At 69.1% G+C, this 54,929-nt stretch carries 56 protein-coding genes, 1 tRNA gene, 1 pseudogene and 2 riboswitches (1 of these 60 cut by a window edge); of the genes and pseudogenes, 23 read left to right on the top strand and 35 right to left on the bottom strand.

The window, feature by feature from the left end; translation table 11 throughout:
• The 4 genes from ABZ953_RS17815 to ABZ953_RS17800 all read left to right on the top strand — a co-directional run.
• On the top strand, window positions 1–349 hold the 3' portion of the coding sequence (locus ABZ953_RS17815; protein ID WP_361724099.1) for a Gfo/Idh/MocA family oxidoreductase. It extends 743 nt beyond the left edge of the window; only the last 349 of its 1,092 coding nucleotides appear in the window; its start codon lies off the left edge, out of view; its stop codon occupies window positions 347–349.
• On the top strand, window positions 346–837 hold the full coding sequence (locus ABZ953_RS17810; protein WP_361724096.1) for a heme-degrading domain-containing protein: 492 nt from the start codon (window positions 346–348) through the stop codon (window positions 835–837). The genes ABZ953_RS17815 and ABZ953_RS17810 overlap by 4 nt, the downstream gene beginning before the upstream one ends.
• A gap of 116 nt (window positions 838–953) precedes the next feature.
• Window positions 954–1,844, top strand: a complete 891-nt coding sequence (locus ABZ953_RS17805) for a radical SAM protein (RefSeq protein WP_361724093.1) — start codon at window positions 954–956, stop codon at window positions 1,842–1,844.
• Window positions 1,845–1,891: 47 nt separating this feature from the next.
• On the top strand, window positions 1,892–2,302 hold the full coding sequence (locus ABZ953_RS17800; protein ID WP_361724090.1) for an NUDIX domain-containing protein: 411 nt from the start codon (window positions 1,892–1,894) through the stop codon (window positions 2,300–2,302).
• Window positions 2,303–2,326: 24 nt separating this feature from the next.
• On the opposite strand, the gene ABZ953_RS17795 is transcribed toward ABZ953_RS17800, so the two are convergent.
• The 7 genes from ABZ953_RS17795 to ABZ953_RS17765 all read right to left on the bottom strand — a co-directional run bounded on the left by ABZ953_RS17795 (window position 2,327) and on the right by ABZ953_RS17765 (window position 8,712).
• On the bottom strand, window positions 2,327–3,976 hold the full coding sequence (locus ABZ953_RS17795) for a hypothetical protein (protein WP_361724087.1): 1,650 nt from the start codon (window positions 3,974–3,976) through the stop codon (window positions 2,327–2,329).
• 44 nt (window positions 3,977–4,020) lie between these two features.
• A complete protein-coding gene (locus ABZ953_RS17790) occupies window positions 4,021–4,854 on the bottom strand; it encodes a trypsin-like peptidase domain-containing protein (RefSeq protein WP_361724085.1) in 834 nt (277 codons plus the stop codon).
• A gap of 195 nt (window positions 4,855–5,049) precedes the next feature.
• The gene (locus ABZ953_RS17785) at window positions 5,050–5,661 is read right to left on the bottom strand and encodes a hypothetical protein (RefSeq protein WP_361724082.1); all 612 of its coding nucleotides are present in this window, start codon (window positions 5,659–5,661) and stop codon (window positions 5,050–5,052) included.
• A 106-nt stretch (window positions 5,662–5,767) separates the two neighbouring features.
• On the bottom strand, window positions 5,768–6,625 hold the full coding sequence (locus ABZ953_RS17780) for a fumarylacetoacetate hydrolase family protein (protein ID WP_361724079.1): 858 nt from the start codon (window positions 6,623–6,625) through the stop codon (window positions 5,768–5,770).
• A 138-nt stretch (window positions 6,626–6,763) separates the two neighbouring features.
• Window positions 6,764–7,567 (bottom strand): YidC/Oxa1 family membrane protein insertase, encoded by an 804-nt coding sequence (locus ABZ953_RS17775; protein ID WP_361724076.1) that lies wholly within the window; start codon window positions 7,565–7,567, stop codon window positions 6,764–6,766.
• A gap of 205 nt (window positions 7,568–7,772) precedes the next feature.
• The gene (locus tag ABZ953_RS17770; RefSeq protein ID WP_361724364.1) at window positions 7,773–8,105 is read right to left on the bottom strand and encodes a DUF6412 domain-containing protein; all 333 of its coding nucleotides are present in this window, start codon (window positions 8,103–8,105) and stop codon (window positions 7,773–7,775) included.
• 76 nt (window positions 8,106–8,181) lie between these two features.
• Window positions 8,182–8,712, bottom strand: a complete 531-nt coding sequence (locus tag ABZ953_RS17765; RefSeq protein WP_361724073.1) for a helix-turn-helix domain-containing protein — start codon at window positions 8,710–8,712, stop codon at window positions 8,182–8,184.
• Window positions 8,713–8,821: 109 nt separating this feature from the next.
• Here ABZ953_RS17765 and ABZ953_RS17760 point away from each other — a divergent pair, with 109 nt between their 5' ends.
• A complete protein-coding gene (locus ABZ953_RS17760; RefSeq protein ID WP_361724070.1) occupies window positions 8,822–10,237 on the top strand; it encodes an MFS transporter in 1,416 nt (471 codons plus the stop codon).
• Here ABZ953_RS17760 and ABZ953_RS17755 read toward each other — a convergent pair.
• The 3 genes from ABZ953_RS17755 to ABZ953_RS17745 are packed head-to-tail and all read right to left on the bottom strand — an operon-like array spanning window position 10,203 to window position 12,924.
• On the bottom strand, window positions 10,203–11,798 hold the full coding sequence (locus tag ABZ953_RS17755; protein ID WP_361724067.1) for a sodium:solute symporter family protein: 1,596 nt from the start codon (window positions 11,796–11,798) through the stop codon (window positions 10,203–10,205). The genes ABZ953_RS17760 and ABZ953_RS17755 overlap by 35 nt on opposite strands.
• A complete protein-coding gene (locus ABZ953_RS17750) occupies window positions 11,791–12,015 on the bottom strand; it encodes a DUF3311 domain-containing protein (RefSeq protein WP_361724064.1) in 225 nt (74 codons plus the stop codon). Before ABZ953_RS17750 ends, ABZ953_RS17755 begins: the two co-directional genes overlap by 8 nt.
• Before the next feature lie 45 nt (window positions 12,016–12,060).
• A complete protein-coding gene (locus tag ABZ953_RS17745; protein ID WP_361724061.1) occupies window positions 12,061–12,924 on the bottom strand; it encodes a class E sortase in 864 nt (287 codons plus the stop codon).
• Between the two features lie 256 nt (window positions 12,925–13,180).
• On the opposite strand from ABZ953_RS17745, the gene ABZ953_RS17740 reads away from it, so the two are divergent.
• Together ABZ953_RS17740 and ABZ953_RS17735 are read left to right on the top strand one after the other, a co-directional pair.
• Window positions 13,181–14,203: an SEC-C domain-containing protein gene (locus ABZ953_RS17740; RefSeq protein WP_361724058.1), complete on the top strand. Its 1,023-nt coding sequence runs from the start codon at window positions 13,181–13,183 to the stop codon at window positions 14,201–14,203.
• 208 nt (window positions 14,204–14,411) lie between these two features.
• Window positions 14,412–17,554: pseudogene (locus ABZ953_RS17735) on the top strand (DUF3427 domain-containing protein).
• Between the two features lie 34 nt (window positions 17,555–17,588).
• Here ABZ953_RS17735 and ABZ953_RS17730 read toward each other — a convergent pair.
• Complete coding sequence (locus ABZ953_RS17730; RefSeq protein ID WP_361724055.1) at window positions 17,589–18,191, bottom strand: ATP-binding protein; 603 nt, start codon at window positions 18,189–18,191, stop codon at window positions 17,589–17,591.
• Window positions 18,192–18,409: 218 nt separating this feature from the next.
• On the opposite strand from ABZ953_RS17730, the gene ABZ953_RS17725 reads away from it, so the two are divergent.
• The 5 genes from ABZ953_RS17725 to ABZ953_RS17705 all read left to right on the top strand — a co-directional run bounded on the left by ABZ953_RS17725 (window position 18,410) and on the right by ABZ953_RS17705 (window position 22,287).
• Window positions 18,410–19,258: a helix-turn-helix transcriptional regulator gene (locus ABZ953_RS17725; RefSeq protein ID WP_361724052.1), complete on the top strand. Its 849-nt coding sequence runs from the start codon at window positions 18,410–18,412 to the stop codon at window positions 19,256–19,258.
• Entirely contained in the window at window positions 19,255–19,452 is a 198-nt protein-coding gene (locus tag ABZ953_RS17720) for a DUF397 domain-containing protein (protein WP_361724049.1), read from the top strand. The genes ABZ953_RS17725 and ABZ953_RS17720 overlap by 4 nt, the downstream gene beginning before the upstream one ends.
• A gap of 684 nt (window positions 19,453–20,136) precedes the next feature.
• Window positions 20,137–21,192 (top strand): hypothetical protein, encoded by a 1,056-nt coding sequence (locus ABZ953_RS17715; RefSeq protein WP_361724046.1) that lies wholly within the window; start codon window positions 20,137–20,139, stop codon window positions 21,190–21,192.
• Window positions 21,193–21,347: 155 nt separating this feature from the next.
• Window positions 21,348–21,860, top strand: a complete 513-nt coding sequence (locus ABZ953_RS17710; RefSeq protein ID WP_361724043.1) for a nucleoside deaminase — start codon at window positions 21,348–21,350, stop codon at window positions 21,858–21,860.
• A gap of 124 nt (window positions 21,861–21,984) precedes the next feature.
• Window positions 21,985–22,287 carry a hypothetical protein gene (locus ABZ953_RS17705; RefSeq protein WP_361724040.1) on the top strand — a complete coding sequence of 101 codons (303 nt, stop codon included), beginning with the start codon at window positions 21,985–21,987 and terminating at the stop codon, window positions 22,285–22,287.
• A 42-nt stretch (window positions 22,288–22,329) separates the two neighbouring features.
• On the opposite strand, the gene ABZ953_RS17700 is transcribed toward ABZ953_RS17705, so the two are convergent.
• From ABZ953_RS17700 to ABZ953_RS17685, 4 genes are all read right to left on the bottom strand, one after another.
• Window positions 22,330–22,752 carry a hypothetical protein gene (locus ABZ953_RS17700; protein WP_361724037.1) on the bottom strand — a complete coding sequence of 141 codons (423 nt, stop codon included), beginning with the start codon at window positions 22,750–22,752 and terminating at the stop codon, window positions 22,330–22,332.
• A gap of 49 nt (window positions 22,753–22,801) precedes the next feature.
• Window positions 22,802–23,878, bottom strand: a complete 1,077-nt coding sequence (locus ABZ953_RS17695; RefSeq protein WP_361724361.1) for a helix-turn-helix domain-containing protein — start codon at window positions 23,876–23,878, stop codon at window positions 22,802–22,804.
• Window positions 23,879–23,961: 83 nt separating this feature from the next.
• The gene (locus ABZ953_RS17690) at window positions 23,962–25,422 is read right to left on the bottom strand and encodes an MFS transporter (protein WP_361724034.1); all 1,461 of its coding nucleotides are present in this window, start codon (window positions 25,420–25,422) and stop codon (window positions 23,962–23,964) included.
• Window positions 25,423–25,678: 256 nt separating this feature from the next.
• Window positions 25,679–26,995 (bottom strand): DUF445 domain-containing protein, encoded by a 1,317-nt coding sequence (locus ABZ953_RS17685; RefSeq protein WP_361724358.1) that lies wholly within the window; start codon window positions 26,993–26,995, stop codon window positions 25,679–25,681.
• Between the two features lie 335 nt (window positions 26,996–27,330).
• Between ABZ953_RS17685 and ABZ953_RS17680 the strand changes: the two genes are divergently transcribed.
• Window positions 27,331–28,650: an SGNH/GDSL hydrolase family protein gene (locus tag ABZ953_RS17680; protein ID WP_361724031.1), complete on the top strand. Its 1,320-nt coding sequence runs from the start codon at window positions 27,331–27,333 to the stop codon at window positions 28,648–28,650.
• 64 nt (window positions 28,651–28,714) lie between these two features.
• Here the strand turns inward: ABZ953_RS17680 and ABZ953_RS17675 are convergent, their stop codons facing one another.
• The 4 genes from ABZ953_RS17675 to ABZ953_RS17660 are packed head-to-tail and all read right to left on the bottom strand — an operon-like array spanning window position 28,715 to window position 32,144.
• Complete coding sequence (locus ABZ953_RS17675; protein WP_361724028.1) at window positions 28,715–29,422, bottom strand: DUF1707 domain-containing protein; 708 nt, start codon at window positions 29,420–29,422, stop codon at window positions 28,715–28,717.
• A 9-nt stretch (window positions 29,423–29,431) separates the two neighbouring features.
• On the bottom strand, window positions 29,432–30,397 hold the full coding sequence (locus ABZ953_RS17670) for an ABC transporter ATP-binding protein (RefSeq protein WP_361724356.1): 966 nt from the start codon (window positions 30,395–30,397) through the stop codon (window positions 29,432–29,434).
• A gap of 21 nt (window positions 30,398–30,418) precedes the next feature.
• A complete protein-coding gene (locus ABZ953_RS17665) occupies window positions 30,419–31,330 on the bottom strand; it encodes an ABC transporter permease (protein WP_361724025.1) in 912 nt (303 codons plus the stop codon).
• Window positions 31,323–32,144, bottom strand: a complete 822-nt coding sequence (locus ABZ953_RS17660; protein WP_361724022.1) for an ABC-2 family transporter protein — start codon at window positions 32,142–32,144, stop codon at window positions 31,323–31,325. The genes ABZ953_RS17665 and ABZ953_RS17660 overlap by 8 nt, the downstream gene beginning before the upstream one ends.
• A 198-nt stretch (window positions 32,145–32,342) precedes the next feature.
• Here ABZ953_RS17660 and ABZ953_RS17655 point away from each other — a divergent pair, with 198 nt between their 5' ends.
• On the top strand, window positions 32,343–34,862 hold the full coding sequence (locus ABZ953_RS17655) for a transglycosylase domain-containing protein (RefSeq protein WP_361724019.1): 2,520 nt from the start codon (window positions 32,343–32,345) through the stop codon (window positions 34,860–34,862).
• A 17-nt stretch (window positions 34,863–34,879) separates the two neighbouring features.
• Here ABZ953_RS17655 and ABZ953_RS17650 read toward each other — a convergent pair whose 3' ends face one another.
• From ABZ953_RS17650 to ABZ953_RS17640, 3 genes are all read right to left on the bottom strand, one after another.
• Complete coding sequence (locus tag ABZ953_RS17650) at window positions 34,880–35,200, bottom strand: multidrug efflux SMR transporter (RefSeq protein WP_361166116.1); 321 nt, start codon at window positions 35,198–35,200, stop codon at window positions 34,880–34,882.
• 46 nt (window positions 35,201–35,246) lie between these two features.
• Window positions 35,247–35,317: riboswitch (guanidine-III (ykkC-III) riboswitch) on the bottom strand.
• A gap of 68 nt (window positions 35,318–35,385) precedes the next feature.
• A complete protein-coding gene (locus ABZ953_RS17645; RefSeq protein WP_361724016.1) occupies window positions 35,386–35,730 on the bottom strand; it encodes a co-chaperone GroES in 345 nt (114 codons plus the stop codon).
• Window positions 35,731–35,796: 66 nt separating this feature from the next.
• Complete coding sequence (locus tag ABZ953_RS17640; RefSeq protein WP_361724353.1) at window positions 35,797–36,147, bottom strand: DUF3618 domain-containing protein; 351 nt, start codon at window positions 36,145–36,147, stop codon at window positions 35,797–35,799.
• Window positions 36,148–36,315: 168 nt separating this feature from the next.
• Between ABZ953_RS17640 and bcp the strand changes: the two genes are divergently transcribed.
• From bcp to ABZ953_RS17615, 5 genes are all read left to right on the top strand, one after another.
• Window positions 36,316–36,783, top strand: a complete 468-nt coding sequence (gene bcp, locus ABZ953_RS17635; RefSeq protein WP_361724013.1) for a thioredoxin-dependent thiol peroxidase — start codon at window positions 36,316–36,318, stop codon at window positions 36,781–36,783.
• Window positions 36,784–36,908: 125 nt separating this feature from the next.
• On the top strand, window positions 36,909–38,405 hold the full coding sequence (proP, locus tag ABZ953_RS17630; protein WP_361724010.1) for a glycine betaine/L-proline transporter ProP: 1,497 nt from the start codon (window positions 36,909–36,911) through the stop codon (window positions 38,403–38,405).
• Between the two features lie 149 nt (window positions 38,406–38,554).
• Window positions 38,555–39,175, top strand: a complete 621-nt coding sequence (locus ABZ953_RS17625) for an HNH endonuclease signature motif containing protein (protein ID WP_361724007.1) — start codon at window positions 38,555–38,557, stop codon at window positions 39,173–39,175.
• A complete protein-coding gene (locus tag ABZ953_RS17620; protein ID WP_361724004.1) occupies window positions 39,172–40,014 on the top strand; it encodes an HNH endonuclease signature motif containing protein in 843 nt (280 codons plus the stop codon). Before ABZ953_RS17625 ends, ABZ953_RS17620 begins: the two co-directional genes overlap by 4 nt.
• A gap of 18 nt (window positions 40,015–40,032) precedes the next feature.
• A tRNA-Leu gene (locus tag ABZ953_RS17615) sits at window positions 40,033–40,109 on the top strand.
• Window positions 40,110–40,160: 51 nt separating this feature from the next.
• Here the strand turns inward: ABZ953_RS17615 and rdgB are convergent.
• The 4 genes from rdgB to ABZ953_RS17595 form a co-directional block, all read right to left on the bottom strand.
• A complete protein-coding gene (gene rdgB / locus ABZ953_RS17610; RefSeq protein ID WP_361724001.1) occupies window positions 40,161–40,763 on the bottom strand; it encodes an RdgB/HAM1 family non-canonical purine NTP pyrophosphatase in 603 nt (200 codons plus the stop codon).
• Between the two features lie 34 nt (window positions 40,764–40,797).
• Window positions 40,798–41,193, bottom strand: a complete 396-nt coding sequence (locus tag ABZ953_RS17605; RefSeq protein WP_361723998.1) for a hypothetical protein — start codon at window positions 41,191–41,193, stop codon at window positions 40,798–40,800.
• A gap of 108 nt (window positions 41,194–41,301) precedes the next feature.
• A complete protein-coding gene (rph, locus tag ABZ953_RS17600; RefSeq protein WP_361723995.1) occupies window positions 41,302–42,042 on the bottom strand; it encodes a ribonuclease PH in 741 nt (246 codons plus the stop codon).
• A 210-nt stretch (window positions 42,043–42,252) separates the two neighbouring features.
• Window positions 42,253–42,597 (bottom strand): PTS glucose/sucrose transporter subunit IIB, encoded by a 345-nt coding sequence (locus ABZ953_RS17595; RefSeq protein WP_361723992.1) that lies wholly within the window; start codon window positions 42,595–42,597, stop codon window positions 42,253–42,255.
• 153 nt (window positions 42,598–42,750) lie between these two features.
• Here ABZ953_RS17595 and ABZ953_RS17590 point away from each other — a divergent pair, with 153 nt between their 5' ends.
• The 3 genes from ABZ953_RS17590 (at window position 42,751) to ABZ953_RS17580 (ending at window position 46,680) form a co-directional block, all read left to right on the top strand.
• Window positions 42,751–44,076 (top strand): PTS transporter subunit EIIC, encoded by a 1,326-nt coding sequence (locus ABZ953_RS17590; RefSeq protein WP_361723989.1) that lies wholly within the window; start codon window positions 42,751–42,753, stop codon window positions 44,074–44,076.
• A 320-nt stretch (window positions 44,077–44,396) separates the two neighbouring features.
• Window positions 44,397–45,674 carry a PTS transporter subunit EIIC gene (locus ABZ953_RS17585; protein WP_361723986.1) on the top strand — a complete coding sequence of 426 codons (1,278 nt, stop codon included), beginning with the start codon at window positions 44,397–44,399 and terminating at the stop codon, window positions 45,672–45,674.
• An 88-nt stretch (window positions 45,675–45,762) separates the two neighbouring features.
• Window positions 45,763–46,680 (top strand): hypothetical protein, encoded by a 918-nt coding sequence (locus ABZ953_RS17580; RefSeq protein WP_361723983.1) that lies wholly within the window; start codon window positions 45,763–45,765, stop codon window positions 46,678–46,680.
• Window positions 46,681–46,684: 4 nt separating this feature from the next.
• Here ABZ953_RS17580 and ABZ953_RS17575 read toward each other — a convergent pair whose 3' ends face one another.
• Entirely contained in the window at window positions 46,685–47,437 is a 753-nt protein-coding gene (locus ABZ953_RS17575) for an MBL fold metallo-hydrolase (protein WP_361723980.1), read from the bottom strand.
• Window positions 47,438–47,636: 199 nt separating this feature from the next.
• Here ABZ953_RS17575 and ABZ953_RS17570 point away from each other — a divergent pair, with 199 nt between their 5' ends.
• Window positions 47,637–48,122, top strand: coding sequence for a type II toxin-antitoxin system PemK/MazF family toxin (locus ABZ953_RS17570; RefSeq protein WP_361723977.1), 486 nt, complete (start codon window positions 47,637–47,639; stop codon window positions 48,120–48,122).
• Between the two features lie 112 nt (window positions 48,123–48,234).
• Here the strand turns inward: ABZ953_RS17570 and ABZ953_RS17565 are convergent, their stop codons facing one another.
• The 8 genes from ABZ953_RS17565 to ABZ953_RS17530 all read right to left on the bottom strand — a co-directional run bounded on the left by ABZ953_RS17565 (window position 48,235) and on the right by ABZ953_RS17530 (window position 54,856).
• Window positions 48,235–49,188, bottom strand: a complete 954-nt coding sequence (locus tag ABZ953_RS17565) for a cysteine synthase (protein WP_361723974.1) — start codon at window positions 49,186–49,188, stop codon at window positions 48,235–48,237.
• A gap of 12 nt (window positions 49,189–49,200) precedes the next feature.
• On the bottom strand, window positions 49,201–49,479 hold the full coding sequence (locus ABZ953_RS17560) for a MoaD/ThiS family protein (RefSeq protein WP_361723971.1): 279 nt from the start codon (window positions 49,477–49,479) through the stop codon (window positions 49,201–49,203).
• A 137-nt stretch (window positions 49,480–49,616) separates the two neighbouring features.
• A complete protein-coding gene (locus tag ABZ953_RS17555) occupies window positions 49,617–49,718 on the bottom strand; it encodes a putative leader peptide (protein WP_361723968.1) in 102 nt (33 codons plus the stop codon).
• A gap of 66 nt (window positions 49,719–49,784) precedes the next feature.
• Window positions 49,785–50,582: an ABC transporter ATP-binding protein gene (locus ABZ953_RS17550; protein WP_361723965.1), complete on the bottom strand. Its 798-nt coding sequence runs from the start codon at window positions 50,580–50,582 to the stop codon at window positions 49,785–49,787.
• On the bottom strand, window positions 50,579–51,583 hold the full coding sequence (locus ABZ953_RS17545) for an iron ABC transporter permease (RefSeq protein WP_361724350.1): 1,005 nt from the start codon (window positions 51,581–51,583) through the stop codon (window positions 50,579–50,581). The genes ABZ953_RS17550 and ABZ953_RS17545 overlap by 4 nt, the downstream gene beginning before the upstream one ends.
• Window positions 51,584–51,663: 80 nt before the next feature.
• Window positions 51,664–52,635, bottom strand: coding sequence for an ABC transporter substrate-binding protein (locus ABZ953_RS17540; RefSeq protein ID WP_361723962.1), 972 nt, complete (start codon window positions 52,633–52,635; stop codon window positions 51,664–51,666).
• Window positions 52,636–52,678: 43 nt separating this feature from the next.
• Window positions 52,679–52,853, bottom strand: a riboswitch (cobalamin riboswitch).
• Window positions 52,817–53,239, bottom strand: a complete 423-nt coding sequence (locus ABZ953_RS17535; protein WP_361723959.1) for a M67 family metallopeptidase — start codon at window positions 53,237–53,239, stop codon at window positions 52,817–52,819. Its footprint overlaps the riboswitch before it by 37 nt.
• Before the next feature lie 114 nt (window positions 53,240–53,353).
• Window positions 53,354–54,856, bottom strand: a complete 1,503-nt coding sequence (locus ABZ953_RS17530; protein ID WP_361723956.1) for an amino acid permease — start codon at window positions 54,854–54,856, stop codon at window positions 53,354–53,356.
• Window positions 54,857–54,929 lie beyond the last annotated feature (73 nt).

Here is a 54,929-nt window from a genome sequence, read left to right as displayed (position 1 = left end):
CGGCCCGCGCTTCCGGGTCCTCGGCTCGCAGGCGGGCTACGTGAAGTACGGCCTCGACCCGCAGGAGGCGGCGCTGCGCGACGGCAAGCGCCCCGCGACGCAGGATCCGTGGGGCGTGGAGTGCGAGTCGATGTGGGGCCGGGTCGGCTCCGGCGAGTCCCCCCTGACGGGCGGCGGCCGCCCGCTCCGGACCCTGCCGGGCGACTACCCCGCGTACTACGCGGCGATCGCCGACGCGCTGCGCGGCACCGGCGAGAACCCCGTCACCGCGCACGAGGCCGCCGCGGCCCTGGACGTCCTCGAAGCCGCCCGCCGCTCGGCGCGCGACGGTGTGACGGTGACGCTGTGAGTGACACGGCAAAGAAGGCGGCGCCCACCATCGACGAACTGACCGCCCAGGAGGCCCGCCTGGTCCTCCCCCGCTTCACCCACGACGACGCGTGGGCGCTCGGCACGCTCCTGGTGGAGCTGGCCCGAGAGCGCCGCGCCCCGGTGGCGGTCGACATCCGCCGCGGCGGCCAGCAGCTCTTCCACGCGGCGCTGCCGGGCTCGACCCCGGACAACGACGCGTGGATCGACCGCAAGCGCCGGGTCGTCGAGCGGTACGGCTGCTCGTCCCTGCTCGTCGGCACCCGATTCCGCGCCAAGGGCACGACGTTCGAGGACTCCTCCCGACTCGACCCCGACGTATACGCGGCGCACGGCGGCGCGTTTCCGATCGCGGTCGAGGGGGCGGGAGTGATCGGCACGGTGGTGGTGTCGGGGCTGCCTCAGGTCGAGGATCATGCGTTGGTCGTGGCGGCGCTGGAGCGGCACCTCGCGGCGCAGTCCGGCTGAAATTCGACCACCTGCGCCCCTCGTCCGTGCAGCCGAACGACGGCTGTTCAGCCGAACGTGTGGCAGGGCTCCCCCGCTGACCGCGGGGGAGAGGGCCAGCCTCTAATCTCCCTACCATGCAGCTGCCTCCATTCGTGGACCTACGCCCCGTCGGACGCTGCAACCTCAGCTGCCCCTTCTGTTTCGGACCGCGTCACGAGGTCCCCTCCATGTCGTGGGACACGGCTCGGAGCGTGGTCGGCGTCCTGCGGGACGGCGGGGTGCGGGGCGTCGTCATCTCCGGAGGAGAGCCGACCCTGCTCCCCTATCTGCCGGACCTCGCGGGGGAGTTGAGCAAGCCCTTCGACGACGGCCGACCGCCGCCCCGCGTGGTCCTCAGCACCAACGGTCTCGCCCCGCTCAAGGCCATGCACCGCATCCTCCCCCACCTCTCCTGGCTGGCCCTCCCGCTGGAGTCCAGGGATGAGACGGAGCACGGCCTGATGCGCACCGGCAGTCCGGCGCCGCACCGCGACCGGGTGCTCGGTCTGCTCAAGGAGGTACGCAAGAACCACCGGCACGTCCAGGTGAAGCTCGGCACCGTCGTCACACGCCTCAACGTCAAGGGCGCCCCAAGAGTCCTGGACCTGGCCGAGGAGGGCGCCAAGCCCCACGTGTGGAAGGTCTACCAGATGTCCGAGACCAACTACGGGGCGGACAACCGGGACTGGCTGGCCATCGGAGACGAGGAGTTCGAGGAGGTGGTGAGGGAGTGCGAGAAGGCCGCCCGCGAGCACGGGGTGCCCCTGCGGGTGTACAGGAACCGCACCCGCACCGGCAGTTACTTCTTCATCGACCCGGACTGCGAGATCGTCGTCGTCGACGCGGGTGAGGAACGCAGAATGGGGAACCTCTTCGAAAGGCTGGCGGACCGCACGCTCCGGCCCGCCGAACTCGTCACCCCCGCCAGGAACGTCGAGAACTTCGCCGGAACGTACCCGGACCCGGAAGACCTACCGGACCTGTGAAGACCCACCGGACCTGTGAAGATCAACCGGACCTGTGAGGAGCTCCGATGACGACGCACGTACGCGTAGGCGTCCAGGCCATCGTCCGCCGCGACGGTGACATCCTGCTCGGGCTGCGGGCCAACTGCTTCGGCGCCGGCACCTGGGGCCTGCCCGGCGGCCACCTGGAGCCGAACGAGTCCCTGCGGGGCGCCGCACGCCGGGAGTTGGCGGAGGAGACCGGCATCCGCGCGCTGGACCTGCGGGTCGCCTGCGTCACCGACCCGGACCCTGCCGCCAACCACCACATGCAGATCGGCGTCGAGGTCACGGACTACACCGGCGACGTCCACGTACGCGAGCCGGACCGCTGTGAGCGCTGGCAGTTCTGGCCCCTGGACGCGCTGCCCGACGACCTCTTCATCTCCTCGGTGGGTGTCCTGCGCAGCTTCCGCAACGGCACCCTGCACTACCCGTGAGAGCACTGCCCCTGAGACCGTTCTTCAACTCTTGCTCCACCGGTCGTCGGACTGCGTCGTCATGAGCGCCCGCAGCCGCTCCTTGTGCTTCTCCTCGTGCATGCCGAACTGCTCCCAGGTACTGGTGAGTTCCCACTGTGTGCGGAACGCGGCCAGACTGTCCTCGTAGTACTTGCTGTCGCTGAGGAACCGGTGCTCGAAGACGCTCAAACCCCTACGGGTGCGCTGCAGGGGATTCATCGTGATGTACGGCTCGAAGAATCCCGCGTCGGAGGTGAGCAGCGTCGAACCCGAGATGTCGGTCGGGGTCAGCTTCAGCTCGATGCGGCCGGGGAAGTGGTCGCGCAGGGCCAGATAGGAGTCGATGACCGGCAGGAACGTCTGTCGGTAATAGGTGCTCGCCCGCACCCGGTCCACGATGTCCTGCGCGTCGTGCTGCATGAAGATCGCAAGGTTGTTCCAAGGACTGCTCAGAATCACGTGGAAGTAAGTGCCGCGCTCCAGGGCGCGGTGGATCTGCCAGTAGAAGACGTCGAGGTCGGGCAGGAAATACGAGGCACCGGCGTGCGCGGTGAGCCGGATGACGTTGCGTTCCGCGTCGATCGCCCGCTTCTTCTCCGCGTTGCGGATGTCGTTCTCCTGCGGCGTGTACGTCCGGTCGATGCGGTACGGAAGGTCGTCCGTCTGCACGGTGACCGCTCGTAGATGCGCGAGCGCCTCCCGTATCGCGAGGGTCTGGTCGTGCTCCCTGCCGAGCGCTTCCACGGCCATCTCCTCGGCCTCTTCAAGGAGGGTCACCGCCCGCCGCCTGCGCAGCGGGCTGCCCGAACCACCCGCCGCCTCGAACTCGGCGACCGCGAGCGCCGCCTGGGCCACGATGGTCTCGCGGTGCGTCGCCCCGAGGAACGCCGCCGCGTTCAGCCTGACGACCTCCAACTCCCGCAGCTCCGCGTCGTGACCGCCCTCGGCCGTCTCGAACTTCGCCGTGGCCAGTGCGCGCCGCGCGGCGATGGCGCTCGGGTGGTCGCCGCCCTTGAGGGCGATGGAGTGCTCCGCCGACCTGTCGAACTTCTGCAGCCGGTCCTTGATCCGGACGATGTCCCTGCTCTCCCTGGCCACCTCCAACTGCACCTGGTCCGCCGTCAGGCGCGCGTCCGGGTCGTCGCCCGAGCGCTCGTCCATCTCCTCCAGCGCCTTGTCGGCCCAGAACCCCGCGTCGGCCAGGTCACGCCTGCGCAGGCTGACAGCGCTCAGATTGGCCAGTATCCGGCCACGCTCGGGGACGCCGTCCCCCACCCTCGCCCTGCCGAGCGCCCTGCACAGGACGAGCCGCGACCGTTCCAGATCGCCGTGCTCGGCGAACAGCGCGCCCAACTCGTTCCAGATGTGGGCCGCGTAGACCTCATGGTCCGCCTCCACGGTCTCCATGTGCCGCAGGGTCATGTCGGCCACCGACACGGACAGCGTCTTCATGCCGAGGGCACCGAGCAGTTTGGCCAGATGGATGAGCTTCCCTGCCCGTAACTGCTGGGAACGGTCCGCCCGGTCGGGCCTGCGGACGTGCTTCACAAAGGCCGCCAGGCGGTCCCTGTCCCGTGGACACGGACTGTCGGGCGCCAGGAGCATCCGCTCCGCGACCGCGATGGCGTCGTCCAAGTACTGCGTGGTCATCATGGTCCCTCCCGGGATGTCGCCGGCCCACGTGCCGGAGTGCTGGGTCAGCGGCGTATCCAGTGGACGTCCACCACGGAGTCGTGGCCCGCCCGCCTCAGGGCCTCCTCCACGGCGGCGCTGACCCGGAGCCGCTGCTCCGTCTCGGTCGCCTCCACCGCATAGGGCCTGACCGCGAGGGGCCTCTGGTCCCTCGACAGGTCCTCGATCCGGAACCGGAAGCGGTCGAACTGCCTGACCGCCTCGCGGATCGTGCCCGCGAAGACCGTGTCCCCCGGTGTACCGTCCCCCGCGCGCCGCTCGACGATGAGTCCGAGGACCGCGGTCGGCCCGTAGGGGCCCCCGCGCTCCACGGGACTGCCCGCGTACACCGAGTAGTCACCGAGGCTGGCACGGCAGTTGAGCCGCAGCGCGCAGATCTTGACGCCCTTCTGCAGCTCCCCGTACTCGTACGAGATTTCGGCCACGTTGCCCGTCAGGACGTCGTCGGAGTCCGGCGGCTGGTGCGTCGCCTTCCACAGCTCGTCCTGCCGGGCGTCGTCGAAGCACACGCCGGGGAGCCGGATGTCCTCGCCCTCCGGGAAGGTGAGGTTCAGGAGCGCGAGGTCGGAGCGCCTGTCGTAGTCCAGGACCTCTCCGGCGACCTGCTTGCCGTCGGTGAGGCGGAGCATGACGGTGTCGAGGCCCTTGAGCTCTCGGGCCCTGAGGCAGTGCGCTGCGGTCAGGGCGAACTCCCGCGTGAGACGTACCCCTGAACCGCGTCGGCAGCTGTCGACCTGCCCGAGACCCTCGTCCCTGCGGCAGTCGTCCCCCCGCCGGCATGCGCCGCCCTGTCGGCAACCGCTCCGGAAGATCTCGATGAAGTGCTCGTCGTACACCACGGGCCAGCCCCCCGTCCGGACCCTGAGTGAACCCCCGCTTTCGCAAGGGAGACGCCATGGTAGCCAGAAATGGTTGCCGCGATATCGCCTGGAGCGCCACCCCATGGAATATGCCGGAAGGAAGGCTGATTTTCGTCGACACGCATTTCCCTGCGCCCGCTCAGCGCAGTTCTTGCCTCACGCGCGGTTCTTGCCTCACGGGCCGATCGATCGCCTCCGGAACGGATTCGACACCTTGAACCCTTTCAGGACCTCGAACCCTTTCAGGCTCTTTGCTCGCACGAGCAACTTCCGCCACAGGGTCGGCTTTTCAGGGTGCACTTCGGCCCGCAGCAGTGCGAGCACACGACGATCCGCCTTACGTGATTTCCGCACGGTCACCTTGAACTCGACCCAGAATTCGTCGTTGTCGCTGATCCGGGGATTGTTCTCCCGCTGCGTCCGCCATTTCGCCCAGGCAAGATTCCACTGCCGCCACGCGGTGAAAGCGCGCTTACAGGCGCCGAACAGCGCGTCGCTGCCGTAGATCTCCAGGCGGGCGAGGAGCGGGGACATGTCGTCGGCGGGGCCCGTCTCGCCCGCGCGCCGTTCGGGAAAGGCGCCGGTCCGCAGGACGGTCTCCCGTAATCCCGCCATCCGTCGGACGACGATCATCACCTCGTCGTAGACCGCCATCCGCCGGTCCCAGATGCGGTTCTCGCGCTCGCGCCGTGTCGTGGCGCGCTGAATGAGCCAGGCACTGGAGGACGTCGCGAGCGCCCCCAACGCCGTCCCGCTGAGCGCCGCTTCGGCCGGAGTCAGTCCCATGGCGTCACCCCCATGGCGTCATGATGACGCGCAGGCGCCCCCGGCGGACCGGGAACGCCGCGCGCCGCATCGCGGGGGGTTACAGGAGAGGCTCCAAGAGAGGCTCTTATGCCCCCTTCAGCACCTGCCGCTGCCGCCCCAGACCCTCGATCTCCAGGTCCACCACATCGCCCGCCCGCAGGTACGGCTTCGGCTCGGGCTGCCCCATCGCGACGCCCGCGGGCGTCCCCGTGTTGATCACGTCGCCGGGGTGGAGCGTCATGAACTGGCTCACGTACCGCACCACTTCGGCGACCGGGAAGATCTGGTCGGCGGTCGTGCCGTCCTGCTTCAGCTCGCCATTGACCCAGAGCTTCAGGGACAGCGCCTGCGGGTCCGCCACCTCGTCGGCGGTGACCAGCCAGGGGCCCAGCGGGTTGAACGTCTCGCAGTTCTTGCCCTTGTCCCAGGTGCCGCCCCGCTCGATCTGGAACTCGCGCTCGGAGACGTCGTGCGCCACCGCGTACCCCGCGACGTGCGCCAGCGCCTCCTCGTGCGACTCCAGGTAGCGCGCCGTACGTCCGATGACTACGGCGAGCTCGACCTCCCAGTCCGTCTTCACCGAGTTGCGCGGCACCAGGACCGTGTCGTCAGGGCCGACCACCGTGTCGGCCGCCTTGAAGAAGATGACCGGCTCGGCGGGCGGCTCGGCCCCGGTCTCGCGGGCGTGGTCGTGGTAGTTGAGCCCGATGCAGACGACCTTGCCGATCCGCGCCACCGGCGGCCCCACGCGCAGCCCATCGGCGTCGAGAACGGGCAGGTCACCGGCGTCGGCGGCGGCCCGTATACGGCCGAGCGCGGCGGCGTCGGCGAGCACCTCGCCGTCGATGTCGGCGACGATGCCCGACAGATCACGGACGGTGCCGTCGTTGCCGAGAAGCGCCGGGCGCTCCGCCCCAGCCGTACCGACTCGCAGCAGCTTCATGGTCAGACTCCATTCTCGGTAGCCCGGCCGATGGGTTGCGGCCATCGGAGGTGTGGTTTGGTCGATCGTCCAAGCTCGCCGTCCGGTCCGCAATACCCCGTTCACGTACTGGACCTTTACCGGGCGGTAGCCCCGGCCTCAGACAGCGGCGGCCAGCGCCCCGGCGGTGCCCGGCATGTCCCGGTAAAGGACCGCCCGCTCGACCGCGCTCCACGTCGTACTGGTCACCACGTACAGCGCGGCGGCCAGCGGCACCACGGCCACCGTGAACAGAGTCATGAACGACATCAGCGGCATCACCTTCGCGATGGCACCCATACCCGGCACCTGCTGGCCACCGGCCCCGGCTCCGGACCCGGACCCGACCCCTGACCCGGACCCGACCTGCGGCAGCGGATTGGCCGCCATCTGAAGCTTGGTGCGCCGGTAGTTGAAGGTGGCGACCGCCGCGACGATCGCGAACAGCGCCAGGTAGACCAGGCCCTGCGCGCCGAACACCCCGCCGTCGGCCAGCGCGTCCTTCCACCGGCCGCCGAGCGGCGCGGCGAAGAGGGTGTGGTCGAGCAGCGTGTTCGCGTCGCCGCCGATGCTGGAGTTGGAGAAGAGGTGGTAGAGGAGGAAGAAGGCCGGGAGCTGGAAGAGGCTGGGCAGGCACCCGGAGAGCGGCGACACCTTCTCCTTGCGGTGCAGCTCCAGGACGGCCTTCTGCAGCTTCTCGGGGTTCTTGCCGTGCTTCTTGCGCAGCTCCGCGATCTGCGGCGAGAGCTTGGCGCGCGCCCGCTGGCCGCGGGCCGAAGCGCGCGACAAGGGGTGGACTAGGAGCCGTACGCAGGCGGTGAACAGCACGATCGCGGCGGCGGTCGCCGAGCCGTGGAAGAGCGGGTCGAGGAGGTCGGCGATGTGCTCGACCAGGGCGGCGAACACGGACATGAAGCTGGACATGGAGTAGCCCTCCGAGGGACTCGTCGTGCCGAGGGAACCGGTTGCTGCCGGTTCGGAAGAGAGGGCGACGGGAGACGTCGCGTCGGCGTGACGAGCCGCGAAGGGGCGCGGGGTGGTGGTGATGGGTGAGGTGGTGTGGCAGTGATGTGGCGGTGATGTGGCGGTGGTCTGCCGGTACTGCCGCCTCGCTGCGCTGCCTCGCGCCCTACGCGGTCGTCGGGAGGGCGCGTCCGGGTGCTCGAGGGCGCCTGCGGCCCTTGGCGTCGGGATCGCGTTGCGGCAGGAAGGCGGTGCGCCGCTCGCGGTCGCGGATGGCCGTACGGACCCGGGTGCGGGGCACGGCGGGCGCGCAGCGCGCGGCGATCACGGAGCAGACGGCGAGCGCGGAGCCCGCGGCGGCGGTCGCGGCGAGCGCGACGGCGGCGGTGAGGCTGCCGGTGTCGACGAGGACGACCTCGACGAGGAGGAACAGGAGGAGCAAGGCGGGACGTGCGGCGGCTTTTCCGCCACGGATCGCGTTGCGCAACGTTCCGCGCATGTCGGCGACGCCGTGCGGCTCAGCCATGTCCACCCTCCCTCGTATCCCGTCGTATCCCGTATCGGTATTACTGCCGTTATACAGGATCGACTTCGACGACCTGAAGGAGCCTGCGGGGACGGGCCAGTGCGCGGCTGACCGGATCCTTCGGGTCCGGATCGAGCCCGGGACCCGGCAGCATCTCGACGTCCGCGACCGGAACGAGGATCCCGCAGGCCGGACAGTTCCCGACCACCCCGAGATCCGTACCGCACGCCGCGTGCCGGAAGACGCGGCACGCCTCGTTGTCGGTGAAGTGGCTGCGGCCCCAGGCGCCGAGCGCGCACAGGGTCGGCCAGAGCTCCAGGCCGCGCTCCGTCACGACGTACTCATGGCGGGACGGCGAGCTCGCGCAGGACCGCTTCTCCAGCACTCCGGCACCGGTGAGCGTCTGGAGGCGCTGGGCGAGGACGGCCCGTGGGATGCCGAGGTGGACGAGGAAGTCGTTGTAGCGCCGCACTCCGTAGATCGCGTCGCGAACGACGAGGAAGGTCCAGCGCTCCCCGACGATCTCGAGCGCGCGGGCGACCGAGCACTGCTGCGAGACGTAGTCCTTGCCGAGAGCCATGCGTCCACCCTAATCCTTTCTCCCGCAGAAGGTTCAGTGAATGAACCTCGGCTGCTACGGTGATCCACACCTACGAAGTTCATTCACTGAACCCAGGAGAGCCAGACGCATGCCCCGCCCCACCCCCGCGCCGCCACACAGCACTCTCCGTACCTCCCACACCCCTGGCGCCCCTCGCACCCTCCGCCCCCACCACCCCGTCGCCACCCTGGCCGTCACCAGCTCCGCCACCGCCGTGGCCCTCATGACCTACAGCGCGCCCGCCGTGATCCTGCCCGACACCGCGGCCTCCCTCGGCACCTCGCTCTCCGCCCAGGCCTGGCTGCTCAACGGCACCCCGCTCGGCCTCGCCGCGTTCCTGCTGGTCGCGGGCAGCCTCGCCGACGACCACGGCCGCCGACGGATCTTCCTCGCCGGGACGATCGGGCTCGGCCTCACCACCGCGCTCGGTGCCCTCGCCACCTCCACCTGGCTGTTCACGCTGGCCCGCGTCGCGCAGGGCGCGGCCAGTGCGGCGATCCTCGCGACCAGCCTCGGCCTGCTCGTGCAGGCCTTCCCCGCGGGGCCGGGGCGGGTCAGGGCGACCGGAATCTGGGGCGCGTGCGTGAGCGCCGGGATCGCCGTCGGTCCGCTCATCGCGGGCGGCATCGCGACGGTCGACTGGCGTTGGGCGTACGCCGTCATGGGCCTGGCCTCCCTCGTCGTGGCCGCCTTCGTCCCGCGTACGTTGACGGAGTCCCGCGCCCCGCGCGGCGGCCGCCCCGACCTGGCGGGCGCCCTCACTCTCGGCCTCGCGCTGATCGCGCTGGTGGCCGCGCTCACGCTGGGCCGCGACGGCTGGCTCCGTACGCCGGTGGGCGCACTGCTCGCCGCCGCCCTCGTGCTCACCACGGCGTTCGTCCTCGTCGAACGGCGTGCCGCGGCGCCGCTGCTCGACCTCGGCCTGCTGCGCCGCGCACCGTTCCTCGCGGCCACCGCGGGCGCGCTGTTCACCGGCTTCTCCGTGATCGCGCTGCTCAGCTATCTGCCGACGCTGCTCCAGCACACCCTTGGCCTGTCCGCGATGAACGCCGCGTGGCTGATCTTCCTCTGGTCCGGCGTCTCGTTCGCCGTGGCCCTGCAGGCCAGACGCCTGATCGGCCGGGTCTCCGCGCGCCACCAACTGGCCCTGGGCTTCGCCCTGCACGCCGTCGCCGTCCTGACCATGCTGGGCGCGGCGTCCGCGGGGTCCTGGCTCCGCGTGCTGCCCGGACTCGTCGTATCCGGCGCGGGCAGCGGCCTGCTCAACGCCGCGCTCCCGCTGCTCGCGGTCGAGTCCGTGCCGTCCGAGCGCGCCGCGATGGGCTCGGGCGCCAACAACACGGCGCGCTACATCGGTTCGGCCGCGGGGGTCGCGCTGATGATCGCGGTGTCCACGTCCTCCGGCGACCTGGAGCGCGGCACGGATGTGGCCGTGGTGGTCTCGGCGGGGCTCGCCGTTCTCGCGGCGGTCAGCGTGCTGCTCCTGAGGGAGCGGCGGAACTGAGCCCGCCCCCGTCCGGCCCGTCACCGTCCGGGCCGTCACCGTCTGGCCCGTCACCGTCCGGCCCGTCGCCCTCCGGCCCGTCCATGGGGTCGCGCGCGAGGACCTCCTCGTCCGGCCTGGGATCCGCGCGGTCGGCCGGTCCTCCGTACGTGACGGCGAGCGCCACGGCCAGGTTGAGGGCGAGCGCCACGATGCCCGCGTTGACCCCGGCGACGGGGTCACGGTCGGTGAAGACGAGCGCGCACACGACCCCGACGCCCACGACGAGCCCGCTCAGCGCGCCCGCAAGGGTCAGCTTCCGCCACACCAAGCCGAGCAGCAGGATCGGTACGAGCTGCGCCATCCCCTCATACGAGATGAGCGAGAGCCGTACGAGGGTGTTGGGCGCCCCGTACGTCATCGCGAGCGCGAGCCCTCCCGCGACGACGACCACGCCCTGCGAGGCGAGCTTCTGCCGCTGCGGGGTGCGCCAGCGGGGCAGCAGCGACAGCACGCTGCTGCCCCACATCGTCCCGATGACCAGCATGAAGACGGCCATGGGAACGATGGAGGAGAGCGCGGCCGCGACCCCGATGACGCCGACGGCCCACGCGGGCAGCGAATCCACCACCAGCTTGAAGAGCGCCAGATTGGACTCGGCGCCGACGAGCCCCGGCACGACGAAGACCGCGGCCATGCCGAGCAGCATGGGCACGAAGAGCAGCACGTTGTAGGCGGGCAGCCAGATGGCGTTGCGCCGCAGCCCGTCCGCGCTGCGCGCCCCCAGGTACCCGGCGACGGTGGTCGGAAAAATAACCACGGTCACCGCGTTGAGCAGCGACGTCGTGGCGAACCACGCCTGCCCGTACGGGCTGCCGCCGCTTCCCGGCAGCGTGAGCCAGTCGCTCTTCTCGCTCACGATCCGGTCGAGGAACGGCCCGTATCCATCGAAATAGTGCTGCGGTACGTAGAGGGCGAGGAAGGCGAGGGTCCCGACGACCAGCACGTCCTTGAGCACGGAGACCCAGGCGCTCCCGCGCAGCCCGCTCACCACCACGAAGCCGGTGGTGACCGCGAAGCCGATGAAATAGGCCCAGTTGAGGCTGATGGCACCGTAGGAAATGGTCGAGACGACGACGCCCATGCCGGTGATCTGCAGCTGGATGTAGGGCAGCAGGAAAACGGTGACGAGCAGCGCGACACCGGCGCCGAGCCAGGGCCGCCCGTACCGGTGGGCGACCATGTCCGAGATGCTGACGAGCCCGTGGCGCCGGGCGTAGGACCAGAGCATCGGCCCGACGACGTACCCCACGGCGTACCCGCAGGACATGTACGCGACGACGTAGAGCACGGGAGCCCCGTAGTTGTACCCCCAGCCCGCGGCCCCCAGATAGCTGAAGCTGGTGTAGCCCTCGCCCGCCATGAGCACCCAGATGAAGACGGCGCCGAGGCTGCGCCCGCCCACCGACCACTCGGCGATCCCGCCCTGCTTGCCGCGCCCGCGCACGGCGGCGAGGCCGAGGGCGACGGTCCCCACCATGAAGACGCCGAAGACGGCGGTGGCAATGGCGCCGTCACTCATGCCCGCCGCTCCTTCTGTTGTTGCTTCGCCGCTTCAGGTCACCTCGGTGGGCGAGCCACACGCACACGGGCGTGAGGAGGGTCGCGCAGAGCAGCCAGAAGAAGAGGAAGGGCAGCCCGAGAACGACGGGCCGCACGCGATTGGCGAGGGGCAGGGCCCCGAGATACAGCACGAAGGGGCCGAGCAGCCAGAGGAGATGGGGACGTCGAGCGATCACGAGGCCTGACCCTATCCGGGGCCGCGGCATGTCCCCTCCGCTCGGCTAACGCGGCCGCATGGCGCGCAGCTTGCCCCACACGACGAGCCGGTACTTGGAGGTGTACTCGGGGGTGCAGGTGGTGAGCGTGACGTAGTACCCGGGCTCGCGGTACCCGTACCCCCGGCGCACCTCGCTGCGCGGCACCGCGCCGATCACGCCGCCGTCGCGGGCGGAGGTCCGCGCCAGCGCCTTGTCGACGACGTACGTATAGACGGCGTGCGCGGTCTCGACCCTGATCTCGTCCCCACGCCGGAGCCGGTTGATGTGCCGGAAGGGCTCACCGTGGGTGTTGCGGTGCCCGGCGAGGGCGAAGTTCCCGGCCCGGCCGGGCTGGGCGGTGCGGGGGTAATGCCCCGCGTACCCGTGATTGAGCACGGCCCTCTTACTCACGCCCTCGGCCACGGGGACGCGGATTCCGATGCGGGGGATGCGGAGGACGGCGTACGCCTGGTCCCAGCGGGGGGTGGGGGCGGGGTCTGAGCCGGAACCGGATCCGGTGCCCGCGTCGTCCGCGTCGTCCGCGTCACCCTCGTCGCCCTCGTCGCCCGCGTGGCTACGGTCCCGGCCGCCGTCCGCGCGGTCCCCGGCGCCGACGGGAGAGGCGGGCGGCGCACCGTCACCGGCGTCGGGGCCGCCCCCGGGGCCGCCCTCCTCCCCCCACTCCTTCCACGCCTCCTCAAGGGCCGCCACCTTCCGCTCGGCGGCGGCGCGGGCCTGCCGGTTGGTCCACCACAGCTGATGGGCGACGAGCAGGAGCAGGACGAGTCCGAGGGTGACGGCGGCTTCGGCGGCACCCCACAGGGCGCGCACCGCGGGGGTTCGGCGCCGGGCGCGCCCGTGCTGGACCACGGGAACCGTTGCGCGCACGGGGCCTCCTTGGCTGAGGGCTCTTTCCTGACCGAAGGCTCTTTCGTGACCGAAGGCTCTTTCGCGACCGAAGGCTCTTTCCTGACCGAAGGCCGTGTCCTGGTTGATCCTGGTCGCTCCCGACGCCTCACCGCCCCTGGGAGGGGCGCGGCCGCCCGGAGGATAGGCGCTGCTCCCGCAACAATCCATGGCCGCCCCAGGCGGCAGCCGAACCACCCCTCCTGCTAGGGCCCCCCTCGGCAGTACCGTGTCCCGTATGCGCCCCGACAAGCCTGCTGCTGCCGACCACGTCGACGTCGACCACATCGCCGAAGCCGCGCGCCTGGAACGCACGGCCGGCCTGTACCCGGAGGACACCGAGCCGCTCCTCCTCCAAGCCGCGGCCCACCTCGAACTCGCCGGTGCCCGCGACCGCGCGACGACGCTCTACGACCGCCTGCTCTCCGCGGAGACGCCCCCGGGCTCCCCTCTCCTCATCCGCGCCCTGAAGGCCTCGAACCTCTGGGAGTACGGACACGAGGCGGAGGCGAGGGCGATCATCGACGGCGTCCGCGTGGCGGCGCCCCGCGACCCGGCTCCGTGGGTGATCGTGGCGGAGTCCCTGGAATCGCACGACGAGCTGGAGCAGGCGCACGAGACGTTCACGGAGGCGGCGACGCTGCTTCTGCCGCCGACGTCGGAGCCCCCGTACGCGACGCATCCGCTGCTCTTCGGCCGCCACCGCGTACGCCGCCTCCTGGGCGCGGACCACGACGAATGGGACGCCCTGGCGGACCGGGTCTCCACGGCACCGGTCTCCCTGGACGAACTGCACGACCCGAAGCGCGTCTGGTCCCTCGGCTCGGAGAACCCGGCGGAGCTGCGCGCGGAAATCGCCCGCATCCAGGCGGAGTTGGGCTCCTACCGCGAGGCGCTGTCCCGCCCCTTCCCGGTGGCGATCCTCCACTGGCCCGCGACGGAACTGACGGAACTCCTCACGGCGTACCCGTCCCTCGCCTCGGAATACCCGTCCTACGAGGCGCACCTGTCGACCATAGAGTCCTCCCTCCGCGAACTCGCCGCCTCCGGCACCCCGAACCTCGGCATCGTCACGGGAACGGTCCCCTCCTACGAGGCCTTCGCCGCCTCCGAGGGCACGTCCCCGGCCGACCCGACCCTCCTCCCCCAGTACGCGACGACACTGGCGGCACGGGGCCGGGCGGCGTCTTGGCCTCCGGAGGCGGGGGCGGTGTGTTGGTGTGGGTCGGGCCGGGTTTACGGGCAGTGCCACGGGGAGTGACAGCAGCCCATGGTGTCCCTGTCCCCTCGGTGGCCTCTACCGAGATCGTGCACCTGACCTAGCCCCCGAGGCTTACTCCCGCCCCCTTCAGGCCGATTGTCACTGCGTTTTCGGTCGCGAGCCCCCTCTGCGAATCGCCTCTGCACTACGGTCAGAATCGGCGGTTGACCTGGCATGAATGCCACCGCAGTTACGGGGGATTTGAGGCATGACTGACATGGGTGGCGACAGACAACCAGCCTCTGGGCTGTACGAGCAGCTCATCACTCTCAAGCTCGAGGGCCGCTTGAAGGAACTCGACTTGGACGGTCGGCACGCCATCGATGGCGTCATCGGCTCCGAGTCGGTTCCACACGTCCTAGCCCGACACGTAGCTGAGACCGTACGCCGCACGCTTCAGGATCTCCCCGAGGCTGAACGGGTGCATGCTGCCAACCACATCCTGGAGTCGGTTGACACTCTGGCTGGCGCCCGCGAGTGGGTCGACCTCGTGGCCGAAGGCCCACGTCATCTTCTCGCCATCGCTGAGCCAGAAGCCAAGGGCGTTTACGCCATCCGCCCCGCAACCCCGCTGTCCGAGACCGCGCTGATCACCAACTCCCCCGAAGACCCAAGCCTGGGCTTCGAGTTGCGTGCCGAGATTGCAACAGCGGACCGCGTCGATCTCCTGTGCGCCTTTGTGAAATGGCACGGCATCCGCGTCCTTGAGCAGTCCCTCCGCGCCGCCCGCGACCGCGGAGTTCCCATCCGTGTCATCACCACCACATACATCGGCGCTACGGAGCGGCTGGCGCTCGACCGCCTGGTCAGCGAGTTCAACGCCGAAGTCAAAATCAACTACGAGCTGCGATCCACTCGACTGCACGCCAAAGCATGGCTCTTCCGCCGTAACAGTGGATACGACACGGCCTACGTAGGCAGCTCTAACCTCTCCAAGGCTGCACTTCTTGACGGTCTCGAATGGAATGTCCGCATGTCGTCAGTGGCTACGCCTGCTGTTCTGCGGAAGTTCGAGGCCACATTCGACTCCTACTGGAGCGACCTACATTCGAGCTGTATCACCCCGAGGATGATGCAGATCGGTTGGACGGGGCGCTAGCTCAAGCCAGTGGGCGCACTCATGGAACTGGAAGGAACACCATCACTCTCTCCGGCCTTGAAGTAACCGCTTATCCGCACCAGAAGGACATGCTGGAGCGCCTGGAAGTTGAGCGCTCGGTACGAGGTCGCCACCGCAACCTCCTAGTTGCCGCTACCGGAACCGGTAAGACCGTGATGGCTGCTCTCGACTATAAGCAGCTACGTCGTCATGCAGGGCGCGATCTACGCCTTCTCTTCGTGGCCCATCGCAAGGAAATCTTGGACCAGTCGCTGCGAACGTATCAAGACGTTCTGAACGATGCGAACTTTGGCGAGCTCTTCTATAGCGGCGAGATCCCACGAGACTGGACACACGTGTTTGCGAGTGTGCAGTCCCTCACCTCCCGAACGCTGGACAAGCTTTCACCTGACCACTTCGATGTCATCGTGATCGACGAGTTCCACCACGGAACATCCCCCACCTACCGGAAGATCATTGATCACTTCGCACCTGGCGAGCTGCTCGGACTGACGGCTACGCCCGAGCGCATGGATGGAAAGAACATCCAGGATGAGTTCTTCGAGGGGCACATCGCGGCTGAGATGCGACTCTGGGAGGCTCTGGAGAATGATCTGCTCAGCCCGTTTCACTACTTCGGAATCAGCGATAACACTGACTTGAGCTCAGTGGAGTGGACGCGCGGCTCTTACGACTCAACTTCCCTCAGTAATGTCTTTACTGGCAATGACATGCGCGCCCGCCTCGTGGTGAAAGCGGTAAAGGAGAAGATAGGCTCCCCGAGCTCCATGCGCGCCCTCGGTTTCTGCGTCTCCGTCCCACACGCGCGCTTCATGGCTCGATACTTCCAAACGGCAGGTATTAATGCAGTCGCACTCTCGGGCGAAAGCCGTCGCGACGAGCGCGAACAAGCTCTTACCGACCTAAAAGTCGGCAAGATTCAGGTGATCTTCTCCGTCGACCTCTTTAACGAGGGCCTCGATATCCCTGATGTCGACACCTTGCTCTTGCTCCGCCCCACCGCGAGCGCCACTGTATTTCTACAGCAGTTGGGGCGCGGGCTACGCCGGACCGAGAACAAGGCCGTCCTTACTGTGCTCGACTTCATTGGACAGCACCGTAAGGAGTTCCGCTTCGAGAACCAGTTTCGCGCCCTGACGAATCTCACAAGAAAGCGTCTGCTCGACAACCTGAGCAACGACTTCCCGATGCTTCCGTCAGGCTGCCAAATCATCCTGGAAGCGAAGGCCAAGCAGGCCATCATCAAGAACATCAAGGAACAGCTCAACGTCAACGCGGCTGCGCTAGCCCGTGAAGTTGCCGTCTACTCCGAGCCGCGCCTCTCTCCCTATCTAGAGGAGAGCGGCCGTGAGCTCAAGGAGCTCTACCGCGGAGGTAACGGCAACTCGTGGACCAGCTTGCTGCGCCGCGCCAAGCTACTCCCCCAAACCGCTCCCGAAGGCGAGTCAGCGCTACTGAAGCGCATCCCGTCCTTTCTCCACGTGGACGACCTTGAGCGCATCGAGGTGTACCAGCGGCTACTGGCTGATGACGCCCCCTCATACGACTCCCTGACTCCGACAGAGCAGGGCTACGCACGCATGCTGTTCTTCAACTTCTGGGACCAGGCGGGTGGTTACGCCTCGTACCAGGAGGGGCTGACCGCATTGCGCGAGCACAAGGCGGTCCGAGAAGAGCTCCACCAGGTCCTCGATCACTGCCTTGCTACTGCGGAGCACTTCCCCCTCTCGCTGGAGGGCCCACACAGCGGCCTCCCCCTGAAGATCCACAGCTCCTACAACCGGTCCGAGATCCTCGCGGCGCTCGGAGTGGCCCGTTTCGAGGGCCAGATGCCTCGGTCCTTCGCGCAGGGAGTGGTTGAGGCTAAGGAGATCAACTCTGATGCTCTCCTCATCACGCTAGAGAAGGACGAGAAGGACTTCTCGCCTACGGTCCGGTACAAGGACTACGCGATGAGTCCGACCAGGTTCCACTGGGAGTCCCAGGGCAAAACCGACGAAGATTCGACGACAGGGCGCAGGTATCGGGAGCACATCCAACGCGGTAGCCACATCTTGCTCTTCGTGCGCCGATACAAGAACACGGACATCGGTGGGGCCGAGCCGTGGATGCTGCTCGGGCCCGCCCGATACGTATCCCATGAAGGAAGCAAGCCCATGGCGATCACGTGGGAACTCGACCATGAAATGCCGGCCGACGTGTGGACGTACTCGGCAATCGCCTCGTCCTAACGCCACAGAGCGAGGCCTTGATTGGCCCGTTGACTCACCCCTCGGCCTCGAAGTGCATCTGGGCTCGGTCCAACGCCTCATCAGGGTCACAGCCATGCGCTCGGAGCCAGTGCAGGAGGTCGGCGATCAGATCGATCGCCGCCTCCTCCGCGACCGCGACACTGGCCCGCCCCGGTTGGCGGTGGCCTCGACGCACATCCGAGAGCGACAAGTGCTCCGCCGCTCGGCCTACCGCCGGTCCCCAACTGAGCCCCTCGAGGACGTCCTGCTCGCACGCCAACTCGCACCAGACGGTCTTCGAGTCGCCGCCAAGAATGACGCCCCAGCGCTGCTGTGACATCGCATCGACGACGGCCATCCCTCGCCCCGCCTCCCCATCAGGGGTGGCATCAAGGAGCGTTGGGAGCGCCCGAGCATCGGAGTCACGTACTTCGATCCGGATGCAGGCGTCCCGCACGATCACCGTGAGGGACGTAGGGGTGCCTACCCCGACATGGCGGATGACGTTCGCCACCAACTCCGTCAGGCACACCTGAGCCACGTCCGTCAGCTCCGGTAGCCCCCACAGAGTGAGGTGAAGCTGCATCGCTCTTCGCAGCTGCGCCACTTCGCGCGGATCGGCCAGGAAGTGCTGCACCCAGGGGGCCCGCCGGGAGCCTGCACGTACAAAGATCATCGCCGTCCCACTTCCCGCAACGCACACAGCGCTGTGTGATCGAGGATCACTCTCAGTAAGAGAGTCTCAGTGCACATCCCCTCATGCAACGTGCACGAAGGGATTCCCCCTAAGGAGTGATTGGCCTGCCGCGCTACTTCCGATGGGATGGGACTTCCGCTACACCACCGGGAGTTGACATGGCTGGGTCTCCAACTGCACGCCGCCGCCGATTGGCTATCGAGCTCAAGAAGCTCCGCGAGGAGCACGGCTTCACGTGCAGCCACGTGGGGAGCGAACTGGACTGGAGCAGCTCCAAGGTCAACCGCATGGAAACGGGGCAAGGGCGCGTCCAGCCCTCCGATGTGGACGCGTTGTGTCGCTTCTACGGGGCGCCCGACGAGCTGTGCAAGCTCCTCAAGTCCCTGGCCAAGGAGTCGAAGACCAAGGGCTGGTGGCACGCCCACGGGGATGCGGTGCCTTCATGGTTTTCCGTGTACGTCGGCCTGGAGCAAGCGGCATCCGGCCTGCGCAGTTACCACAGCGAGTTCATTCCCGGGCTGCTACAAACACCCGACTACGCCTCGGAGCAGAGCCGCGCCTGGGCCGACCACTCCGCGGACGAGATCCAGCGCATGGTCGAGGTCCGCATGCGACGGCAGAACCTCCTGACGGGCGACAGCGCACCCGACCTCTGGACCGTCGTGCACCAGAGCACCCTGATGCACGTGGTGGGCCATCGAGGAGTCATGGCCCGTCAGCTCGAACGTATGCTGGAATTGGCGGAGTTGAGGTCCGTAACGATCCAGGTTCTGCCGTTCGATGCGGGCGCTTACCCCACCACGGGGTCGTTCACGATCCTTGGCTTCCCCGAGCAAGAGGATCCGGACGTGGTGTACCGCGAGGGGCTGACAGACTCCGTCTACCTTGAGGACCCCAAAGACGTGGACCTCTACGGGAAGGCGTTCGACCACCTCCGGGCGCTTGCTTTGAGCCCGCAACGTTCTGAATTGCTGATCAAGAGAGTTTTGGAGGAGCACTCCCGATGATGGTGGACCCAAGTGTGCAGTGGCGCAGGAGTAGTTACAGCAACGGCATGGGCGGGGAGTGCGTCGAGGTCGGCGTGAGTAGCACCGCCGTTGCCGTGCGGGACTCCAAGGACCCGCTTGGATCTCACATCGCTACGAGCACCCGTGCTTGGCAGATATTCGTGGCAGCAATGCGGGCCACAGCCATCGACTAGTTAACGGGCTGGTTGGGGTCGCGGATGATCGCCCCTGCTCGGTCAAGAAACACAGAGTGGGCCCCGGCCATCTCTCGGTTTGCTCTTTCCCACTGGGCCCACTCTGGGCTCTGCCCCCTGGGAGAGGCGCCCCCGGATCCCTGCGCCCGCCGGAGAGCTTGAGTAGCCTCGATCGTATGGGACGCAAGAGCATGCGCTAGGCGGACGGCCTCTTCCGGGCCCCATAGCGCAATCTGTCTCGTGCACGACTGCAAGGCAAGGTTACGCTCCACCAGTTCATCGCGTACCTCATTGGTTAGCCGCCCACCGGCACGTATTGCTGGCGCCGCTCGCGCCAATGTGTCCTCGACCGCAGATTGAGCATCAAGTAGCCGCCCATAGGCCTGCTGTCGTTGTCCTCGTACCCATTGAAGGTGTTCGGCGACGGCCTGACCTTCGACTTGCAGCCGTGCGGCCTCAACTGCCTTACTGCCGCCGATTTTTGCGCCCCTTACGGCCAGGGCCCCGCCGGCGATGGCCCCAGCAACGGCCCCCACCAGGCCGACGGCGCCCGCTAGTACTGCAGCTACTCCCTGATCCATGCCTCCATCGTCTCCCAGCCAAAGATGACGACCAAGGTCCAGGACTGTACGTCCTGTTGGCCTGGCAGTACCCACGCCGGGTGAGCGGACTAGCCTCTAGGTCATGACGACGTCCGCCCCTGTGATCGAGCCCGGGGAGATCCGTACACGTGCGGAGATCCGTGAAGTACTAGGTGGTAGCCCTCAAGGCGGGATATGTCCATCAGAGGCCAAGAGAACCGTCGTCCTCTTCTCAGACATCAAGTCCGGTGAGTCATACGGATACCGCGACGGATGGCTCGCAGAGGAAGACGACCTCGGCCCCATCTTCACGTACACCGGCGCGGGTGCTCGAGGTGACCAGACCTTCGGAGGGCTCTACGGCAAGGGCAACTCTGCGGTGCTGGATCACGCTGCGCGCGGGCGCACCCTCCACCTGTTCATCGCTGAGGGGAGAGTCCCGGGCTCCGGCACTCGGACGCATCGCTACGTAGGCGCATTCAGAGTCGATGAGAGCGAGCCCTATCAGTTGCGTCAGGCCCCAGATGAGCAGCAGACAGACCGTAGCGTCATCGTCTTCCGCTTGCGCCCAACCGGCCCGGTTTTTCGCTCCGAAGCCCACATGCTCCCCAAGGCGAGAGCCACGAGACCCATCTTCTTTCGTGCCAGAGAAGCGACTCGGCTAGCAAGGGCACAGCGTAGGCAGCGAAGCCAGCAGCGCAACCCCACGCCGGAGGACGCCGCCGCGCTAAGGCGCGACGAGTTGAGCGAGAGTTACGAGGACCACCTGGCTGCAGTTGGCCACTCGGTCGGCCACTTGCAGGTCGAAGTAAAAGATAAGACATCTACCCTCATAAGCGACCTCTACGATGAAAGCGACAACACGCTCTACGGAACGGCGGAGAGCACATCGCGCGAGGCTATGAGAAGCGTTCTGGCGCAACTCTTGGATCTCAGCAGGTACATCCGCACGATGGAGCACGACCAGCCGCTTCGGCTCATGGTCCTCTCCCCCGAGCTACCCGACGGCGACATTCAAGCGCTCCTCGAGGAACACGATGTCGGAGTCATTTATCGCGACGAGGCCGGGGGGTTCTCGGAACTCCAGAGCGCCGGACCCGCCTCCGGTCGCACCGGGGCACCCTTTCCGTGCGCTGAATGCCCGGCCGCGCGTGCTTAGTGCATTCCGCGGTGAGGACTCCCTACTGAGCCCCTAGCCCGTCCCGCCGACGATCTCGCACCCGGGTGTGGCGACAGCTTCGAGCGGTTACGAGGTGAGCTGTACGGGCCGTATTGCGACGCGGCCCCGTCGGTCCACAGCTGAGGGAGACCCCGTTGCCGTACGCCCCCGAAGAAGACCAAGACCATAAATTCCTCTACCAGGCCATCGCCCTCTCCCGCCAAGCCCTCGCCCCCGGTACCAAGAAGCCCTTCGGGGCCGTCGTCGTCATGGGTGGGGACGTGGTCGGGGCCGGGAGCAATTCCGTGGTCGAGTCGTGTGACCCGACCGCCCACGCCGAAGTCATGGCTCTGCGGGACGCGGGACGGCGGCTCGGGACGTATCTCTTCGAGGGCGGCACGCTTTATTCGAGCTGCGAGCCCTGTCCCATGTGTCTCACCGCCTGTTACTGGGCCGGGATCTCTCGGCTCGTGTACGCCGCGACCAGTCAGGACGCCGCCGCCCAAGGGCACGAAGACCTGCAGTTCTATCGGGAGCTGGCCCTGCCGAACGGGGAGCGGCGGCTGCTGGACGAGGTGGCCGTCGGAGGGGAGGCGCGGGGCGCCGCCGTCGGCGTGCTGGAAGAGTGGGCCGACGCCCAGCCCGGCCCCGTGGAGCCGAAGTTGTGAGCCCGGCGGGCGGTCCGTGATCGCCGCGCGTTAGCCTCGGGTCAAAGGACATGACTTGGGCGTATTGACGTCTCGGCGCACCCAGTAGGGCGTCTTGAGACGTCTTACCGAGAGGCGGAGTGACATGGCGAGGATTCCGGCGGCGGCAGTGGCTGCGAGTGGGCTCATCGGTGGGTACACCACCGCCCGCCTCACCAAGAAGCGTCCCCTCGGCGGCGTCGTGCTCGCGGCCGCCGGGGCCGTCGCCGCGCGGCAGTGGCGGGAGGCCGCCGGGGCGAAGACCGCCGCCGCGCTCACCACCGCGTACGTCGCCGGGTTCGCCGGATCGCATCCGCTGGCCAAGAAGGTCGGGGCCTGGCCTGCCGTCCTCGGGGTGGCCGGTGGGGTGGCGGCGGCCTCCTGGGCCTTGGCGGATCGTCGCGCCTGACGGGCGGATGGGGCAACGAGGGGCTGGGAGCCGGTGAGGCGTTCAGGCCCTCGTCGACCTGAAGTGCCTCGCCACCGCCGCCGCAACCAGCACCCCCACCGCCCCCACCAGCGTGAAGAACGCCCACGCCACCGGCCACGCGGCCGCGTCCAGCGTGGGATGCGTGGAGAGGGATACGTAGAGGAGTGCTGACGGCGGGGCCGCTACCACCAGGAGCGTCCAGGCCAGGCGGTCCCTGAGGCCGAAGTAGGACGCCAGGGCCAGCAGGGACAGCGTGAGGAGCACCGCCCCCGCCGCCGTCACCGGTGACGTCTCGTTGATCGACCCTGCTGTCTCCGCGCGGTTGCGGAGGTCCCAGGGGAGGCACACCACGTAGGCCGTTCCCGCCAGGGCTGCGCCCAGGATGCGGGTCGCGTACCTCGGGAGCGGCCTCGTCTGTCGGAGAGGGATCAGCATCGCGTTCATGGGTACGACGATGCCGGGCGGGCCTGAGCGCGCGACAGAGTACGCGTACTCATACCGCCCGTGAGTTCGAAGAATTCGAAGAATTCGATGAGTTCGATGAGTTCGATGCGTGCGATGCGTTCGATGCGTTCGATGCGTGCGAAGAACCCGTACTGGCCGACGTCGGACCCGGCGCCTCAGCCGCCGCCTCTGCCGCCGCCTCACCGCACGCCCCCCTGAACGTCGCCCTGTACGTCCCCGGCGACACCCCCACCCCCGCCACGAAGTGCTGCCTCAGCGACGCCGCCGAGCCGAAGCCCGCGTCCGTCGCGACGTGGTCGACGGTGTGGTCCGTCGATTCCAGCAGCTCTCGCGCCCGGTCCACCCTGCGCTGCGTCAGCCACCGCATCGGCGTCAGGGCCGTCTCCTCGCGGAAGCGGCGGCTGAACGTGCGGACGCTCATCGACGCCCGGTCGGCCATCTCCCGCAGGGTCAGCGGCTCGTGCAGGTGGGCCAGGGCCCATGTCCTCGCGCCGCCCGTCGACGTCGACTGCGCAGGCGTCACCGGGCGTTGGATGTACTGGGCCTGGCCGCCCTCCCGGTGCGGCGGCACCACCGTGCGGCGTGCCACGTCCGCCGCCACCGCCGCGCCGTGGTCCCGGCGGATCAGGTGCAGGCACAGGTCCACTCCCGCCGCCTCCCCCGCCGAGGTCAGGACGCGGCCCTCGTCGACGTACAGGACGTCGGGGTCCACCGTCACCGAGGGGAACGTGCGGGCGAACAGGTCCGTCGACAGCCAGTGCGTCGTCGCCGTGCGGCCGTCCAGGAGGCCCGCCGCCGCCAGCACGAACGCCCCCGTGCAGATCGAGGCGATACGGGTGGCGGCAGGCACCGAGGCGAGCGCCCCGGCCAGCGGCTCGGGCAGGGCGTCCGGGGCCAGCGACTCGTCCTCCTCGTGCGAGGCCGGGATCATCACCGTGTCCGCCCACGTCAGCGCCTCGGGGCCGTGCGGGGCGCCGATCGGGAAGTCCGCGTCCGTACGGACCTGGCCAGGGCCGTTCACCGCGCACGTCCGCACCTCGTACAGGCGCTCCCCCGACGGGTCGCGCGCGCCGCCGAACAGCTGGTGCACCAGGCCCAGTTCCATCGGCAGCACGCCATCCCGTACGAGCACCGCCACCCCATGCCTTCGATTCACCGTTCGTGTCCGCACTCCCCCATTGCACACCCTCACTCAGGGGAAGCCGCCGCCGACGACAACGGCGTCGCGATGTCCTCCAGCGAGCGCTGCTCCGCCTTGACCGCGAACACCGCCGCCACCAGGCCCGCCGCGCACATCAGACCCGCGCCGATCCGGAAGGCGAGCACCGTGTCGCCGACCACGCCCGACTCGGTCAGCTTGGCGAACATGAGCGGGCCGCTGATGCCGCCCGCCGCCGTGCCGATCGCGTAGAAGAAGGCGATCGCCATGGCGCGGGTCTCCATCGGGAAGATCTCGGAGACCGTCAGATACGCGCTGCTCGCGCCCGCCGACGCGAAGAACAGGACCACGCACCAGCACGCCGTCAGCGTCGCCGCGCTCAGCGAGCCCCGGCCGAAGAGCCAGGCCGTGCCGAAGAGCAGGAGGCCGGAGAGGAGGTACGTCGAGGAGATCATGATGCGGCGGCCCACCGTGTCGAAGAGCTTGCCGAGGAAGAGCGGGCCGAGGAAGTTGCCCGCGGCGATGACGGCGAAGTAGTAGCCCGTACTGCCCGACGGGACGTCGAAGAACTTGGTGAGGATCGCGCCGAAGCCGAACGTGATCGCGTTGTAGAGGAACGCCTGGCCGATGAAGAGGGACAGGCCGAGGACCGCGCGCCTGGGATAGTCGCGGAAGACCGTCCTGGCGATGAGGCCGAAGCCGATGCTCTTGCGCTGGTGGATGGTGATCTCGCGGTCGGGGCGCGGCAGGCGTTCGCCCTTCTCCTTCTCGATCTCCCGCTCCACCGACGTGACGAGGGCGTCCGCCTCCTCGCCGCGGCCGTGGATGAACTGCCAGCGCGGGCTCTCCGGGACGTGACGGCGTACGAGGAGGATCACCAGGCCGAGTACGACGCCGAGGGCGAAGGTGAGCCGCCAGCCGATGTCCTTGGGGAAGATGCCGGTGTTGAGCATGAGGACCGAGAGCAGCGAGCCGCCGATCGCGCCCAGCCAGTAGCTGCCGTTGATGATCAGGTCGACGCGGCCGCGGTACTTGGACGGGATCAGCTCGTCGATCGCCGAGTTGATGGCCGCGTACTCCCCGCCGATGCCGAAGCCGGTCAGGAAGCGGAAGAGGAAGAACCACCAGGCGTCGAAGGAGAGCGCCGTCAGGGCGGTGGCCGACAGATACACCACGAGGGTGACCATGAACAGCTTTTTCCGGCCGAACTTGTCGGTGAGCCAGCCGAAGAAGAGCGCCCCGGCGCAGGCCCCCGCCACGTAGAGGGCGGCCGCGATGCCGGTGACCTGGGCCGAGGAGATGGCCAGGCCGCTGCCTTCCTCGGAGAGGCGGCTCGCGATGTTGCCGACGGTGGTGACTTCCAGGCCGTCCAGGATCCAGACGGTGCCCAGGCCGATGACGATCATCCAGTGCCAGCGGGACCAGGGCAGCCGGTCGAGGCGGGCGGGCACGGCGGTGGTGACGGTCGACGTGTCGTGGGCTGCGGTCATGACACCTCCCGGGAGCCCCGTGGCTCTTCCCGGGGGCTCCTCCAGAGTGCCCGGCAAACGCGGTCCCACGCGCGGCGAGGAGGCCATTGAGCCGTCGTACGGGCGGCGGGCAGGACCACGCAAACGTCGTACGCGCGGCGGGTAGGACCACGCAGACGTCGTACGCGCGGCGCGCCGCCCCCAGCCGGTACGCCCCTGCCCCGCACCCCGCCCCAGCCGGTACGCCCGCACCCCGCACCCCGCCCCACGCCCCGCCCTACGCCCCGAGCAGCCGCGACACCGTATAGATCGCAAGCCCCGCCAGCGAACCCACCACCGTGCCGTTGATCCGAATGAATTGCAGGTCACGGCCGATGTGCGCCTCGATCTTCTTCGAGGTGTGCTCCGCGTCCCAGCCCGCGACCGTGTCCGTGATGAGCGAGGTGATCTCGTCGCGGTACGTCGTCACCACGTACACCGCCGCGCCCTCCACCCAGCCGTCGACCTTCCGCTGCAGGCGGCCGTCCGTCGCCATCCGCGAGCCGAGCGAAAGGAGCGAGGCACGGACGCGCAGGCGCAGCTCGCTGCGCTCGTCCTCGGCGGCGGCCACGATCATGGCGCGGACGGCCGACCAGGCGGAGGCGATGAGGTCCTGGACCTCGTCGCGCCCGAGGACCTCCCGCTTCAGCCGCTCCACGCGTTCGCGGGTGTCCGTGTCGGACTGCAGGTCGGCGGCGAAGTCGGCGAGGAAGCGGTCGACGGCGCCGCGCGCGGGGTGACCCGGCATGTCCCGCATCTCGGTGAGGAAGCGGAGCAGTTCCTTGTAGACCCGCTCGCCGACCCGCTTGTCGACGAAGCGCGGGGTCCAGCCGGGGGCGCCGCCCTGCACCGCGTCCATCACGGAGTCGGCGTGCTCGACGAGCCAGTCGTGGGCGCGAACGCAGACCAGGTCGACGACCCGCTTGTGGCCGCCGTCCGCGACGACCTTCTCCAGCATCTTGCCCATGCCGGGGGCGATCTCCTGGGCGTCGGCGCGGCGCGTGATGGCCTCGCCGACGACGGCCTGCACATCGGAGTCGCGCAGGACCGTGAGGGCGCCGCGCAGCGCCGTGGCGAGCTCGGCGGTCACCCGGTCGGCGTGCGCGGGCTCGGCGAGCCAGGTGCCGAGGCGCTTGCCGATGCCGACGGCGTGCAGGCGGCCCCGTACGACGTCGGCGGAGAGGAAGTTCTCCCCCACGAAGTCGCCCAGTGAGGCGCCCAGCTGGTCCTTCTTGTTCGGGATGATCGCGGTGTGCGGGATGGGCAGGCCCAGGGGGTGGCGGAAGAGCGCCGTGACCGCGAACCAGTCGGCGAGCGCGCCGACCATGCCTGCCTCGGCGGCAGCCGCGACGTAACCGGCCCAGGGGCCCGCGCCGGAGTGCTGCGCCCACTTCGCCAGTACGTAGACGACGGCGACGAGGACGAGCAGTCCCGTCGCCGTGATCTTCATCCGGCGGACGCCGCGCCGCTTCTCCTCGTCGGCGGGGCTGTAGGTGAAGCCGCCCGCTCCGGGAGATGGGCCGTTCGAGGAGCTGCTTCCCCCCTGGGCTCCCATGGCCCCCTTGGCCCCCATGACCTCCTTGGCCCCCTCGACCCCCTTGGCCGATTCAGGCGCTTCCTCCGCGTTTGTGCGTTCCACTCACTCCACCTGGCCCGTTCGCTTCGTCCTTGTCCGCATGCTTTCCTCGCCGTGCCACGTCTCGTGTCCCGATTGTCCCCGTGCCGTGTGGCGTACGCCCCTTCCTGACCGACTCCTGGAACGGACGACAAGTTCCCGGCGTCTCACAGGACGGAGGGGGGCAGTGTCGGCCGCCTCACGGCCCATGCCGCATCATGGGGTGATCACACCGGAGCCTCGGGGCTCCCCCTGCCCGAGGAGAAAGAGCCCGCATGACCAAGCGACACGGTTATGCCCTTCTCGCCGCGGTCATCGCGGTCATAGTGGTGATTTCCGGCGCCATATACATCGGCGTCGCGACCGACGACGGCTCGCAGGACACCATCAGCGCCGGTGCGCGCAACTCCCACAACTCCGCCGATCCCGCCTCCTCCGGCAGCTGGGTCGGCTCGTGGTCCGCCTCCCCCGCGGGGGCCGAACCGGGCACGGAGCAGAAGGGGTTCGCCGGCCACTCCCTGCGCAACGTCGTGCACACCAGCATCGGCGGCACCAGCGCCCGCATCACCCTTTCGAACCTGTACGGGCGTACGCCGCTGAGCATCACGCACGCCTCGATCGCACTGGCCTCCGCGGCGAACAACCCGGCCGCCGCGGCCGGCACGCTGCGCAGGCTCACGTTCGGCGGCAACACCTCGGTGGTGATCCCGCCGGGCCAGCAGGTGCTGAGCGACGCCGCCCGGCTGCGCGTCCCGCACGACTCCGACCTGCTCGTCACCACGTACTCGCCGACCCCGTCCGGTCCTGTCACCTACCACCCGCACGCGCGCCAGATCAGCTACGTCGCCGAGGGCGACCGCACCGAGGACCAGCTGGGTGACGCGTACACCGAGCAGAGCCCGTACTGGCGCTACCTCACCGCGGTGGACGTGCTCAGCAACGAGACCGACGGCACCGTCGTCGTCTTCGGCGACTCCATCACCGACGGCATCTCGTCCACGATGGGCGCCAACCGCCGCTGGACCGACGTCCTCGCCGACCGGCTGCGCGACGAGTCCGGCGCGCCCCGCTACGGCGTCGTGAACCAGGGCATCAGCGGCAACCGCATCCTCTCCGACGGACGCGGCAACCCGGCGGTCAACCCGAGCGGCCTCTCCCGCTTCGACCGCGACGTCCTGGACCGCTCCGGCGTCAAGGCCGTCGTGATAGCCCTCGGCGTCAACGACATCCTGCGCAACCCGCACCAGAACAACCCCGACCGCATCATCGAGGGCCTGCGCGAGCTGACCCGCCAGGCGCACACCCGCGGCCTGCGCGTCGTCGGCGCGACGCTGATGCCGTTCGGCGGCCACCGGGGCTACGAGCCCACCCTGGAGAACGTCCGCCAGGCGGTGAACGCGCAGATCCGCTCGGGCGGCGTCTTCGACGAGTTCGTGGACTTCGACCGGGCCCTCCAGGACCCGTACGACCCGCGCAAGCTGCGCGGCCAGTACGACTCGGGCGACCACCTGCACCCGTCCGACGCGGGCTACCACCGGATGGCGGAGGCGTTCAACCTCTCGCACCTGAGGGGCTCGGCGGCCGCCGCGCTCTGAGCCCCCGCCCGGCGGACCGAGCCCAGGCCCAGACTCAGGCCCAGGCTCAGGCCCAGACTCAGGCTCAGTCCCGCTGATCGCGGCGTTCCAGGCGCTCCCTGCGCCGCTCCTCCTTCAGGCGCAGCCGCTCCATCCTGCGGATCTTGCGCTCCACCCCCACGCCGCCCATCAGGGCGAAGCCCTTGACCACCACGCGCGGCGAGCCGGGCGAGCCCTCGCCCGTCGCCTGGTCGTCGAAGCCGCCCATGATGCCGAAGCCCTTGACCACGACGGTCATGTCCGGCGGCACGGTGACGTGCATGCCGCCCATGATCGTGAAGCAGCGGATCTCGACGTCGCGCTCCGTGAACCGCGCCTCGCGCAGGTCGATCTCGCCGCCGCCCCACAAGGCGAACCCGTTGAAGTGCCGGCCGACCACCCAGCCGCCCTTGCGGTTGAACCCGCTCCAGACGGCGAACCCGAAGGTGGAGGACGGCTCGCCGCTCACCATCCGCTCGCCCCAGTCGATGGCGGCCGGATCGTCGCTGACCTGCCGCTTCACCATGGAACCCATGGAACCCATGGAAACTATGGACGCCTCGGTGCCGTGCGACGGGAGGTCGCGGGTGAGGGGCGCCAGCTCTCTGTACGTGCGTGCCTTGTACGTCGCGTCGAGGCGCTCCTCGAACTCCGACATGTCCAGGCGCCCCTCGGCCAGCGCGTCCCGGAGCTGCTCGGCGACCTGCTCGCGGTCACTGTCCGAAGCCCGCAGATCAGGAAGTTCGTCACTCATGTCGGCAGCCTACGAGGTCGGCCTCTCCGCGTACATCTTGGCGATGACCGCCTCGATGTCCGGTTCCCTGACCGAGAGATCGGCCAGCGGGTATCTGGCCGCGATCCGCGCGACAAGCGGAGCAGCCGACTCCGCCGCCGGGAAGGCGAGCCACTGACGCGGCCCCTCCACCTTGACCACCCGCGCCGACTCGTCCTCGATCGCCGGAAGTTCACGCTCCAGATCGACGACCAGCGTGCGCTCGCTCTCGCCCACCTCGTGCAGCCCGGCCAGCGGACCGTCGTACATCAGGCGCCCGTGGTCGATGACCATGACGCGCTTGCAGAGCTGCTCGATGTCGGTCAGGTCGTGCGTGGTGAGGAGCACGGTCGTGCCGGACTCCTCGTTCAAGTCCCGCAGGAAGCCCCGCACTTTCGCCTTGCTGATCACGTCGAGGCCGATCGTCGGCTCGTCCAGGTACAGCACCTCCGGGTCGTGCAGGAGCGCCGCAGCGATGTCGCCGCGCATCCGCTGGCCGAGGGAGAGCTGGCGCACCGGAACGTCCAACAGGGGCCCCAGTTCGAGCAGTTCGACGCAGCGGTCGAGGTTCTCGGCGAACCGCTGGTCGGGGATCCGGTACATCCGGTGCATCAGGCGGTAGGAGTCGATCAGCGGCAGGTCCCACCAGAGCGTGGTGCGCTGGCCGAAGACGACACCGATGCGCCGCGCGAGACGGCTGCGCTCCCGCGACGGGTCGATGCCCGCCACGCGCAGGCGCCCGCCGCTGGGCGTGAGGATGCCCGTCAGCATTTTGATCGTCGTCGACTTGCCCGCGCCGTTGGGCCCGATGTAGCCGACCATCTCGCCGCGCGGCACGGTGAAGGAGATGCCGTCGACGGCCCGCACCTGATGCCGTTCGCGCCGCAGGAAGCCGGTCTTCTTGCGGACGTCGAAGACCTTCTCGACGCCGTCGAGCTCGATGAGGTTCGTGCCCATGAGGTCGGTGTCCACGGTGGTTCAGCTCCCGGTGCTGCGGTACGAGCGGAGGCCTGCGCGCCAGGCGAGTCCGGCGAGGGCGAGACACCCGGCGGCCACCAGGGGCGGCGCGAACGCCACCCACGTCGGCAGGTCGACGGGGTAGGGCCGCCCCAGCACGTACAGCGCGGGCAGCCAGTTGACGAAGGCGAGCGGCAGGACGAAGGTGACGCCGCGCACCAGGTCCTTGGCGAAGACGGTCGGCGGATACTGCAGCAGGGTGGTGCCGCCGTACGTGAACGCGTTCTGCACCTCGGCCGCGTCCTGCGCCACGAACTGGAACGCGCCGCCCATCACGAACACGGCCCCGAAGATCGCCGCGCCGCACACCAGCATCCCCGGCACCATCAGGACCTTCAGCGGGGTCCAGCCGATGTCAAGGACCACGAGCGCGTACGCGAGGACGAGCGCCCCCTGGGTGACGCGGCCGACCCGGTGCAGCCCGAAGCGGTCGGCGGCGACCTGCGCGATGACCGGGGCGGGCCGCACGAGGAGCGTGTCGAGCGTGCCGTCGCGCACCCGTCTGCCGAGGCGGTCCATGGAGCCGATGACGAGGTCGGCGAGCCCGAACGCGGTGCACGAGATGCCGTAGAGGAAGGCGATCTCGGGCAGCCCGTACCCGCCGAGCCGGTCCACCTGCGAGAACATCAGCAGGATCGCCACGAAGTCGAAGGCGGTCACCGCGAAGTTGCCGAACGCGGTCAGCGCGAAGGAGACGCGGTAGGCCATGAGGGAGCGGATCCACATGGCGGAGATCAGCCGGTAGGCGCGCACTCCGTCCCGCAGCTGCCCCAGCCGTCGCCCCGGCCCCAGCCTTCGCCCCTTTCCCAGCCGTCGCCCCGGCCCGAGCCGTCGCCCCGGTCCCAGCCTTCGCCCCTTTCCCTGCTCAGCCACCCTGCACCACCACCCGTCGCGTCGCCGCCGCCTGTAGCAGCCGCCCGGCCGTGAACAGCACCGCCGCCCAGCCGAGCTGGAAGGCGTACACCCGCAGCAGGCCGGTACCGGAGTGCGTGCCGAGGAACACGTCGGCGGGCAGCTGGAGGAGCGCCGACCAGGGCAGGGCGCGGGCGAACTCGCCGAGCGCGCCGGGAAAGACGTTCAGCGGGAGCAGCATTCCGGAGAAGAAGGTGCCCGCGAGCATCGCCACCTGGAGGGTGCCCGCGCCGTCGAGCAGCCAGAACGCGGAGAGCGCCACCAGATAGCGGAGCGCGAAGCCGACGAGCGCGCCGAGGACGACGGCCAGCAGGAACGCCGCCCAGCGCCCCACGTCCTGGGGCAGCGTCAGGTCGAAGACGAGGGCGCCGAAGACCATCGGCAGCACGCCGCGGCCGAGCAGTTGGAAGCCGCCCCGGCCGAGGTCGGTCGCCAGCCACCAGAGCTGCAGGTCGGCGGGCCGGTACAGGTCGACGGCGATGTCCCCCGTACGGATCCGCTCGATCAGCTCGCTCTCGAAGCCGCCGCCCATCAGGGCCATCGAGGTGAGCAGGCCCTGGGCCAGCCAGACATAGGTGAGCGCCTGGGACTGGTCGTAGCCGCCGAGCCCCGGCCGCTCGTCCCACAGGGCCACATAGGTGTACGCGAGAATGAGGCCGAAGGCGGAGTTGGTGAACACTCCGGCCGCTGTCGCCACCCGGTACGTGGCGTATCTGCGGAAGCTGCCCCCGGCGACGGCCGCGTACAAACGGAACCGTCCTGTACGCACGTGCATCCCTTTCAGCGTGAGCTTCGTTCCGCAGCGGGCCAAAGCGCTGGAGCCTAGTGCGATCGGGGGCGCCCGTGCCAGGCATTTTCGGCGCGAGGGCGCGGCCTGGTCACGAACCCCCGGGGCCACGGTGTGCAATGGGGGTGGCAATGGGGTTTACGAGGCGTACTGGACGTACCACGCTAACCGGGAGTTCCGCACGACATGAGTGACGAGCCGCAGCAGCAGGGTTCTGCCGGGCGCAAGGGCTGGGCGCCCAGGGAGCCGCAGGACAAGCCCGCCGCCGCACCGGCGGGCACTCCCGGGGAGACGGCGGCGGCCGGGGACGGCCAGGGCGGCGAGGGGGCGGGGGCCGGGAAGGGGGCCGAAGCTGGGGCCGGGGCCGGGGCGGTCAAGGCCAAGAAGCCCAAGCGCCCCAAGCGCAAGGGCTGGCGGCGGATCTTCCCGACCTGGCGCATGGTCCTAGGCGGCTTCATCCTGCTGATCCTGCTGGTCGTCGGCGGCTTCATGGCGGGTTACATGCTGGTCGACATCCCCGAGGCGAACTCCGCGGCCACCAAGCAGAGCAACGTCTACCTGTACGCCGACGGCAGCCAGATCGCCCGGGACGGCGAGGTCAACCGCGAGAAGGTGCCCCTCAAGCAGATCCCGCTCGTCGTCCAGCACGCGGCGCTCGCCGCCGAGGACCGCGACTTCTACGGCGAGTCCGCGGTCGACCCGAAGGCGATGCTCCGCGCGGCCTGGAACACCGTCACCGGCAAGGGCAAGCAGTCCGGCTCCACGATCACCCAGCAGTACGTGAAGAACTACTACCTGGGCCAGGAGCAGACCGTCACCCGGAAGGTGAAGGAGTTCTTCATCTCCATCAAGCTGGACCGCGAGGTGAGCAAGGACGAGATCCTCGAGGGCTATCTGAACACCAGCTTCTTCGGCCGCAACGCGTACGGCATCCAGGCCGCCGCCCAGGCGTACTACGGAAAGAACGTCCAGAACCTCAGCGCGTCCGAGGGCGCCTACCTCGCCACCCTCCTCAACTCCCCCAACGCGTACGACGTCGCCACGCACCCCGAGAACAAGCCGCGCGCGGCGGGCCGCTGGAGCTACGTCCTGGACGGCATGGTCAAGGAGGGCTGGCTCAGCAAGTCCGACCGGGCGAAGGCGAAGTTCCCCATGCCCGACGAGGCCAAGGGCGCGGCGGGGCTCTCCGGACAGCGCGGCTATGTCGTCAAGGCCGTCGAGGACTACCTCACCAGCAACAAGATCATCGAGGAGGACACCCTCGCCAAGGGTGGCTACCGCATCACCACGACCCTCCAGAAGGACCGTCAGGACGCCTTCAAGAAGGCCGTCGACGAACAGGTGATGTCCAAGGTCGACAAGGACGCCCGCAAGGTCGACCGCAACGTCCGCGCGGGCGGCGCCTCCATCGACCCCAAGTCCGGCAAGGTCGTCGCGATGTACGGCGGCATCGACTACACCAAGCAGTACGTCAACAACGCGACGCGCCGTGACTACCAGGTCGGCTCCACGTTCAAGCCGTTCGTCTTCACCTCCGCGGTGGAGAACGGTTCGGTCACCCAGGACGGCCGCCCGATCACCCCGAACACCGTCTACGACGGCACCAACAAGCGCCCCGTGCAGGGCTGGAGCGGCGGTTCGTACGCCCCCGAGAACGAGGACAACGTCGACTACGGCGACGTCTCCGTGCGCACCGCCACCGACAAGTCCGTGAACTCGGTGTACGCCCAGATGGCCGTCGACGTCGGCGCCGACAAGGTCAAGGACACCGCGATCGACCTCGGCGTCCCGGAGAACACCCCGGACCTGACCGCGTCGCCCTCCATCGCACTCGGCCCGTCCACCGCGAGCGTCCTCGACATGACCGAGGCCTACGCGACGCTGGCCAACCACGGCAAGCACGGCACGTACACGCTCGTCGAGAAGATCACCAAGGACGGCGACGAGGTCGAGCTGCCGGAGCAGAAGACCGAGCAGGCCGTGACCCGCGAGGCCGCCGACACCACCACCTCCATCCTGCAGAGCGTCGTCGAGGGCGGCACCGGCACGGCGGCGCAGGGCGCGGGCCGCCCGGCCGCGGGCAAGACCGGCACCGCCGAGAACGACACGGCGGCCTGGTTCGCCGGTTACACCCCCGAACTGGCCACGGTGGTCTCGGTGATGGGCCAGAACCCGGAGACCGGCGCCCACACCCCGCTCTACGGGGCGCTCGGCGAGCCCCGCATCAACGGCGGCGCCTACCCGGCCCGCATCTGGGCGCAGTTCACCAAGGCGGCCCTTGAGGGCAAGCCCGCCACGGACTTCGACCTGGAGCTCGAACAGGGCGCCGACGTGCCGCTGCCGCCGCCCGCCGACACGACCGGCGGCGACGGAGACCCGGAGACCGGCGGCGGCAGCACGGACGGCGGCCCGGACACCGGCGGCAACCAGGACACGGGCGGCACCACGAACGGTGGCCCGGACACCGGCGGCCAGAACGGCGGCCAGACGGGCGGTCCTGACACCGGCGGTCAGACAGGGGGCCAGACGGGCGGCCAGGACGGCGGAACGGACACCGGCGGGCCCACGGACGGCGGCACCGACACCGGCGGACCCACCGACGGCGGTGTCCAGGGCGGGCCGACCGACGGCGGCACCGACACCGGAGGGCCCACCGACGGCGGCACCGATGACGGCGGCGCCCTCGGGGGCCTCACGGACGGGTAGCGGGCGGACCCAGCGGCTCAGTGGCCGGAGGTCGCCTTCAGGCCGACCACGGCGACGAGCAGCAGACAGACGAAGAAGATCCGGGCGGCGGTGACCGGCTCACCCAGAATCACCATGCCGAGCACCGCCGCACCGGCCGCGCCGATACCGACCCACACTCCGTAGGCCGTACCGATCGGCAGCGTCTTGGCGGCCTGCGAGAGCAGCATCATGCTGGCCACGATGCCGACACCCGTGAACAGGCTCGGCCACAGACGCGTGAAGCCGTCCGTGTACTTCATCCCGATCGACCAGCCCACTTCGAGCAGACCGGCGACGATCAACAGAACCCAGGCCATGACAGCACCTCCGACGAGTGGAACGCGCAGGGCGCGTTACTGATGGGGTGCGTCGTCTTTGCGGAATCCCGGTACGGCGCGTCTCGTCGGGGTCCTTCCAAGGTAGCAAAGGCCATGCAGAAGGGGCTGGTGACGATGGTCACCAGCCCCTCAGGCAGCTTCAAGCATCGTTTCGGGCCCGCGGGCTACAGGTACAGCCCCGTCGAGTCCTCGGAGCCCTCGAACCGGTCGGCGGCCACGGCGTGCAGATCGCGCTCCCGCATCAGGACGTAGGCCACGCCCCGCACCTCCACCTCGGCGCGGTCCTCCGGGTCGTACAGGACCCGGTCACCCGGCTCGACCGTACGTACGTTCTGCCCGACGGCGACCACCTCGGCCCAGGCGAGCCGCCGACCCACGGCCGCGGTCGCCGGGATTAGGATGCCGCCACCGGAGCGCCGCTCGCCCTCGCTGGTGTCCTGCCGTACGAGCACCCGGTCGTGCAGCATCCGGATGGGCAGCTTGTCGTCGTGGGGGGTCTTCTCGCTCACGCCCCAGAACCTACCTGCCCCGGCCGCCGCCGTGGTGTCCCGGGTCGGCGCTCACCCACCGCGACCTCAGTCGCCGCGCCGCCGCGAGCTCACCACGAGGAGCCCCACGAGGCCTACGGCCACCAGGGCCACCGGCACGATCCGCTCGATGCGCGGCGCACCGTCCTCGGTGACGAGCTGGCCCCGCACGTCCGAGACGAAGCGGTTCGCCCCGACATACGCACGGCCCAGCGTGTTGTCCACGCCCGACACGACCTTCGCCTTCGCGTCGCCGACGATCGTCTTCGGGTGGACGCGCACCCCGATCTCGTCGAGGGTCTCGGCCAACTGGTCGCGCCGGCGCTTGATGTCCGCCTCGATCTGCGCAGGGGTCCTGGCATCCGACACCGCGCTGCCTCCGTGGTCGTAGCTGAAAATCGGAACCGGTCTATCCGGGTCTACCCCGTGGATCTATCCGTGGATCTATCCGTGGATCTGTGGTCCACAGTCTGTCAGCTTCGCGCTCACCGCACCCCACGGCACCCCTATTACGCTCGACTCCGTCACGACGCCCTTCGCGCAACACCCCGTAAGAGGAGACCGACCATGAGCGAGCGACTGCAGCCCGGCGACACCGCCCCCGCCTTCACCCTGCCCGACGCCGACGGCAACGACGTCTCGCTGGCCGACCACAAGGGCCGCAAGGTCATCGTGTACTTCTACCCGGCCGCCCTCACCCCCGGCTGCACCAAGCAGGCCTGCGACTTCACGGACAACCTCGACGCGCTGACCGCCGCCGGGTACGACGTCATCGGCGTGTCGCCGGACAAGCCGGAGAAGCTCGCGAAGTTCCGCGAGCAGGAGAACCTCAAGGTCACGCTGGTCGGCGACCCCGCCAAGGAGACCCTTGAGGCGTACGGCGCCTTCGGCGAGAAGAAGCTGTACGGCAAGACGGTGACCGGCGTGATCCGCTCGACCGTGGTGGTCGACGAGCAGGGCAAGGTCGAGCACGCGTTCTACAACGTCAAGGCGACGGGCCACGTGGCGAAGATCATCAGGGACCTCGGCGTCTGAGCCACCCGAGCTGTACCCCATCGCACTGTGACGAAGCCCCCCTCCCGGGGGGCTTTCGTTTGCGTCGGCCAAGTTGGAGCAAGTGATCCCAGGGGGTATGTACGAAGAACGAAAGGATCAACTCCATGGCGGCCGACGAAGCGACCGAGGCGGATGCCGAGGCGGTCAAGCGCCACCGGGCCCTGTTCCGGGCCGTCAAACGCCGCAGGAACCCGCCCCTGCGCCGTACCGACATCACGGTGACCGACGAAGCCGCCGTCAAACGTGCGGTCAAAGCGGCCTCGCTCGGAAATGCCATGGAGTGGTTCGACTTCGGCATCTACAGCTATCTGGCCGTCACCATCGGCCACGTCTTCTTCCCGTCCGGGAACGACACGGTCCAGCTGGTCTCCTCGTTCGCCACCTTCGCGGTGTCCTTCCTCGTGCGGCCCATCGGCGGCATGGTCTTCGGCCCCATGGGCGACAAGATCGGCCGCAAGAAGGTCCTCGCGCTGACGATGATCATGATGGCGATCGGCACGCTGGCCATCGGCCTCATCCCGTCCTACTCCACCATCGGCTTCTGGGCGCCCGTCCTGCTGATCTTCTTCCGCCTGGTCCAGGGCTTCTCCACGGGCGGTGAGTACGGCGGCGCCTCCACCTTCATCGCCGAGTACGCCCCCGACAAGCGGCGCGGCTACTTCGGCAGCTTCCTGGAGATGGGCACCCTCGCCGGGTACACCGGCGCGGCCGGTCTCGTCCTCATCCTGAACTCCGCGCTCGGCTCCGACGCCATGGACTCCTGGGGCTGGCGCCTGCCGTTCCTCGTCGCGGGCCCGCTCGGCCTCGTCGGCCTCTACCTGCGGCTCAAGCTCGACGAGACCCCCGCGTTCCAGAAGATGGAGGACGCCACCTTCCACTCGGCGTCCGAGGGCGCGTCCACCGTGGAGTCGACGGCCAAGGGCGACCTGGCGAAGATCTTCCGCGACCACTGGGCCCCGCTGGTCCTGTGCATCGCCCTGGTCGGCGCGTACAACGTCACCGACTACATGCTCCTGTCGTACATGCCGACGTACCTCTCCGACGAGCTCGGCTACGACGACTCCCACGGCCTGCTGATCCTCATCGGCACGATGATCATCCTGATGCTGATCATCACCCAGATCGGCAAGCTCTCCGACCGCTTCGGGCGCAAGCCGCTCCTGATGACCGGCATGGTCGGCTTCCTGGTCGTCTCCATCCCGGCCTTCCTCCTGATCAAGCAGGGCAGCCTGATCGCGGTCTCCGGCGGCATGCTCCTGCTCGGCCTCTCCCTGGTCTGCCTCCTCGGCACGATGTCGGCGACCCTGCCCGCCCTCTTCCCCACCTCCGTCCGCTACGGCTCCCTCTCCGTCGGCTACAACCTCTCCGCCTCCCTCTTCGGCGGCACCGCGCCCCTGGTCATCACGTCCCTGATCAGCCTCACGGGCACGGACATGATCCCGGCGTACTACTCGATGGCAGCGGCGGTCGTCGGCGTCATCGCGGTGGCCTGTATGAAGGAAACGGCCCAGAAGCCGCTGTCCGGCTCGCCGCCGTCGGTGGAAACGAAGGAGGAGGCCGCGGAAATGGTCGAGTCCCAGGCCCTGGCCCCCAAGTTCTGACCCCTTCCGCCTCCCCCTACCTGCTAGCGGAACGGCCCGCCCCACTTCAAGTGAGGCGGGCCGTTCCGCATATCGGACGTGACGGTCCGATTGTCGGTTCGTTACTCCGTACGGGGCTGCGAACGCGTGGCCGGGAGGGGAGGGGTGGCATGACGGTGCGATACACCCGCGAGCTGCTGGAGGAGGCGGCTCGGGAGACGGGTACTTGGGATGAGGCGGTGCGGTGGTGTGGGGGTGAGCCCACACCGTGCAGCAAGCGCTATGTGCGACAGAAGATGCTGGAAGCGGGGATCGACATCTCGCACTTTCCTCAGCGAGGGGTGCGGCACACCGAGGAACTGCTGCGAACGGCGGTCTCTGACTCCCACAGCATCCGCGATGTGGTGCGGCGGCTGGGGATCAACAACGTCGGCGGCAACCAGACGCACATCAGCCGCCGGATCGCACAGCTGGGGATCGACACCTCGCATTTCCTCCCGGGCCGTCCCAGGAAACCAGGAGCGGCAGGTGGTGTCCTCGCGCTTCGGGACCCCGCAGCCGGACGAGTTCCGGGTGAGCGGCTGCGCCGCGCACTGCTGCGGACCGGTGTGGCCGAGCAGTGCGCCCAATGCGCGATCGGCACGGAGTGGAACGGACGCCCGCTCCGCTTGGAGGTCGATCACATCAACGGGGAATGGTGGGACAACCGGGCGGACAACCTCCGTCTCCTCTGCCCCAACTGCCACGCGGTGACAGACACATACCGAGGCCGCAAGCGGAGGGCGGCATGAGCAAGTACCCACGTGAATCGCTGGTGACGGCGGCGGCCGTCTCCACCAGCCTCGTCGATCTGATGCGCCGCCTCGGCGCCCCCATGGGCAGTGGACCTCGCTCGTACCTCCGTGAGCGACTCATCCACTACGCCGTCGACACCTCGCACTTCGTGGCGGAAGCACTGCCCGAGCGGCCGTCGCGGTCGTACTCCCAGCAGGTCCTTGCACGAGCGGCGGCCTGCTCGACCAGCATCCGCGAGATGTTCGTCCACATGGGCATTCCGCCGGAGGACGGGCCCTACGGGCACGTCGCGAAGAAGTTGCGGCAATTCGGCATCGACACCGGCCACTTCGTCACGCCCCGCGCTGCTCAGAGCACCGCACTGTTTCCGGAGGAGGAGTTCACCCGCGCCGTGGCCGCCTCTCACGGCCTGGCCGACCTGATGAGACGGCTCGGGCTTCCCGCGTTCGGACAAGCCGGACGTGCCAGGGCCAAGCGCAGCATCGACGAGTACGGGCTCTCGACCGAGCACTTCGTGGGGCAGGGTCACAGCATCGGCCTCCGCCCGGCCACGACGAAGAGCGCCGCCCAGATCCTGGTCCGCCTCGACGACGGCTCGCCCCGTACGCGGACCCGCCTTCTGCGCAGAGCCCTCGACGAGTCCCGTGTTCCACGCCGGTGCGCGGAATGCGGGCTCGGTGAGATCTGGCAGGGCAAGCGGCTGGTCCTGGAGATCGACCACGTGAATGGGGACCGTTTGGACAACCGGCCCGGAAATCTGCGGTACCTCTGCCCGTCGTGCCACAGCCAGACGGCGACCTTCGGCAACCGCACCCGGTCGAGCCCACGAGGATAGTAGGCTGTGCTTCGTCCTGCGCCCGTGCGCCAACTGGCTGAGCGGCGTCGTTTAGGGCGACGTGTTTGTCGGTTCGAATCCGACCGGGCGTACCACCGTCGAGGCCCGGCTCGCACTCCGCGATCCGGGCCTTCGGCGTCCGTGCGTCAGCCCAACAACTCCCGCACCACCGGCACCAACCCCCGAAACGCCTCGCCGCGATGGCTGATCGCGTTTTTTTCGGCTGCTGTCAGCTCCGCGCACGTGCGCGACTCGCCCTCCGGCTGGAGGATCGGGTCGTAGCCGAAGCCGCCCGTGCCTGCGGGGGTGTGGCGGAGTACGCCTCGCAGGCGGCCCTCGACCACGCGTTCCGTGCCGTCGGGGAGGGCGAGGGCGGCCGCGCAGGCGAAGTGGGCCGCGCGGTGTTCCGTGGCGATGTCGCCGAGCTGGGCCAGGAGCAGGTCCAGGTTGGCCTGGTCGTCGCCGTGGCGGCCGGCCCAGCGGGCGGAGAAGATGCCGGGGGCGCCGCCGAGGACGTCGACGCAGAGGCCGGAGTCGTCGGCGACGGCGGGCAGGCCGGTGGCCTTGGCCAGGGCGTGGGCCTTGAGGAGTGCGTTCTCGGCGAAGGTGACGCCGGTTTCCTTGACGTCGGGGATCTCGGGGTACGCGTCCGCGCCGACGAGCTCGTGGGCGAGGCCCGCGTCGGCGAGGATGGCGTTGAGTTCCGTGAGCTTCCCGGCGTTGCGGGTGGCGAGGATGAGGCGGGTCATGCCCCCCAGTATCCCGGGGAGCGGCCCGCGCCCGTCACGGCGTGCAGACCTTGGTGAGCTCGCCCGCCGCGTCGGTGATCGGGCCGACATCGGGGGTGGCATCGCCGTTCTTGATGGACCGGCGGACGTCGTCGACGGATTCGTCGAGGTCGTCGACGGCCTTGTTCACGTCGGTGTCGTCGGTCTTCTCACCGATCTTGTCGAGGTTCTTGCCGATGTTGTCGAGCGCGCGGTCCGCCTCGGCGGGGTTGTCGCCGGCGTTCTCGACGGCCTGCTGGAGGTCGGTGACGCTGTCGGCGATGGCGTCCGCGGTCTGGACGCAGTCCAGGGCCTTGGAGACGGCGTCGCAGCCGGTGAGACCGAGGCCGGCCGGCAGGACGATGAGTGCTGTGGCGACAGCGGTGACGATACGACGGTGGCGCGCGGCCATGGTTCGGTCCCTCCCCGGGGTGCGTACGGGCGCGCGGTTCTGCCCGTGCGCCCGTACTTGTTACAACGCCCAGCGAGGGGTTGTTGGTTGCCTGCCGTGCCCCAGTGACTATCGCGTGGCTTCGAGCGCCTCGCGCTGGAAGGTGGCGAGGTCCTCGCAGCCGCCGACGGCGAGGTCGAGGAGGGCATTGAGTTCCTTGCGGGCGAAGGGCTCGGCTTCGGCGGTGCCCTGGACCTCGACGAAGCGGCCGTCGCCGGTGCAGACGACGTTCATGTCGGTGTCGGCCCTGACGTCCTCCTCGTAGCAGAGGTCGAGGAGCGGTACGCCGCCGACGATGCCGACGGAGACGGCGCTGACGGTGCCGGTGAGGGGCTGGCGGCCGTGCTTGATCAGCTTCTTGCCCTGGGCCCAGGTGACGGCGTCGGCGAGGGCGACGTAGGCGCCGGTGATGGCGGCGGTGCGGGTGCCGCCGTCGGCCTGGAGGACGTCGCAGTCGAGGACGATGGTGTTCTCGCCGAGTGCCTTGTAGTCGACGACGGCGCGCAGCGAGCGGCCGATGAGGCGGCTGATCTCGTGGGTGCGGCCGCCGATCTTGCCGCGGACGGCTTCGCGGTCGCCGCGGGTGTTGGTGGAGCGGGGCAGCATCGAGTACTCGGCGGTGACCCAGCCTTCGCCGCTGCCCTTGCGCCAGCGCGGGACGCCTTCGGTGACGGAGGCGGTGCAGAAGACCTTGGTGTCGCCGAAGGAGATGAGGACGGAGCCCTCGGCGTGCTTGCTCCAGCCGCGTTCGATGGTGACGGGGCGGAGTTGTTCGGGGGTGCGGCCGTCGATGCGGGGCGATGAGGACATGCGTTGAGCCTAGCCTTTGAGCAGGGCCCGGAGTCCCCCGCACGTGAGGGCTGCGGCCGCCCTCCACGCCGCCCTCCACGTCGCCCTCCACGTCGCCCTCCCTGTCGCGCTTCGCGCTCGTCCTCAAACGCCGGACGGGCTTGATCGCTGACGCCGAGGGGCCCCGTCCTGCGAGCAGGTCGGGGCCCCTTGGACGGTGAGTTCAGGAACTCACATCATGTCTTCGATGTCGGCGGCGATCGGGTCGGCGTCGGTGCCGATGACGACCTGGATCGCGGTGCCCATCTTGACGACGCCGTGGGCGCCCGCGGCCTTCAGCGCGGCGTCGTCGACCAGGGCGGGGTCCTTGACCTCGGTGCGGAGGCGGGTGATGCAGCCCTCGACCTCTTCGATGTTGTCGATGCCGCCGAGCCCGGCAACGATCTTCTCAGCCTTGCTGGCCATGGTGTTCTCCCTGTTGTTCTCACGGCTGGGGGGTCCGGGGTCGCTCCCGGGGGTGCAGCCATCGTCGCGGCGTTCGACCCACCGTCGGTCCGCTTTGTCACGGTAACGCACGGTTGGACCATCTTCGCGGGCGGTTACGGCAGTCGTACCCAATGATGACGATCAAGGTGTCGTCCCCACCGGATGGCACACCCACCGTTCCGCAACTGGTCTACACCACTTTTCAACGACCGCCAAACCTGGCTTGTTCCGGGAGGGACGCCGATGAGTTCCCCAGCCGCAGCGGTGCCGCAGAAGGCGCCGCAGAAGATGTGGTGGAACGGCCTGTTCCAGGGCCTGCAGAAGATGGGCCGCAGCCTTCAGCTGCCCATCGCGGTCCTGCCCGCCGCGGGCATCCTGAACCGGCTCGGGCAGCCCGACGTGTTCGGCAAGGACGGCCTCGGCTGGACGGGCGTGGCCAAGGTCTTCGCGGGAGCGGGCGGCTCGCTGCTCGACTCCTCCCTCGGCCTGCCGCTGCTGTTCTGCATCGGTGTCGCGATCGGCATGGCGAAGAAGTCGGACGGCTCCACGGCGCTCGCGGCGGTCGCGGGTTTCCTCGTCTTCTACGCGGTGCTCCGCGCCTTCCCCGACGACTGCCCGCAGGACACCACGTTCGGCGCCGCGGGCATGTGGAGCGGGGTGTGCGTGGCGGAGGACGGGACGGTCGCACAGGCCGCGTACCAGAATCCGGGGGTCTTCGGCGGCATCGTGATGGGGCTGCTCGCCGCCTGGTTCTGGCAGCGCTTCCACCGGGTGAAGCTGGTGGACTGGCTCGGCTTCTTCAACGGCCGCCGCCTCGTGCCGATCATCATGGCCTTCGTCGGCCTGATCTTCGCGGGCCTCTGCGTGTGGATCTGGCCGCCGATCGGCGACGCGCTGACCAGCTTCTCCAAGTGGCTCGTCGATCTCGGCTGGCTGGGCTCGGGCATCTTCGGTGTCGCCAACCGCGCGCTGCTCACGGTCGGCCTGCACCAGTTCCTGAACACGTTCGTCTGGTTCCAGTTCGGCGACTACACGAAGCCGGACGGCACGATGGTGCACGGTGACATCAACCGGTTCCTCGCGGGCGACCCGACGGCGGGCCAGTTCACCTCGGGCTTCTTCCCGATCATGATGTTCGCGCTGCCCGCCGCGGCGCTCGCGATCACGCACTGCGCGCGCCCGGAGCGCCGCAAGGTGGTCGGCGGCCTGATGCTCTCGGTCGGTCTGACGTCGTTCGTCACGGGCATCACCGAGCCGATCGAGTACTCGTTCCTCTTCATCGCGCCCCTGCTGTACGCGATCCACGCGGTGCTGACCGGTGTGTCGATGGCGGTGACGTGGGCGCTGGGCGTGAAGGACGGCTTCAGCTTCTCGGCGGGGTTGATCGACTACGTCATCAACTGGAGTCTGGCGACCAAACCATGGCTGATCGTCCCGATCGGACTGTGCTTCGCCGTCGTGTACTACGCGCTATTCCGCTTCGTCATCACGAAGTTCGATCTGCACACCCCGGGACGCGAACCGGAGGAAGAGGCAGAGGCTTTGGACAGGGAGCAGACGAAGGCGTAGCTTCCGGAGCGGAGGCAAGCGAACGGAAACGAAGGAAAGCGGAGGGAAGCAGAGGAGAGCTCAGGGAGCTCACGGGGCAGGCTCTTCGCATTCCGCTTAGCGGCCCTCGGACCTCGGGTCCGGGGGTCTTTGGTCTGTCATATCCGGATATGGCCGACCCCACAGGAATCACGGGTTCCTTACGTCACCTTCACCGTGCTACAACAGGTCTACACCAGTAATTGGTGTAGACCACGCGGCCTTCTCGCCGCGTCCCCCGGAGACGCCGCCGTCCCCCACTTCCATGTCCCCAGGCGGCGCCTTGCCCACTGGAGGAAGTTGTGTCCACGGCCAGTTCCGCTCCCGCGGCCGACAAGAAGAAGGGCGCCGGCGTGATGGCTGTCATGCAGCGCATCGGCCGCAGCCTGATGCTGCCGGTCGCCGTGCTGCCCGCCGCAGCCCTCCTGGTCCGATTCGGCCAGGACGACATGCTCGGCAAGGAGTCCTTCCCGACCTTCATCAACAAGCTCGCGAGCTACATGGCGGCGGGCGGTGGCGCGCTGCTCGACAACATGGCGCTGCTGTTCTGCGTCGGCATCGCGATCGGCTTCGCCAAGAAGTCGGACGGCTCGACGGCCCTCGCGGCCGTCACCGGCTACCTGGTCTTCCAGAAGGTGCTCGCCACCTTCACGGACAAGAACCTGCCGAAGGTCGCCTCCGTCGTGGACGGCAAGATAGTCATGAACGAGGCGCCGGTGAACGCCGGTGTGCTCGGCGGCGTGGTCATGGGCATCATCGTCGCCCTGCTCTACCAGAAGTTCTACCGGACCAAGCTGCCCGACTGGGCCGGCTTCTTCGGCGGCCGCCGCCTCGTCCCGATCCTGTCCGCCTTCGCGGGCCTGGTCGTGGGCATCGTCTTCGGTCTGATCTGGCCGGTCCTCGGCGCCGGCATCCACAACTTCAGTGAGTGGCTGGTCGGTTCGGGCGCCGTCGGCGCGGGTGTCTTCGGTGTCGCCAACCGCGCGCTGATCCCCGTCGGCATGCACCACCTCCTGAACTCCTTCCCGTGGTTCCAGGCGGGCACGCACACCGACGGCGGCGTGGACTACCACGGCGACATCGCGCGCTTCCTGCACCACGACCCCTCCGCGGGCCAGTTCATGACCGGCTTCTTCCCGATCATGATGTTCGCGCTCCCCGCGGCCTGCCTCGCGATCGTGCACTGCGCCCGTCCAGAGCGCCGCAAGGTCGTCGGCGGCATGATGTTCTCCCTCGCGGCCACCGCGTTCGTGACCGGTGTGACCGAGCCGATCGAGTTCACCTTCATGTTCATCGCGCCGGTCCTGTACGCGATCCACGCGGTGCTCACCGGTGTCTCCATGGCGCTGACCTGGGCGCTCGGCATGAAGGACGGTTTCGGCTTCTCGGCCGGCGCGGTCGACTTCCTGCTGAACCTCGGCATCGCGAAGAACCCGTGGGGCCTGGCCCTGGTCGGCCTCTGCTTCGCCGCGGTCTACTACGTGGTCTTCCGCTTCGCGATCACCAAGTTCAACCTGCCGACGCCGGGCCGCGAGTCCGACGAGGAGCTCGCCGAGCTCCTGAAGGCGGAGGGCAAGTAGCCTCCGCCGCACCTGAGTGACGTAAGCCCCTCGCCATGAGTACCAACGGCGAGGGGCTTCGCCGTGCCCGGCGGCATACGGTCGAGGCATGAGCGACGACCAGCAGACCCCCCGCATCCTCGACCTCGACCGCGAACACCTCGCCGCCCTGCGCGGCCGCGCCCTGACCGCCTCCGTGGCCGCCGCCGAGGGCCGCACCATGGTCGCCGAGGTCTTCGCCGACCGCGCCGCCCTGATCCCGATGCCGGGCATGCCGGGCGTCCACAACGCCGAGCTCGTCGCGGCCTTCGGCGCCGACATCGTCGTACTGAACCTCATCGAGCGCGCCTGGGACAGCGAGCGCCTCGACCTGCCGGGCCTCGGCACGTTCACCTCCATCGCCGACCTCGCCGCGTACATCGGCCGCCCCGTCGGCATCAACCTGGAGCCCGGCGACGTCCCCGAGATCCGCCGCGCCAAGCCCGAGTACGCCAAACGCCTCGTCGACATGGGTGCGGCGATGCTCTGCCTGACGGCGAATCCGGGCACGGGCGGCTCGTACGAGGGTCTGGCGCGGGTCACCGAGGAGCTGCGCGCGGGGCTCGGCGACGACGTGGCGCTGTGGAGCGGCAAGATGCACCACGCGGGCCATCCGGAGCGGGTGACGGTGGAGCGGCTGACGTCACTGGTGGACGCGGGCGCCGACGGAGTGGTGCTGCCCCTGCCGGGCACGCTGCCGGGCGTCACCAGGGAGCTGGCCGCGCAGGCGGTGGCGGCGGTGCAGGACGCGGGCGCGGTGGTGATGGGCGCGATCGGCACCAGCCAGGAGGGCAGCCACGCGAACGTGGTGCCCCAACTCGCCCTGACGGCGAAGGAGGTGGGCATCGACGCCCACCACTTCGGGGACTCGTTCCTGCCGGGGATGTGCGACCCGGAGGTCATGTACGACTACTCGGTGGCGATCCGCGGCCGCCGCCACACGTGGAACCGGATGGCGCTGGGCGGCCGCGGGCACCGCGGGGCCTGAGCCGTCAGATCTCGTACGTCGCGCCGGGCGCCGCGAGGCCGGTCGGGCCCGCGTAGACGGCGCGGGCGTCGGCGAGGTTGGCCTGGGGGTCCGTCCACGGCGGGATGTGCGTGAGCAGCAACCTTCCTGCATCGGCGCGCCGGGCGGACTCGCCCGCCTCCCGGCCGTTCAGGTGCAGGTCGGGGATGTTCTCCTTGCCGTGCGTGAAGGCGGCCTCGCACAGGAAGAGGTCGCTGCCCGCGGCGAGTTCGTCCAGGGCGGCGCAGGGCCCGGTGTCCCCGGAGTACGTGAGGGACTTCCCGGCGTGTTCGACGCGGATGGCGTACGCCTCGACGGGGTGGCACATCTTCTCGGTGCGCACGGCGAACGGGCCGATGTCGAACGAGGCGGGCTTGACCGTGTGGAAGTCGAAGACCTCGCTCATCGAGGAGGCGGAGGGCGTGTCGGCGTACGCGGTGGTCAGGCGCTGCTCGGTGCCTTCGGGGCCGAAGACCGGGATGGGGGCGCAGCGGCCGCCCTCGTGCCGGTAGTAGCGCGCGACGAAGTACGCGCACATGTCGATGCAGTGATCGGCGTGCAGATGGCTGAGGAAGATCGCGTCGAGGTCGTACAGACCGATGTGGCGCTGCAGCTCGCCGAGGGCACCGTTGCCCATGTCGAGCAGCAACCGGAAGCCGTCGGCCTCGACGAGGTAGCTCGAGCAGGCCGAGTCCGCGGACGGAAACGACCCCGAGCAGCCGACGACGGTGAGCTTCATGAAGCTGGAACCTCCGCGCTGGCAGGAGAGCTGGGGGGTGGTGTGCGGTTCGTCGAGCGTAAGGCGCAAAAGGCCTGGTCGCTCCTCCGTCGCGGGCCGTTGTGGGGGAACTCACCTGCACTGTCACCGGTTCGGGGGTCTCTTGGGGCGCTCGGGGCGCGGTGGGCGGCGGGGCGTGCGCGCCGGTACGGTCGACCCCATGGATACGTCCTGGTGGCTGGCGCTCGCCGCCGTGGTGGTGCTCGCGCTCGTCGTCACACTGGTGGACGGCTGGGGGCGCGGTCCGCGCGTGTCCAGCTCCCGGCCGCCGGGCAGGACCCGTCCGCCGCGGGGTCCCCGAGGGCGGCTGCCCGCGCCGCGGCCCGGGGAGATCTGGTGGGCGCGGGTCCCGTACGAGGACGGCCCCGGCGGCAAGGACCGGCCGTGCCTGGTCCTGTCCGTGCGCGGCTCCGTACGCGGCTCCGTGCGCGGCCGGAGCGCCCGCGTCGCGAAGATCACCAGCAAGTACCACGACGAGCGGCGGGGCGTGATCACGCTGCCGCCGGGGGCGGTGGGCGACGCGCAGGGCCGCCCGAGCTTCCTGGAGACGGACGAGCTGCGGGACGTTCCACTGGGGGAGTTCCGGCGCCGGGCCGGGGTGGTGGATCCGGTGGTGTGGGATCAGGTGAGGTATCTGGCCGGGTAGCCCTGGCTGTCCCCGGCGCGCCGTCTCCTGGGGCTCCGCCCCAGACCCCGCTCCTCAATCGCCGGAGGGGCTGGGTTGTGCCCCAGCCCCTCCTGCATCGCTCAACCTGCGGCTAAGCCCACAGTTGGCCCTGCAGCGCTTCGATCGCCGCCTCGGTCGTCTCCGCCGTGTAGACGCCCGTCGACAGGTACTTCCAGCCGCCGTCGGCGACGACGAAGACGATGTCGGCGGACTCCCCCGCCTTGACGGCCTTCTTGCCGACCCCGATCGCCGCGTGCAGCGCGGCCCCCGTGGAGACGCCCGCGAAGATGCCCTCCTGCTGGAGGAGTTCGCGGGTCCGGGTGACGGCGTCGGCGGAGCCGACGGAGAAGCGGGTGGTCAGGACGGAGGCGTCGTACAGCTCGGGAACGAAGCCCTCGTCGAGGTTGCGCAGGCCGTAGACGAGGTCGTCGTAGCGCGGCTCGGCGGCGACGATTCTGATGTCGGGCTTGTGCTCGCGCAGGTAGCGGCCGACGCCCATGAGCGTGCCGGTGGTGCCGAGACCGGCCACGAAGTGGGTGATGGACGGCAGGTCGGTGAGGATCTCCGGGCCCGTCGTCGCGTAGTGGGCGCCCGCGTTGTCCGGGTTGCCGTACTGGTAGAGCATCACCCAGTCCGGGTGCTCGGCGGAGAGCTCCTTGGCGACGCGGACGGCGGTGTTGGAGCCGCCGGCCGCCGGGGAGGAGATGATCTCGGCGCCCCACATGGTGAGCAGCTCGCGCCGCTCCTGCGAGGTGTTCTCCGGCATGACGCACACGATGCGGTAGCCCTTGAGCCTGGCCGCCATGGCGAGCGAGATGCCGGTGTTGCCCGAGGTCGGCTCCAGGATCGTGCAACCGGGCGTCAACCGGCCGTCCTTCTCGGCCTGTTCGACCATGTGGAGGGCCGGCCGGTCCTTGATGGAGCCGGTCGGGTTGCGGTCCTCCAGCTTGGCCCAGACGCGGACGTCTTCCGAAGGCGAGAGCCGCGGCAGGCGGACGAGCGGCGTGTTGCCGACCGCGGCGAGCGGGGAGTCGTAGCGAGGCATCCGGGGGCGGGCCTAGACCATGCCGCCGGCGACGGCCGGCAGGATCGTGACGCTGTCGCCGTCGGCGAGCTTCGTGGAGATGCCGTCGAGGAAGCGGACGTCCTCGTCGTTGAGGTAGACGTTGACGAAGCGGCGCAGCTTGCCGTCGTCGACGATGCGCTCGGCGATGCCCTGGTGGCGCGAGTCGAGGTCGGTGAAGAGCTCGGCGAGGGTGTCTCCGCTGCCCTGGACGGCCTTCTCGCCGTCGGTGTAGGTGCGGAGGATGGTCGGGATGCGGACCTCGATGGCCATGCTGGGGCTCCTGTCAGGGGTCGAGAAGTGCGGGTGGTGGGCGCGCGGCGACGCGGTGCTTGCGGTGGTGCCCGGGTGTACGTGTACGTGGGTGTACGGAGTACGGCGCCGCGGCCCACGGCCTGCGGCGGCACGGTTCAGCGGGTACAGATCGCGCTGGCGAGGCGGCACAGATCGACGTGCAGCCGCGCAACGAGCAGTGCGCCCGGCGTCTTTTCGCTCACGTCGTGGGGAACCATGCGGTCATCGTATCGATTCCCGGTCCGGATCCCGGAATGTGATCTCAGCTGGTGGACGGAATTCGCTCAGGATGCGGGCGGCGGCAGATAGACGACGGTCGGGGCGCCGGTCAGCGGATGCGTGCTGACCTCGGCGGTCACGCCGTAGACGGTGGCGAGCAGCTCGGCGGTGAGGACGTCCTTCGGCGGCCCGGAGGCGACGAGGCGGCCGCCGTCCAGGACGTAGAGGCGGTCGCAGTAGTACGCCGCGAGGTTCAGGTCGTGCAGGGCCAGCAGGTTCGTCGTGCCCAGATCCCGTACGAAGGAGAGGATGTCGAGCTGGTAGCGGATGTCCAGGTGGTTGGTGGGTTCGTCGAGGACGACGAGGGTGGGCTGCTGCACGAGGGCGCGGGCCACCAGGGCGCGCTGGCGCTCGCCGCCGGACAGCGAGGGGAAGGCGCGGTGGGCGAGTTCCTCGACGCCGACGCGGGCGAGCGCCGCCGTGACGAGTTCCTCGTCGGCCGCCGTGTCCGCCTCCCAGAACCGCTTGTGCGGGGAGCGGCCCATCGCGACCACCTCCCGGGCGGTGAGCTCGAACGCCGCCTGACCGTCCTGCGGGACCGTGGCGAGGCGGCGGGCGCGCGCTTTGGGGCTGAGCGTGTGCAGGTCGTCGCCGTCGAGGAGGGCGCGGCCTCCGGTGGGGCGCAGCGTGCCGTACACGCAGCGCAGCAGCGTCGTCTTGCCGCTGCCGTTGGGGCCGACGACGCCGACGGTCTCGCCGGGGGCGGCGGTGAGGTCGACGGCGTCGACGAGGAGGCGTCCTGCCACCTCGTACGAGAGTGCTTCGGTGCGCAGTGCGCCGGCGGGCCGGGTCGGGTGGGTCATACCGGTACTCCTTCGGTGCGCCGCCGCAGCAGCCACAGGAAGAACGGGCCGCCGGTGAGCGCGGTGAGCACGCCCACGGGGATGTCCTGCGGCGCGGCGACGGTGCGCGCGGCGAGGTCGGCGACGACCAGGAAGACCGCGCCCATCAGCGCGACGACCGGCAGCAGCGCGCGGTGGGCGGCGCCGACCAGCATGCGGGCGGCGTGCGGCACCATCAGGCCGACGAAGCCGATGGCCCCGCTGTAGGCGACCAGGACGCCGGTGAGGAGTGAGGCGAGCACGAAGACGCCGACGCGGAAGCGGGCGGCGTCCAGGCCGAGGACGGTGGCGCCCTCCTCCCCCGCGAGGAGCAGGTCGAGGGGGCGGGCCATGACCATCAGGAGGGCCGTACCGAGGACCAGCGTGACGCAGGGCAGGGCGAGCATGTCCCAGCGGGCGCTGCCGAGGCCGCCGAGCGTCCAGTACAGGACCTCCTTGAGGTGGTCCGCGCTGTCGGCGGTGACCAGGATGAGGCTGGTCAGCGCGGACAGGATGTACGAGACGGCGACGCCCGCGAGGATCAGGCGGCCGGTGGCGAAGCCGCCGCCACCGCTTCTGGCCAGGGCGTAGACGAGGACCAGCGAGACCAGGGCGCCCGCGAAGGAGGCGGCCGGGATCGTGAGGGTGGTCGACAGGGCGCTGCCCAGGCCGAAGACGCTCCCGAGCACGATGGCGCAGACCGCGCCGACGGAGGCGCCCGAGGAGACGCCGAGCAGGAACGGGTCGGCGAGGGGGTTGCGGACGAGGGCCTGGAGGACGGTGCCGATGACTGCCAGTCCGGCGCCTACGGCTGCGCCGAGCAGGACCCTGGGGAGTCTTACGTCAAGGACGATGGTTCGGAACGGGGAGGGTTCCGCTCTTCCCGTGAGGATCTCTATGACCTGGCTCGGGGGGATGCGGACGGAGCCTAGGGCCAGCCCGGCGAGTGTCGCTCCCGCTAGGGCGGCTGTGAGGACTGCCAGCGTGAGGAGTCGGCGCCCCCGTGCGTCCCGTCTATCGCCCTGCGGGCTCGTCCTCAAACGCCGGACGGGCTGAAAGGACCTCACAGCTGTGCCGCCAGTTTCCTCACCGCCTCCGGTGCTCGTACGCCGGTTACCACGTCCGAGAGCGGCAGGACCGCGAAGCTCTTGTTCTTGATGGCGGGGACGTCCTGGAGGGCCGGGTCGTCCAGGAGGCGCTTCTTTTTCTGGGCGAGGGTGGTGGCGCCGTAGTCGAGGATGAGGATGGTCTCGGGCTTGCGCTCGACGACCTTTTCCCAGGACGCGTCGCTGAAGGACTTGTTCACGTCGGCGAAGACGTTGTGGCCGCCCGCCCGTTCGATGATGTCGTTGTTGATGCCGCGGCCGCCCGCAGTGAACGCGGTCTTGTCGCCGCTGTCGTAGACGAAGACGGAGCGGGTCTTCTTGCCCTTGGACTTGGCGGCGGTGGCGGCCAGTTCGCGGCGGGCGCCGCTGACCCACTTGTCGGCGCGGGCCCGCACGCCGAACGTGGCGCCGACCTCGCGGACCTCGCGGTAGACGTCGTCCATGGAGACGGGGTGCTGTGCGCAGCCCTCGACGTTGAGGCGGCTTTCGATGCCGGACTTGGCGAGGGCGGAGCGGCTGCGGCCGTCCCCGGCGAGGAAGGCGCTCGCGTAGCCGCCGTACACGTAGTCGGGGTCGGCGGCGAGCACTTTCTCGTAGGAGGGGTACTCCTTGGCGAGCACCGGGATCGACTCGTACGCCTTCTCGTACTCGGGCAGGACCTTGTCGTCGAGGTAGGCGGTCCCGGCGATGTGCTCCTTGAGGCCGAGGGCCAGCATCACTTCGGTGGCGTGCTGGTTCATGGTGACGGCGCGCTTCGGGGGTGCGTCGTACGTCGTCTTCACGCCGCAGTTGGTGACGGTGTACGGGAATCCGGCGGTCTTGGCGGCGGGCTTCGTGTCACCGTCCGAACCGGAGGAGGAGCACGCGGCGAGCGGGACGAGCAGGGCGGTCGCGGCGAGCGCGCGTATGCCGGTGTGACGGCGGGACATGATGAAACTGCCTCCTCCAGGGGATTTCCGCGTCCCCTGCGTTGCGTGGAGCAAGGCGGCAGGTCAGTTCCTGACTCCCCCGCCCCCGGCCGGTGCTTGCCGGGAGGGGACGGGGTCACAGTGGCGGGACCGTGCCGGTTTCGCACCGGCTTCCTGGTTCCTGCCGCCTCAAGGTCGAAGGTCAGTATGCCTCGACGACCTGCACCTCTTCCTCGGTGACCGTGCCGTCCACGATCCGATAGGAGCGGAACTGGAAGGGGCCCGCGTCGTCGGTGTCCGCCGTGGAGACCAGGACGTAGTGTGCGCCGGGCTCGTTGGCGTAGGTGATGTCGGTGCGCGAGGGGTAGGCCTCGGTCGCGGTGTGCGAGTGGTAGACGATCACCGGTTCCTCGTCGCGGTCGTCCATCTCGCGGTAGAGCTTGAGGAGGTCGCCCGAGTCGAACTCGTAGAACGTGGGCGAGCGGGCCGCGTTCAGCATCGGGATGAAGCGCTCGGGGCGGCCGGTGCCCGCCGGGCCCGCGACCACACCGCAGGCCTCGTCGGGGTGGTCCTGGCGCGCGTGCGCGACGATCTGGTCGTGGAGGGCCTGGGTGAGGGTCAGCATGGGAGTCAGGATAAGCAGAGGGCCCGCACCGTACCGAAGTGTGGTACGGGCGGGCCCGAATGCTGGACACGGCGCAGGGAAGAGCCGGTGTCCGAAGGCAGAACAGAGCCGGTGTCAGTCCTTCTCGACCGGAGTGCTGTCGGAGGTGACGGAGCCGTCGACAGCGGTCTTGCGCTTGGTGAACGCCGCGGCCTGCGGGTTGCGGCTCTTGAGGATCAGGTAGGAGATCGTGAGGATCGCGGCCCAGACCGGAGCGGCGTACAGCGAGATCCGCGCGTCCTTGTCGACGCCCATCATCACGATGACCATGCCGATGAAGAGCAGGGCGAACCAGCTGGTGTACGGGGCTCCCGGCGCCCGGAAGGTGGACTGCGGCAGCTCGCCGCGGTCGGCCTTGCGGCGGTAGCGGATCTGGCAGCACAGGATCATGATCCAGGCCCACATGCCGGAGATGGTCGCGAAGGAGACGACGTAGTTGAACGCCTCGCCCGGCCACTGGTAGTTGATCCAGACGCCGACCAGCATGAACGCGGCCGAGACGGTGGTGCCGGTCAGGGGCAGGCCGTTCTTCGTGAGCTTGGTGAAGAACTTCGGGCCCTGGCCGTTGAGCGCCAGGTCACGCAGCATGCGGCCGGTGGAGTACATACCGGAGTTGCAGGAGGAGAGTGCGGCGGTGAGGACCACGAAGTTCACGATGGCGGCGCCGACGCCGAGACCCATCTCCTCGAAGGCCTTCACGAACGGCGAGACACCCGGCTTGAACGAGGTCCACGGGACGACCGACAGGATCATGATGAGCGCGCCGACGTAGAAGACGGCGATGCGCCACGGCACGGTGTTGATGGCCTTGGGCAGGACGGTCTTCGGGTCCTTGGACTCGCCCGCGGTGACGCCGACGAGCTCGACGGCGAGGAAGGCGAACATCACGATCTGCAGGGTCATCAGCGTGGAGCCGATGCCGTTGGGGAAGAACCCGCCCTCGTCCCACAGGTGGGTCATGGACGCGGTGTCACCGGCGTCGGAGAAGCCGATGGTGAGGATGCCGACGCAGATCAGGATCATGCCGATGATGGCGGTGACCTTGACCATCGAGAACCAGAACTCCAGCTCACCGAAGAGCTTCACGGAGATGAGGTTCGCGCCGTACAGGATGACCGTGAAGACCAGCGCGTAGGCCCATTGTGGGAATGAGTCGTGTGTCCAGTACTGCATGTACTGGGCGGCCGCGGTCACTTCCGTGATGCCGGTGACGACCCAGAAGAGCCAGTACGTCCAGCCGGTCACGAACCCGAAGAAGGGGCCCATGAACTCGCGTGCGTACTCCGAGAAGGAGCCGGACACGGGCCGGTACATGAGGAGCTCGCCGAGCGCCCGCATGATGAAGAAGATGACGAGGCCCGCGATGGCGTACGCCAGGATGAGGCTGGGACCGGCCTTGTGAATGGCCTTGCCCGCGCCGAGGAACAGGCCGGTGCCGATGGCACCGCCGATCGCGATCATCTGGATCTGCCGGGCCCCGAGCCCGCGCTGGTACCCCTCGCCCTCGCCGGACGAGCCCTGGACGACCCCATTGCCGCCGTGCTCGCCGTGGTGCTCTTCGACCTGCACTGAGGTCATGGTGACGCCTTTCTCCATGCTGATCCGCGCCCGCACATCTGCGTTGTGGCTGCGGACCAGGTCCTGATCCCCC

It is taken from the genome of Streptomyces sp. NPDC046465, from assembly GCF_040646035.1.
In the GTDB taxonomy this organism is placed as follows: Bacteria; Actinomycetota; Actinomycetes; order Streptomycetales; family Streptomycetaceae; genus Streptomyces.
The sequence above is the reverse complement of the archived record's forward strand: the minus strand, read 5'-3'. Positions and strand labels throughout refer to the sequence as shown.

Coding starts and splice junctions, on each gene's coding strand:
- ABZ953_RS17805 (WP_361724093.1), top strand. CDS start 954: ATGCAGCTGCCTCCATTCGTGGACCTACGCCCCGTCGGACGCTGCAAC.
- ABZ953_RS17800 (WP_361724090.1), top strand. CDS start 1,892: ATGACGACGCACGTACGCGTAGGCGTCCAGGCCATCGTCCGCCGCGAC.
- ABZ953_RS17795 (WP_361724087.1), bottom strand. CDS start 3,976: ATGATGACCACGCAGTACTTGGACGACGCCATCGCGGTCGCGGAGCGG.
- ABZ953_RS17785 (WP_361724082.1), bottom strand. CDS start 5,661: ATGGGACTGACTCCGGCCGAAGCGGCGCTCAGCGGGACGGCGTTGGGG.
- ABZ953_RS17780 (WP_361724079.1), bottom strand. CDS start 6,625: ATGAAGCTGCTGCGAGTCGGTACGGCTGGGGCGGAGCGCCCGGCGCTT.
- ABZ953_RS17775 (WP_361724076.1), bottom strand. CDS start 7,567: ATGTCCAGCTTCATGTCCGTGTTCGCCGCCCTGGTCGAGCACATCGCC.
- ABZ953_RS17770 (WP_361724364.1), bottom strand. CDS start 8,105: ATGCGCGGAACGTTGCGCAACGCGATCCGTGGCGGAAAAGCCGCCGCA.
- ABZ953_RS17765 (WP_361724073.1), bottom strand. CDS start 8,712: ATGGCTCTCGGCAAGGACTACGTCTCGCAGCAGTGCTCGGTCGCCCGC.
- ABZ953_RS17760 (WP_361724070.1), top strand. CDS start 8,822: ATGCCCCGCCCCACCCCCGCGCCGCCACACAGCACTCTCCGTACCTCC.
- ABZ953_RS17755 (WP_361724067.1), bottom strand. CDS start 11,798: ATGAGTGACGGCGCCATTGCCACCGCCGTCTTCGGCGTCTTCATGGTG.
- ABZ953_RS17740 (WP_361724058.1), top strand. CDS start 13,181: ATGCGCCCCGACAAGCCTGCTGCTGCCGACCACGTCGACGTCGACCAC.
- ABZ953_RS17725 (WP_361724052.1), top strand. CDS start 18,410: ATGGCTGGGTCTCCAACTGCACGCCGCCGCCGATTGGCTATCGAGCTC.
- ABZ953_RS17720 (WP_361724049.1), top strand. CDS start 19,255: ATGATGGTGGACCCAAGTGTGCAGTGGCGCAGGAGTAGTTACAGCAAC.
- ABZ953_RS17715 (WP_361724046.1), top strand. CDS start 20,137: ATGACGACGTCCGCCCCTGTGATCGAGCCCGGGGAGATCCGTACACGT.
- ABZ953_RS17705 (WP_361724040.1), top strand. CDS start 21,985: ATGGCGAGGATTCCGGCGGCGGCAGTGGCTGCGAGTGGGCTCATCGGT.
- ABZ953_RS17700 (WP_361724037.1), bottom strand. CDS start 22,752: ATGAACGCGATGCTGATCCCTCTCCGACAGACGAGGCCGCTCCCGAGG.
- ABZ953_RS17695 (WP_361724361.1), bottom strand. CDS start 23,878: ATGGAACTGGGCCTGGTGCACCAGCTGTTCGGCGGCGCGCGCGACCCG.
- ABZ953_RS17690 (WP_361724034.1), bottom strand. CDS start 25,422: ATGACCGCAGCCCACGACACGTCGACCGTCACCACCGCCGTGCCCGCC.
- ABZ953_RS17685 (WP_361724358.1), bottom strand. CDS start 26,995: ATGGGAGCCCAGGGGGGAAGCAGCTCCTCGAACGGCCCATCTCCCGGA.
- ABZ953_RS17680 (WP_361724031.1), top strand. CDS start 27,331: ATGACCAAGCGACACGGTTATGCCCTTCTCGCCGCGGTCATCGCGGTC.
- ABZ953_RS17675 (WP_361724028.1), bottom strand. CDS start 29,422: ATGAGTGACGAACTTCCTGATCTGCGGGCTTCGGACAGTGACCGCGAG.
- ABZ953_RS17670 (WP_361724356.1), bottom strand. CDS start 30,397: ATGGGCACGAACCTCATCGAGCTCGACGGCGTCGAGAAGGTCTTCGAC.
- ABZ953_RS17660 (WP_361724022.1), bottom strand. CDS start 32,144: ATGCACGTGCGTACAGGACGGTTCCGTTTGTACGCGGCCGTCGCCGGG.
- ABZ953_RS17655 (WP_361724019.1), top strand. CDS start 32,343: ATGAGTGACGAGCCGCAGCAGCAGGGTTCTGCCGGGCGCAAGGGCTGG.
- ABZ953_RS17650 (WP_361166116.1), bottom strand. CDS start 35,200: ATGGCCTGGGTTCTGTTGATCGTCGCCGGTCTGCTCGAAGTGGGCTGG.
- bcp (WP_361724013.1), top strand. CDS start 36,316: ATGAGCGAGCGACTGCAGCCCGGCGACACCGCCCCCGCCTTCACCCTG.
- proP (WP_361724010.1), top strand. CDS start 36,909: ATGGCGGCCGACGAAGCGACCGAGGCGGATGCCGAGGCGGTCAAGCGC.
- ABZ953_RS17625 (WP_361724007.1), top strand. CDS start 38,555: ATGACGGTGCGATACACCCGCGAGCTGCTGGAGGAGGCGGCTCGGGAG.
- ABZ953_RS17620 (WP_361724004.1), top strand. CDS start 39,172: ATGAGCAAGTACCCACGTGAATCGCTGGTGACGGCGGCGGCCGTCTCC.
- rdgB (WP_361724001.1), bottom strand. CDS start 40,763: ATGACCCGCCTCATCCTCGCCACCCGCAACGCCGGGAAGCTCACGGAA.
- ABZ953_RS17605 (WP_361723998.1), bottom strand. CDS start 41,193: ATGGCCGCGCGCCACCGTCGTATCGTCACCGCTGTCGCCACAGCACTC.
- rph (WP_361723995.1), bottom strand. CDS start 42,042: ATGTCCTCATCGCCCCGCATCGACGGCCGCACCCCCGAACAACTCCGC.
- ABZ953_RS17590 (WP_361723989.1), top strand. CDS start 42,751: ATGAGTTCCCCAGCCGCAGCGGTGCCGCAGAAGGCGCCGCAGAAGATG.
- ABZ953_RS17580 (WP_361723983.1), top strand. CDS start 45,763: ATGAGCGACGACCAGCAGACCCCCCGCATCCTCGACCTCGACCGCGAA.
- ABZ953_RS17575 (WP_361723980.1), bottom strand. CDS start 47,437: ATGAAGCTCACCGTCGTCGGCTGCTCGGGGTCGTTTCCGTCCGCGGAC.
- ABZ953_RS17570 (WP_361723977.1), top strand. CDS start 47,637: ATGGATACGTCCTGGTGGCTGGCGCTCGCCGCCGTGGTGGTGCTCGCG.
- ABZ953_RS17565 (WP_361723974.1), bottom strand. CDS start 49,188: ATGCCTCGCTACGACTCCCCGCTCGCCGCGGTCGGCAACACGCCGCTC.
- ABZ953_RS17560 (WP_361723971.1), bottom strand. CDS start 49,479: ATGGCCATCGAGGTCCGCATCCCGACCATCCTCCGCACCTACACCGAC.
- ABZ953_RS17555 (WP_361723968.1), bottom strand. CDS start 49,718: ATGGTTCCCCACGACGTGAGCGAAAAGACGCCGGGCGCACTGCTCGTT.
- ABZ953_RS17550 (WP_361723965.1), bottom strand. CDS start 50,582: ATGACCCACCCGACCCGGCCCGCCGGCGCACTGCGCACCGAAGCACTC.
- ABZ953_RS17540 (WP_361723962.1), bottom strand. CDS start 52,635: ATGTCCCGCCGTCACACCGGCATACGCGCGCTCGCCGCGACCGCCCTG.
- ABZ953_RS17535 (WP_361723959.1), bottom strand. CDS start 53,239: ATGCTGACCCTCACCCAGGCCCTCCACGACCAGATCGTCGCGCACGCG.
- ABZ953_RS17530 (WP_361723956.1), bottom strand. CDS start 54,856: ATGACCTCAGTGCAGGTCGAAGAGCACCACGGCGAGCACGGCGGCAAT.